The organism is Streptomyces sp. NPDC056231 (genome assembly GCF_048270745.1).
Lineage (GTDB): Bacteria > Actinomycetota > Actinomycetes > Streptomycetales > Streptomycetaceae > Streptomyces.
The window spans coordinates 80,092-135,216 of record NZ_JBLVKW010000010.1; the positions used below are offsets into that span (position 1 = coordinate 80,092).

The following is a 55,125-nucleotide window of genomic DNA, read 5'->3' on the forward strand; positions in this document are numbered from 1 at the left end:
CATCCAGTACCGGATCGTGCCGAAGGCCGACCCGAAGAAGCAGTTGCTCTCCTTCCTCAAGGAGGAGCATGCCGGGGACGCGGGCATCGTCTACTGCCTGTCGCGCAACTCGACCGAGAAGACCGCCGAGTACCTCTGCCGCAACGGCATCGAGGCCGTTCCGTACCACGCCGGTCTGGACGCGGGCACGCGCGCCGTCCATCAGTCCCGCTTCCTGCGCGAGGAGGGTCTGGTCGTCGTCGCGACCATCGCCTTCGGCATGGGCATCGACAAGCCGGACGTACGCTTCGTCGCCCACCTGGACCTGCCGAAGTCCGTCGAGGGCTACTACCAGGAGACCGGCCGCGCCGGGCGGGACGGGCTGCCGTCCACGGCCTGGATGGCGTACGGGCTCCAGGACGTCGTCCAGCAGCGCAAGCTCATCCAGGGCGGCGAGGGCGACGAAGGGTTCCGTCGCCGCGCGGCCTCCCACCTCGACTCGATGCTGGCCCTGTGCGAGACGGCCCGGTGCCGCCGCGGCCAGCTCCTGACGTACTTCGGCCAGGAGCCCAACGCCGCGGCCTGTGGCAACTGCGACACCTGCCTCACCCCGCCCGAGACCTGGGACGGCACGGTGGCCGCGCAGAAGCTGCTGTCGACCGTGGTGCGGCTGAAGCGGGAGCGCGGGCAGAAGTTCGGGGCGGGTCAGATCATCGACATCCTGCTCGGCCGCAAGACGGCGAAGGTCATCCAGTTCGACCACGACCAGCTCTCGGTCTTCGGTATCGGCGAGGAGCTGGCCGAGGCCGAATGGCGCGGAGTCGTAAGGCAGTTGCTCGCCCAGGGGCTGATCGCGGTCGAGGGCGAGTACGGCACGCTGGTGCTGACCGAGGAGAGCGGCTCGGTGCTCGGCCGACAGCGCGAGGTGCTGCTTCGCAAGGAGGCACCGAAGCCCGCGTCGCGCTCCACGAAGGGCGAACGCAAGGCGAAGTCCCAGACGGCCGCCGCCGAGCTGGCGCCCGAGGCCGTCCCGGTCTTCGAAGCGCTGCGGGCCTGGCGCGGCGCCCAGGCGAAGGAGCAGGGCGTCCCGGCGTACGTCATCTTCCACGACGCGACGCTGCGCGAGATCGCCATGGTGCGACCGGACTCGGTGTCCGCCCTGGGCGGGATCAGCGGCCTGGGCGAGAAGAAGCTGGCGACCTACGGGGAGGGGGTGCTGGAGGTGCTCGCGTCGTTCGGGGATGCCGCGGCGGGCCCGGAGCCCGGTCCAGCGGTGGCCCCTGCCGCACCGGTCCCGACGGCGCAGGCGCCCGCCCCGCGCCCGGCCGCACCCGTGACGGTCCCCGACCCCGACCCGGAGTTCGGCTGGGACGAGGAACCGCCCGAGTACGAGTGAGCGCGGGGATCGGTGGCGGCCCTGGAGCTACTCCCGGGCCGCTGCCCGGCGGCGCGCAGTGATGGCGGTGAGATCCAGATCGACCGGGAAGGGTACGGAGACCTTCATCCGGTCGTGGAAGATCCCGGTGGAGGTGTAGGCACCGGTGGCCGGTTCCAACTCGAAGACGTAGACCACGGCCCGGCCGTCGTGATTCTCGACCCGCCAGAAGTGCGGGATCCGCGCCCGCGCGTACTTCACGGGCTTGGTCTCGCGGTCCCGGGACAGGGACTCCGGTGAGACGACCTCGATGGCCAGCCGTACGGACTCGGCGGGGAAGCGGGTCTGGTTCGGGTCCTGGATGATCTCACCGTCCACGACGATCACATCGGGCTCGGGCCGGTTGTAGCGATCGATGTCGATGGTGAACTCGCGAACGACCTCGAGGTCATGCGGCACCGACGACTGCAACTGCCAATTGAAGAAGTCGACTGCCCGTGAATGGAACAGGGTCTGCGGACTCACGAAGACGAGGCTCCCGTCGATCAGCTCCGTGTGCGGAGGCAGATTCGGGAGTGTGTCCAGGTCATCGGCGGTCCAGCCGCCCACGGGCGGAACCGCCCACCGCGGCTCGGAGCCCTCGGGTTCGGTGCTCATCAGTGCTCCCATGACGCAGAGTCTCGCGGGAGATTCCAGCGTATCCGCCGGGAACGAGGTGCGGCTCCCCCGAACGTGTGAACGCCTCGCGCACCACTGACCGCCGGGCGCGCAGGACTCCCCGAGCAGGTCTGTCGCCGCTCCCGGCCGCCGCCCGGGTCAGTCGTCCCCGCCTCCGCCGCCGCCCGCGCTCGCGCCGCTCCGGTTGGCCTTGTCCTGGCGTACGTTCCGGTGCACCGCGTACGCGGTCCACTCGTCGCGCACCAGGTCGCGCATCGTCGAACGGCTTCCCCAGCCGCCCTGTGCCACGGCGCCCGACAAACCGGTCGCCGAGACCAGCGCGGCCAGTGTGCGGCTGCGCCGGTCGGGGAAGCCTGCCGCCTCGGCGGCCGCGAAGCGTTCCCGGACCGCGGCCGGCAGGGCCGGGTCCGCCGCCGGGTGACGGTGGTAGGGGAGCAGCCCGAGGAGCCGGTGGGTCTCCCTGCGCAGGACCGAGCGGCCCACCAGATGCTCCAGGCACAGCTCCTCGACGTACCGGCCGGTCCGCCGGATCCACCGCTGCGCGCTGACGCTGCCCGCAAGCCCGCCCTTGTCCGGGGCCGGCAGGCTCCCCAGGACCTGCGCGAGGAGCGGGTCCTGGGGAGCGAGCGGACTGATCACCCGTATCCGGCCGAGCTGTTCGGCGATCCGGCCGTGGAGCTCCAGCTCCGCGAGGACCGCGCCCGCCACCGCGTACTCCAGGAAACGGTTTCGGCAGTACGGCTTGCCGCGCCGCGGGTCCAGGGCGAGCAGGAGCAGTTCCTCGGGGAGCGTGGGCTCCGGGAGAGCAGGGTTCACGACGCGGGCACGATCCGTCCCGTGACCTCGCCGAGGCCGACCCGGGTGCCGTCCGGGCCCGGTGCCCAGGCCGTCATCGTCACGGTGTCGCCGTCCTCCAGGAACGTGCGCTTGCCGTCCGGGAGGTCCAGCGGGTCGCGGCCGTTCCAGGTCAGTTCCAGGAGCGAGCCGCGCTGTGAGGGCTCGGCGCCGCTGACCGTGCCGGAGCCGTACAGATCACCGGTGCGCAGCGACGCGCCGTTCACCGTCATCTGGGCCAGCATCTGGGCCGCCGTCCAGTACATGGTGGCGAACGGCGGCTCGGCGACCAGCTGTCCGTTGATCGCGACGGAGATCCGCAGGTCGAGGCCGCCGGCCTCCTCCTCGGCCGCGTCCTCCAGGTAGGGGAGCAGCGGGAAGTCTCGGGCCGGGGGTGCGATCCGGGCCGCCTCCAGCGCTTCGAGCGGGGTCACCCATGCGGATACCGACGTGGCGAAGGACTTGCCGAGGAACGGGCCGAGCGGGACGTACTCCCAGGCCTGGATGTCCCGTGCCGACCAGTCGTTGAGCAGGCAGAGCCCGAAGACATGGTCGCGGAAGTCGCCGAGCGGGACCGGGCGGCCCTGCTCGGAGCCCACTCCGACGATGAAGCCGACCTCGGCCTCGATGTCGAGCTTGATGGAAGGACCGAAGACGGGGGCCGCGTCGGCGGGAGCCTTGCGCTGGCCGGACGGACGCACCACATCCGTGCCGGAGACGACGACGGTGCCGGACCTGCCGTGGTAGCCGATCGGGAGGTGCTTCCAGTTGGGCGTCAGCGCGTCACCGTTCGGCCGGAAGATCTTTCCTACATTGGTGGCGTGGTTCTCGCTCGCGTAGAAGTCGACGTAGTCCGCGACCTCGTACGGCAGATGGAGTGTCACGGACTCGACCGGGTGCAGCAGCGGTTCGATGTCCGCGCGGTGTGCCGGGACCGTCACCCATGCGGTCAGCCCCCGTCGGACGTCCCGCCAGGCGGTGCGGCCGGCGGCCAGCAGCGCGGTCAGGTCCGGCTGGGCGAGAAGCTGCGCGTAGGGCGATCCGAGTGCGTGCGCCGCCGCTCCGGCGTCCAGCACGTGGCTGCCGATGCGGACGCCGACCCGGCGGTCCTCGGGGTGGTCGGGGGTGGAGAACACACCGTACGGAAGGTTGTGCGGACCGAAGGGGTCGCCCTCGGCCAGATCGAGCGGGCTGCTCTGCTCGGGCATGTGTTGCTGCCTCGCTTTCCAGGTCGCTTGGGGGACACGTTACGTCGGTGTTGCTACCCGCGGGAGTGTCCCAACTGCTCCTGATGCCCGGAAAGTTCCGCCGTGCCCCCTGCTGTACGGGGGCGCGGCGGTGGGTGGACGCGGGTGCCGCCGTAGCTCGGGTCGACCTCCAGCAGCCGTTCGCCCTTGGCGACATCGAGGACCACCAGCCGCTCGGGGCGGGGCTCGTCGAGCGTCAGCGGGAGGACAACGCCGAGCTGCTCCGACTGCTCCGCCTGCTCGAACCTGATCGAGGGATCCTCGGTGCGGCGGCGCACCGGCAGTTCGACGAAGCTGCCGTCCGCGTCCGGCGTGAAGCCCGCCGAACCGGCCTGCGGCCGGATCCACGGCCGGGTACTGGTGCGACCACGGGCCGATCGGCCCGCGCGCCTTCGCCGGGTCGAGGTGCTCGACGAGCCGCAGCACGGTGGCGAAACGGAGGACCGGGACGGCCTGCGTGCCGAGGAACGAGAACCGCTCCGGACCTCCGGGCCGGGCAGGGGTGTCAGCCCCGTGACCGGCCGGAAAAGGCGTGGTCGTCGGCGGACGACGGCTCTGTCAGGGCGCGGGCGGCAGTCCTGTGGGACAAAGGGGCTACTCCTGATCGTATGAGCTGATCACGAACATACCGGCGGTGGCGGGAAGGCGCCCACGGTGATCCAAACGGGACCGGATACGCTGACTTGAGTGATGACAGCGACACATCGACATTCCGTGTGATCGTCAGCAGACAGGAGATCCCCTCGTGACCGTCGTCGGGCCGTTCGGACTGAGCGTGCGGGACCAGGCTCTTGAGGCCGATGTCCAGACCGGTTTGGCCGCTGTCGAGGCGGGGCTGCTGGATGCCACCAAGAGCGAAGTCCCGTTCATCACAGAGGCCGCGCAGCATCTCGTACGGGCCGGGGGCAAGCGTTTCCGGCCGCTGCTGACGATGCTGGCGTCCCAGTTCGGCGACGCGGACGCGCCGGGTGTCGTGCCGTCCGCCGTGGTCGTCGAGCTGACGCATCTCGCGACGCTCTACCACGACGACGTGATGGACGAGGCGGACGTACGCCGCGGCGTCGACAGCGCCAACACCCGCTGGGGCAACTCGGTGGCCGTGCTGACCGGCGACTTCCTCTTCGCGCGTGCCTCGCACATCCTGGCCGACCTCGGCCCGGAGGCCGTACGTGTCCAGGCTGAGGCGTTCGAACGCCTGGTCACCGGGCAGATCCTGGAGACCGCGGGCCCGCGCTGCGGCCGCGACCCGGTCGACCACTACCTCGATGTGATGCGCGGCAAGACCGGCTCGCTGATCGCTGTGGCCTGCCGGTTCGGCGCGATGATGGCCGGCGCCGACGAGTCCGCCGTGGACATCCTCACCCAGTACGGGGAACGGCTCGGCGTCGCCTTCCAACTCGCCGACGACCTGCTCGACATCGCCTCCGACAGCCACGAGTCCGGCAAGACCCCCGGCACCGACCTGCGCGAAGGCATCCCGACGCTTCCCGTCCTGCACCTGCGGGCGCAGGCGGCGGCCGGCGGCAAGCCGGACGACCTGGAGCTCCTTGAGCTGCTGGACGGCGACCTGAGCGACGACGACCGGCTGGCCGAGGCGCTCTGCCGGCTGCGGGCGCACCCGGCACTGGAGCAGGCGCGGCGCGACACCGTCCGGTACGCCGAGGAGGCGCGGGCGGCCCTGAAGCCGCTTCCCGAGTGCTACGCGAAGGCCGCACTGGAAGAGCTGTGCGACGCCGTGGTGCACCGCGCGGGCTAGGTCGTGTTTCGAAAGTCCCGCCTGGCACGCCCTACGGGCGGACGACGCCACTTTCGAGACACGCCCCAGTGTGCAAGCCCCGTCGATCGCCGGTCCTACCCCTACGGGTCGGGGGAGGGGCGACCGTGTTGTGTCATACCGAAGAGGTATGCGCGGTTGCGTCCGCGGGCTGATGATTCCGCCCGGTGGATTTGGTCAGATGGAGAACAACCACTCCTGACCACATCGAGTGAGAACGGCGGCACGGAGTGGACGAGTGCATCCGGACGGAAGCCGCCGACCACGGAGGTAGGGCACACATGGCACCGAACGACAGCGCAGAGACCACTGGCAGCGCCACGAGCACCACGGCCGCCCGCAGAAAGGCGGCCCGCTACATTGTCCCGGTCGCGGTGGCGGGGGTAGCGGCCGCGACGATCGGTCTGGTCCCGGCGCTCGCGGACTCCGGTGACCCGCAGCTGCCGAAGATCAGCGCACAGCAGCTCATCGAGAAGATCGCGGCCTCGGACACCCAGCAGCTCTCCGGCACGGTGCGGATCAGCACCGACCTCGGCATCCCGTCGCTGGGCGGCCTGGCCGAGTCGTTCGCCCAGGGCGCCGGCGGCGAGCAGGGCGGTTCGAGCGCCGCCCCGAAGGAAAGGCTGACGGAGCTCGCCTCCGGCACGCACACGCTGCGGGTGGCCGCCGACGGCCCCGACAAGCAGCGTGTCTCCCTTCTGGACAGCGCCGCCGAGTACAGCGTCATCCGCAACGGGGACCAGCTCTGGGCGTACGACAGCAGGTCCAACGAGGCGTACCACGCGACCACCGACAAGGCCCCGGACGCCGAGAAGCACGAGGGGCGCACCACCCCTGAGGGCATGCCGACCACGCCGAAGGCGCTGGCCGAGCAGGCGCTGAAGGCGGCAGACTCCACCACCTCCGTCACGGTCGACGGCACGGCGCAGGTCGCCGGGCGTGATGCGTACAAGCTGGTCATCAAGCCCAAGCAGGGTGGCTCGACGATCGGCGCGATCACCGTCGCGGTCGACGCCAAGAACGGCGTGCCGCTGAAGTTCACCCTCTCCCCGAGCGGCGGCGGCAAGGCAGTGATCGACGCCGGGTTCACCAGCGTCGACTTCGCGAGGCCCGCGGCGTCCTCGTTCACGTTCACCCCGTCCAAGGGCACCAAGGTGACCGAGGCGGACGAGGCGCAGGCGGAGAAGAACGCCGAGAAGGGGCCGGAGGGTCTGACCGGTCTGGACGGACTCGCCGGCGGTGGGGGCGCGAAGGTCATCGGTGAGGGCTGGGGCGCGATCCACGTGATCGAGTCACCCGGCGCCAAGGGACTCCCCGTCGAGGAGAAGAACGCGGATGTTCCGCCCGCGGCCCAGCAGTTCCTGGACTCGTTCGGCGACAAGGTCACCGGAAAGTTCGGCTCCGGCACGGTCTTCAAGACCCGCCTGGTCAACGCCCTGATGACGGACGACGGCAAGGTCTACGTCGGTGCGGTCACCAAGGACGCGCTCGTCAAGGCAGCTGACAGCGCCGCCCACTGACGTTCCCGGCGTTCCCGCACCGCACCACCGCCCCGCCGTATCCTCCGTACGGCGGGGCGTTCCATTACCCGGACCATGGGGGAGTTGCGCATGACAGAGCCCGGATCCGTGACCGAGTCCTCGGTGATGCCCTGGACCGGAACGGCCGTGATCGAGACCCGGGGTCTCACCAAGCGGTATCGCGGCGGCCAGCTCGCCGTCGACGGACTCGACCTCAGCGTCCCCGAAGGCAGCGTCTTCGGCTTCCTCGGACCCAACGGCTCCGGGAAGACCACCACGATCCGGATGCTGATGGGGCTGATCGCCCCGACGTCCGGCACCGCCCGGGTCCTCGGCGCCCCCATGCCGGGCGCCGCCCGCACCGTACTCCCGCAGGTCGGCACGTTGATCGAAGGACCCGCGCTGTACGCGTTCCTGACCGGCCGGGACAATCTCGTACGGTACGACTCCGCCGACCCGACCGCCGACCCGCGCACCCGCCGCGCCCGGGTCGCCGCCGCCCTGGACCGGGTGGGGCTCGCTGCCGCGGCGGGCAAGAAGGCGAAGGCGTACTCGCTGGGCATGAAGCAGCGCCTCGGTCTCGCCGCCGCCCTGCTGCAGCCGCGCCGCCTCCTCGTCCTGGACGAGCCGACCAACGGACTCGACCCGCAGGGCATGCGCGAGATCCGCACCCTGGTACGGGAACTGGCGGCCGACGGCACCACCGTCTTCCTCTCCTCCCACCTCCTCGACGAGATCGAGCAGGTCTGCACGCACGCCGCGGTCATGGCCCGGGGGCGGCTGATCACCCAGGGGCCGGTCGCCGACCTGGCGGCCGGTGCCCGCGGCCGGCTCGTCGTCACCACCCCCGACCTCGCCGACGCCGCCCGCATCCTCAAGGAACACGGCGTCACCGGCGTCACCGTCGAGGGTGATCGGGTCACCGCCGAACCCCCGCCGCGCGAGGTCGAGCTCGCCGACCTGAGCGGGGCGCTGGTCCACGGCGGCGTACGCGTACGGTCCTTCGGCGTCGAGCGGGCCTCGCTGGAGGACGCCTTCGTCGCACTCACCGGAGAGGGTTTCGATGTCGCAGGCTGAAGTCGCACCCGCACGGGCGGGCCGCTCCCGCAACCCGCTGTGGACGTTCGGGATCCTCCGCTCCGAACTGGCCACAACCCTGCGCCGAGGGCGCACGCTCGCGCTGCTCGGGGTGCTGGCCGCCGTCCCCGTACTGATCGGGATCGCGGTGAGGATCCAGACGAGCGACGGCTCGCCCGGCGGGCCGCGCGACGGCGGGGGACCGGCGTTCCTCTCCCAGGTGACCAACAACGGCCTGTTTCTGGTGTTCGCCGCCCTCGCGGTGACGCTTCCGGTCTTCCTGCCGCTGACCGTCGGCGTCGTCGCGGGCGACGCGATCGCGGGCGAGGCCAGTTCGGGCACGCTGCGCTATCTGCTGGTCGCACCCGCGGGCCGGACCCGGCTGCTGCTCACCAAGTACACCGCCACCCTCGCGTTCTGCCTGACCGCGACCCTCGTCGTGGCGGTATCGGCGCTCGCCGTCGGCGCGCTGCTCTTCCCGGTCGGGGAGGTCACGACGATCTCCGGGACCCGGATCGGCGTCGGTGAGGGGCTGCTTCGGGCCGGCCTGGTCGCGGTGACGGTGGCGGCGTCACTCATCGGGTTCGCGGCGCTCGGGCTGTTCGTCTCGACGCTCGCCGGCAGCGGGATCGCGGCGATGGCCGCGACGGTCGGGGTGCTGATCACCGTACAGATCCTGGACGCGATCCCGCAGTTGAGCGGCATCCATCCGTATCTCTTCCCGCACTACTGGATGTCCTTCGCGGACCTGCTGCGCGATCCCTTCTACTGGGACGAGATCGTCAAAAACCTGGAGCTGCAGGGGCTGTACGCGGCGGTGTTCGGCTCGGCGGCCTGGGCGCGTTTCACGGCGAAGGACATCACAGCCTGAGCGGGCGGGCCTTCGCCGGATCCGCCCGTGCCGTCGGCCGGGCGAGCCGTCCCCCGATCGGCTCGTCGCGGCACATACGGCACGAACGCTGCGGACAACTGGAACGGCACCACACGGCACGGTCCATTTCCGCTTGAGCATTGTTCGACTTTTTGTGACGGACTGTCAACAAGGATCAGGGCAAACGGGCCCATGCTCACCGAATGATCACATGCGCACCGCCGGGATCAGTCGAACAGCCGCTCCAGCACCACCGCGACCCCGTCCGCCTCGTTCGTCAGTGTCACCTCGTCCGCTGCCGCCTTCAGCTCGGGGTGGGCGTTGGCCATCGCGACGCCGTGCCCGGACCGGCGGAACATCGGCAGGTCGTTGGGCATGTCGCCGAAGGCGATCGTGGCCGCCGGATCCACCCCCAGGGTCTCGGCCGCCAGGGCCAGCCCGGTGCCCTTGTCGACGCCGTACGGCTGGAGTTCGACGGTGCCGGGGCCGGACAGGGTGACGGTCGCCAGATCGCCGACCACCGCGCGGGCCGCGTCCGCGAGTGCGTCGTCCGTCAGGTCGGGGTGGCGGACGAGGACCTTGATGATCGGCGCCGCCCACAGTTCCTCGCGGTGGCCGACCCGTACGGCGGGCAATGCGGGGTGGGGCATCAGGTACCCCGGCTCGATCAGCGTCCGCCCGTCGGTTCCGTCCTGATCCACGGCCGCGAAGACCGGACCGACCTGGGCCTCGATCTTGCCGAGCGCGGTGTCGGCCAGCTCCCGGTCCAGGGTCGCCGCGCGAATGATCCGCCCGGCCGCGGCGTCGTACAGCTGCGTGCCCTGCCCGCAGACCACCGGACCCCGGTACTCCAGCCGTGCGAGCAGGTCCCGAATGCCGGGCACGGGCCGTCCGGTGACCACGATGTGCCGGGCCCCCGCCGCGGCGGCCCGGGAGAGCGCTGCACGGGAGCGGGGGCTCACGGTGTCGTCGCGGCGCAGCAGGGTGCCGTCCAGGTCCGTGGCGACGAGGGCATATATGGGTGCGGTGGGCATGCCACAACCCTAGGGAGATCCGCTTCCGGGTGTACGGCCCTGACCTGTGCGGACGGTCGGGGTTCCGGGTGCGGCGGACAGCCCCGCCGGAGCATATGCGCAGGAACTGCGCAGAGCGAGGGACCGTGACGGTCTCCGGGCCGGGGGCGGCGAGCGGACTGCGGTCCCCATCCCCGTTCACTGCACGCAGAACTCGTTGCCCTCCGGATCGGCGAGCACCCACCATGTGCCGCCCGGCTCCTCCACCTTGCGCAGCCGGGTCGCGCCCAGACCCTCCAGTCGCGCCACCTCGGCGTCGCGGCGCCCCGGGCCGGCGTGCACGTCCAGATGGAGCCGGTTCTTGCCCGTCTTCGGCTCCGGTACGCGCTGGAACAGCAGTCGTCGCCCGAGTCCCGTGCCGCTCTCCTCCTCGTGCGGATCGTCCGGGTGACGCGCTGCCGCGAGATCCCGCCAGGCCCGGCGGTCGTGCGACTTGACGGTCATCGCTTCCGGTACGGCTCCGAGCGTCAGCAGCCGTTCGATCAGCGGACTGTTGTCCTCTACGAGATAGCCGAGGGCCTCGGCCCAGAAATCGGCCTGGGCGTGCGGGTCGGTGGCGTCGATGACGAGCTTCCAGTGGAGAGTCATGGAAACTGTTTATAGTGGTTACATGAGTGAGTCGGCAACGGGCGCGCCGGGACTGGTCCTTCACACCTCGCAGGGGCGTCCGTATCGCTTCGATCCCGGCGCCCTGTGCCTGGAGCTGCTGCCCACCGGCGGGCACAGCACATATACGCAGTACGAGACGCTGCACACGCCCGCCGATCTGGTGCGGTGGGCGGGGGAGAGCCGGTTGGCGTCCGGACTGGATCTCGCGGATCTTGCCGTGAGCGATGATGAACTGGCCCGCGCTCATGAACTCCGCGCCGTACTCTGGCGGTCGACCAAGGCTCTGGCGCACGGGCAGGCGGCCGACCCGGCGGACACCGAGGTCGTGAACGCCGTGGCCGCCGCACCGCCGCTCGTGCCCCGTATTGCCGCCGGGTCCGGCAGGGAGTGGGCACCCGGGGCCACCGGCAGCGCACTCCTGTCGACCGTCGCCCGCGATGCGGTGCAGCTCTTCACCGGGCCGTACGCCCAACGGATCCGCGAGTGCGGCGCCCACAACTGCCTGTTGCTGTTCGTCGACACCTCGCGTCCCGGCAAGCGGCGTTGGTGCGCGATGGAGCGGTGCGGAAACCGTCAGAAGGTACGCGCGCACCGCGCCCGCCATCTCGAAGGGGACGTGTGACGGGCGGACCCGTGCCTCGCCCCCGCATCACGTCATGGCACGGGCCGTCCGTTGCTGCTGCCGACCGGCAGCGTGTGAGGGGCCCGGTGGCCGCCGCGCCGGGCTGAGCCCGGCCGTGGGGAGCTGCCGCCGGCCCGGATCATCGGGGTGTGGCCCCGATGGACGTCGGCCGGGCGATTTCGTGGACCCCCGGAGCCGGGGCTCCGTTGCCGGGACCGCCCGGGAGGCGGAACCCGGGTCCGGCCGGGAGGCGGAACCCGGGTCCGGCCGGGAGGCGGAACCCGGGTCCGGCCGGGCCGAGTCCGGAAGGGTGCACCGCCTGTGCGGTGTCGTCGGAGCGTGCGGTGGGTGTGGCTGCGCAGATGACGGCGGAGACGGCCACGGTGGCGGTCGCCACGCGCAGGAGCGTGCGGGAGTGTCTCTCGAAATGCCGAGTACGGGTCATAAGTGCTAGAGAAATATAAGTAGACGGTATGACTGCGCTTACTCATCGGGACACGCGCCCCGATCGCCCCAATGCCGTACGGTTCAGGTGATCCACGACAGCTCCGTGGTCCACGGCCCGCACGATCAGCGCCACGTAGTTGTCGGGGCGGACCAGGACGAGGGCGTCCTCGGTGATCCCGTACGCCGAGCGGGCGTACCCCTCGTCGTCGGTGAGGCCCTCGTGGCCGCCGCCGTCCACCGTGTGCACACGCACCACGTCGCCGTACTCCGCTGCCACCTCCCGCAGTGCCTCCGCGGTGCCCGCGCCGAAGCCCAGCAGCGTGAAGTGCGGCCCGGCGAAAGCCTCGAACAGGCGGACCCGCGTTCCCGTCCCCGCATCGCGGCACGGGGCGTCCGGGGCGCGGTCGCCCGCCCGCAGCCGGGCGCGGGGGCCGTAGGCCGCGCCGTCCCGGGCGAGCGAGCTCCAGCGGTAATTCCCGTCCAGCCCCGTGGTCTCTGCTGTGATCGCCGCGTCCAGTCCGCCGCCCGGCTTCTTGATCGCCTCCAGGGTCGCCCGCAGCCGGTCGGAGGTGAGGTCGAGGGTCCGGGCCGCGACGGGCAGCCGCTCCTCCTCGTACGTGTCGAGCAGGCCCGTACCCGCCCGTCCGGTCACCACGAGGGCGAGCTTCCAGCCCAGGTTGAACGCGTCCTGGATACCGGTGTTCATGCCCAGCCCGCCCGCGATGGCGTGCACATGCGCGGCGTCGCCCGCGAGGAGGACGCGGCCCACCCGGTAGCGGTCCGCCAGGCGCTCGTTGACCCGGTACGTCGACAGCAGGGTGGCGTTCGACAGGCGGGTGCCCGGGAGGCCGGAATGCTTGGCGAAGAGCCGTCGGAAGCTTTCCTGTGAGGGTGGTACGGGGGCCCCGGCGGCGTCCGTCTCGGGCCCGGCCTGGAACCACCAGCCCGACCGGGTGCCCGGGATCGGGCACAGCATCACGGCGCCGTCCTCGTCGAACCACTGGTGCCACATGCCGCGGTCGAGACCCTCCACCTCGACGTCGCCGCAGACCATCATCTGCTCCTGCGTCGTCCGCCCCTCGAACGGCACCCCGAGCAGCTTGCGCACCGCACTGTGGCCGCCGTCGCAGCCCACCGCGTAGGCCGTCCGGGTCTCGCTGCCGTCGGCGAAGGTGACGGTCACCGAAGCGTCCGCCTCCACCAGCCCCGTGACCTCGGCGCCCAGTTCGACACGTACCCCGTACTCCGCGAGCCGGGCCCGCAGGATCTCCTCCAGTCGCCACTGGGCGATGAGCCAGGAGCGGTCGTACGGGGCGTCCGGCGTCGGCCTCGATCCCTCGAAGGGGTCGGCGTCGGCGATCGGCAGTCCGCCCCGGTACTTGCGCATCGGCGGCGGCGCCGAGCCCGCTGCCAGGACCTCGTCGACCACACCGAGATCCTCAAGCACTTCGAGGGAGCGGGGGTTGGGGCCCTTTGCCCGCGAACTGCGCGGGAAATCGAAGGACTTGTCGACGATCCGTACCGCGATGTCGCGCCGGGCGAGATCGCATGCCAGGGTCAGTCCGGTCGGTCCGGCTCCCACGATCAGTACATCGGTCATGCCTGCTCCTCGGGTACGGTTCCACTGCCCCCAGGAAAGCGTAACTGAGTTAAGAAAGCAACCAAGTAAAGGTCAATGTGTGTCCGCGGCCTCGCGGGCGTCGTAGGCGGCGCGCGCCGCCGCGATCTCACCCTGGTGCTCCTCGGTCCAGGTGACGAGTGCCCGGATCGTGGTGTGCAGTGTGCCGCCGAGCGGTGTCAGCTCGTACTCCACGCGGGGCGGCACCACGGCATGGACCGTCCGTTCGACCAGGCCGTCGCGTTCCAGCTGGCGCAGCGTGACCGTCAGCATCCGCTGGCTGATGCCGTCGATCTCGCGGCGCAACTGGGTGAAGCGGAGCTTGCGGCGGTCGAGCAGGGCGATGACGAGGAGCGACCACTTGTCGGCGACCCGGTCCAGGATCTGCCGTACCTCGCAGCCCTCGCGGGTGTCCCACTGGAACGGGTCGGGGTCGCCGACGAGGGCCGCGTCGTCAATGGTGCCTCTGAGGTGACTCGGTGACTTCGAAGTGCCTTCTTCCATGGCCGTTGATGCTGGCGCACGATGCCAGTGGTTACAAGAGGGAACCGACCCGCTTCCGAGTAACTCCCCATGCCCGCCCCATCAAGGAGACACCTGTGTCCACCATGCCCTCGCGCGCCCGGGCCCTGCTCCTCGTCCTCTGCGGCACGATCTTTCTGGAGGGCATCGACGTCGCCATGCTCGCCGTCGCGGTCCCCTCGATCAGATCCGATCTCTCCCTGCCGACCAGTGCCACCGCCTGGGTGATGAGTGCCTACGTCCTCGGTTATGCCGGGTTCACCCTGCTCGGCGGGCGCGCCGCCGACCTGTTCGGCAGACGCCGGATGTTCCTCGTCTGGCTCTCCGTCTTCCTGGTCTTCTCCGGACTCGGAGGCTTCGCCGACCGGGGCTGGGTACTGATCGTCGCCCGCTTCGTCACCGGGGTGGCCGCCGCGTTCATGACGCCCGCCGCCATGGCGCTCATCACCACCTCGTACGAGGAGGGGCCGCAGCGCAACAAGGCACTGCTGGTCTTCGTGGGCACCGCGGCGGGCGGCTTCTCACTCGGGCTCGTCATCGGCGGGCTGCTCACCCAGATCGGCTGGCGCTGGGTGTTCTTCGCGCCCGTCCTGCTGGCCGGCGGGATCCTGATCGCCGCGCTCCGCACCGTCCCCGCGGAGGTGCGCCCGGTCCGCACCGGCGGCTTCGACCTGCCGGGTGCCGCCGCTGCCGCCGGGGCGATGCTGCTGCTCGCGTACGGGATCGTGCGCCTGGAGCACGGTACGGCGGACTGGGCGTGGACCGCCGGAGCCTTCGCGGCGGGGCTTCTCCTGATCGCCGTCTTCGTCCTGATCGAACGCCGCTCGCCCGCCCCGCTGGTCCGGCTCTCCCTGCTGCGGAGGGCCTCGATGGTCCGGGCCGACCTCGGCGCCCTGCTCTTCGTGGGGTCCTTCTTCGGGTTCCAGTTCGTGGTGACGCTGTATCTCCAGGAGCTGCGCGGCTGGTCCGCACTGCAGACCGCCCTCGCCCTGGTGGTGATGGGCGCCGACGCGGTCATCGCGCCGACGCTCACGCCTCGGCTGGTGAACCGTTACGGCAATGCGCGGGTCATCCTCGGCGGATTCGTCGTCGCCGTCGTCTCGTACGGACTCTTCCTGCAGGTCGGGTCGGACTGGTCGTATGCGGCGATGTTCCCGACGCTGCTCCTCACCGGCACCGCCTTCGCCCTGGCCTACGGTCCGCTGACGATCGCGGCGACCGACGGCGTACCCGACAGCGAGCAGGGGCTGGCCGGCGGGCTGCTGCACACCTCGACCCAGTTCGGTTCCGCGGTCGGCATCTCCGCGGTGACGGCGGTGTACGGGCTCGCCTCGGCGGGCACGGACGGCGCGCCCGGAGCCACCCTGGACGCCTTCCGTGCGGCGCTCGTCGTGCCGGTGGCGATGGTGACGCTGGGCGCGCTGATCAGTGCTCTCGGGCTGCGTACGAGGAGTCCGCGCCGGCTGCCGGAGACGTCCGCTCCGGCGCCGTCGGTGTCGCCGCCGTCGCCGCAAGCCGCGCGGCCTGCGCCCTCGTCCGCCGCGCCGTCCGGAGCGCGTCCCACGTCAGCAGCGTGAGCGCCAGCCACACCAGTGCGAACCCGGTCCACCGCTCAGGGGGCATCGCCTCGTGGAAGTAGAGGACGCCGAGGATGAACTGGAAGACCGGCGCCAGGTACTGGAGCAGGCCCAGCGTCGAGAGGGGGACGCGGATCGCCGCCGCACCGAAGAGGACCAGCGGCGTGGCCGTCACGACACCGGTCGCGGCGAGCAGCGCCGCATGGCCGGTGCCCTCGGAGAAGAACGTCGCGTCGCCCTGCGCACCCAGCCACAGCAGATAGCCGAGCGCGGGCACGAACAGCACCGCTGTCTCGGCGGTGAGCGACTCCAGGCCGCCCATGTTGACCTTCTTCTTCACCAGGCCGTAGGTCGCGAAGGAGAACGCCAGTGTCAACGAGATCCACGGCGGACGTCCGTAACCGATCGCCAGCACGAGCACCGCCGCGACGCCCGTGCCGACCGCCACCCACTGCACGGGGCGCAGCCGCTCACCGAGGAGCAGGACGCCCATGGCGATGGTGACCAGGGGGTTGATGAAGTAGCCGAGCGAAGCCTCGACGACGTGGCCGTTGTTCACGGCCCAGATGTACAGACCCCAGTTGACGGTGATCACGGCCGCGGCGACCGTGATCAGTCCCAGCTTCTTCGGCCGGCGTATCAGGTCGCCGATCCATGCCCAGCGGCGCAGCGCGAGCAGCGCGATGCCGACGACGGCGAGCGACCAGACCATGCGATGGGCCAGGATCTCGATGGCGCCGGACGGCTTCAGCAGCGGCCAGAAGAGCGGGACGATTCCCCACAGGCCGTAGGCGCCGATACCGGACAGCAAGCCCGCCCGCTGTTCATTTGTCCCCTTCACGGGCCCTCCTGGCGTCCCTCGCGTCGACTGCTCCGTCAACTGCACGACGGTAACGCCCGGAGGGCCCGGTGTCATAGCCGTATCGCAATACGGTCATGACACCGGGCCCTCCCGGTCCGGAGGTCTCAGCCGGCGGCGACCGCGGCGGCCACCGTCTCGGCCATCGGCGTCGTCGGGCGGCCGATCAGACGGGCCAGGTCGCCGCTCGTGCCGGCGAGCAGGCCGCGCGCGATCGCCTCGTCGACGTCGACGAGGATCGCGGCGAAGCCCTCGGGCAGACCGGCGCCGACCAGGATCTCCTGGTGCACGGCGGCCGGGACGTTGTTGTACGCGATCTCCTTGCCGGTGGCCTTCGACACCTCGGCCGCGTACTCGGCGAACGACCAGGCGACGTCGCCGCTCAGCTCGTAGGCCTTGCCGAGGTGGCCCTCGCCGGTCAGTACGGCGGCCGCGGCGGCGGCGTAGTCGGCGCGAGTGGCGGAGGCGACCCGGCCGTTGCCCGCGTTGGAGACGACGGCGCCGTGCTCCAGGGCCGGGGCGAGGTTCGCCGTGTAGTTCTCCGTGTACCAGCCGTTGCGCAGGAAGGTGTACGGCAGGCCGGAGTCGAGGATCAGCTGCTCGGTGACCTTGTGCTCGGCGGCCAGCTGGAAGTCGGCGTCCGGGCCGCCCAGGACCCCGGTGTACGCGAGCTGCGCGACGCCCGCCGCCTTCGCCGCGGCGATGACCGCCGTGTGCTGCGGCACGCGCTTGCCCACCTCGCTGCCGGAGATGAACAGGACGCGGTCCCCGGTCTTGAAGACGCCGGTGAGGGTCTCCGGGCGGTCGTAGTCGGCGACCCGGAGCTCGACGCCGCGGGCGGCGAGGCCGGCGGCCTTCTCCTTGTTGCGGACCACGGCGGCGATCTCGCTTGCGGGCACGGTCTCCAGCAACCGGTCGACGACGAGGCTGCCGAGCTCTCCGGTGGCTCCGGTGACGACGATGGTCATGGGGGGTTTCTCCTCTTTGGGTGCTCTGATCCTTGTTCGTACTCTCTGTCGCCCACCCTACGGGAGGCGCTAACTAGGAGAAAGTACCCACTTTGAAGTAAGGTACTGGTGTGAGCGTAAGCAAGGTGCCTGATGTGAACCGGCAGATGTGCCCCTCCCGCCTGGTGCTCGAACACGTCACCAGCCGCTGGGGCGTTCTCGTCCTCGCCGCTCTGCTGGAGCGCTCGTACCGCTTCAGCGAGCTGCGCCGCGAGGTCGGCGGCGTCAGCGAGAAGATGCTGGCCCAGACCCTCCAGACGCTGGAGCGCGACGGCTTCGTGCACCGGGATGCCAAGCCGGTGATCCCGCCGCGGGTGGACTACACGCTGACCGAGCTGGGCAAGGAGGCGGCCGAGCAGGTGTGGGGGCTGGCGCGCTGGACGGAGCGGCGGGTCGACGCCGTACACGCCGCCCGAGAGTCGTACGACGCCCGGAAACAGGCTCAGTCCGGCTGAGGTGCCCGCCCCTCCTCCAGCTCCCGCAGCGCCCGCGAGACATCGAACGGCAGGATCGTCACCGCCACGTGCGGCAGCTGCGCCAGCGCCTTCGACATCGCCTCGCCGGTGCCCCGGTGCAGCATCTTCCCGAGCGCGTTCCGGTACAGCCGCCGCGGCACCAGTACCGTGAGCGACGTCTGTCCGTCCGCCGTGGTGCGGGTCGCGAGCTCCCGCATCGCATGGCGCAGCCGCCGGTCGGGGCAGGCCACCAGCTCCAGCGACACGGAGGTCGCGGCCGTCGCCTCCCAGCGGGCGGCCAGCCGCCTGCCGTGCGCCTCGTCGACCGCGAAGTGCACCGCCCGGATCTCGTCCGGGCGCAGCTCATGGGCGTACCGCAGTGCCTTCAGCGTCGCCAGGTCCAGCGTCTCGACGAGGACGAACACCAGATGGCGCCGGACCTGCGGCCGGTCGGCGCCCGGTGCCTGGAGGCTCTGCAGTGCGGCGGCCTCGCGCCGGTACTCGCGGTTGATCCGCATCAGCGCCCAGACGCCGAGCGGAAAGACGATCACGACCAGCCAGGCGCCCTCGGTGAACTTGGTGACCGCGAAGATCAGCACCACGGCCGCCGAGATGACCGCAGCCAGTCCGTTGACCGCGATCTTCAGCCGGCGGTACCGCTCGCGGCGGCGCAGATGGTACGCGGTGAGCCCGGACCCCGCCATGGTGAACGCGGTGAACACGCCGATCGCGTACAGCGCCACCAGCCTGTCCACGCTGGCGCCCGTGACCAGCAGCAGCGCCAGCGAGACGACGGTGAGCGCGATGATCCCGTTGGAGAAGGCCAGCCGGTGCCCGCGCCGGGTGAGCACCCGCGGCAGGAACCGGTCCTCGGCGACAAAACTGGCCAGGAACGGGAAACCGGTGAAGGGTGTGTTGGCGCCCGTGTAAAGGACCAGCGCGGTCGCCAGCTGGACGAAGACCAGCCCGGCCGTCCCGGCCGGGCCGGCACCGAAGGCGAGATGGGCCTCCTGCGCGATGACGGTCGGCGTGCCGTCGGTGTACGGGACGGCATGCGTGAAGTGCGCCAGCGTGGAGACGCCGAGGACGAGGATGCCGAGTACACAGCTCATCGCGATGAGGGTGCGGCGGGCGTTGCGGCCCTGCGGTTCACGGAACGCGGAGATGCCGTTGGAGATCGCTTCGAGTCCGGTGAGCGACGAGCCGCCGTTGGCGAAGGAGCGCAGCACGATGAAGAGCGAGGCGCCGTACGCCCAGCCGCTGCCCGGCGTGCCCAGCGGAACCACCCCGGCGGCATGCAGATCGGCGTGCGGCAGCCCGACTGTCAGCCCGCGCACCGCGGCGACGAGCAGCACCAGACCGACCGCGGCCATGAACAGATAGGCGGGCAGCGCGAAGGTCCGGCCCGCCTCGCGGATGCCGCGCAGATTCCCGTACGCGAGCAGCGCGATCACCGCGACGGAGACCGGCAGCTGGAGATGGTCCAGGCCGGCCCAGCCGCCTCCGGCCAGATGGGCGAGGGAGATGAGGGCGTTCGTGCCGGCAGACACCTGGACGGCGACGGTCACGATGTAGTCGACGAGCAGCGCCACGGCGGCGATCTGTGCGACGTTCGGTCCGAAGTTCTCCCGGGCGACGACGTACGAGCCGCCCGCCCGCGTGTAGATCATGACGACATCGCTGTAGCAGAGCGTCAGAAGCAGCAGGACCAGCAGGATCGCGCCGGTCACCGGCATGAGGAGGGTGAAGGCAGCCACCCCGACGACGGGCACGAGGACCCGGAGCATCTCCTCGGAGCCGTACGCGGACGAACTGATGCAGTCCGAGGCGAGCACCCCGAGCGCCGTCCGGTTGCTCAGCTTCTCTTCACTGATGCGCTCGGTGGTGAGGGGTTTGCCGAGCAGGTGTCGTTTGATGCGGTACGCGGGACGGTCCAGGGCCATGGGCACATGAGAACGGGTGCCGGGCCGGGAGCGGTGAAGACTCCCCGGCCCGGCACCCGTACGGTGCGCCTCACGGCGTCCCAGGGGGCGTCCGGCGGATCAATCGGGGCCGCGACGAGTGGAACCGTCCGGCCCTGATCCGCCGGACCCTCTCAGAGCCTGTCGGGTGACCTCTGATCGGGCGGCCACGCCCTGGCACGCACGCTTCCGGCGTTGCCGAAATGGCCTAGTAGCTCCGCTACGAGGCCATCCCGGCGCCTTGGAATCGCACGCACCATGCCGCGTCCGCTCTCCGATCGAAGGTCACCCGACAGGCTCTCAGCCGACGACCGTCCAGTTGTCGTTGCCCGCGAGCAGCGCGGCCAGATCGCCCTTGCCGTTCTGTTCGACCGCGGTGTCCAGCTGATCGGCCATCTGTGTGTCGTACACCGGTCGCTCGACGCTGCGCAGCACCCCGATCGGGGTCTGGTGCAGCGTGTGAGGGTCGGCGAGCCGGGACAGCGCGAACGCCGTCGTGGGGCTGGCGGCGTGTGCGTCGTGGACCAGGACCTGTGACTCGTTCTCCGCGGTGACCTCGACGACCTTGAGATCGCCGGTGGCCGGGTCGCGCACGACACCCTTGGACTGCCCGGTGCCGAAGCGGATCGGCTGCCCGTGCTCCAGCCGGATCACCGCGTTCTCGGCCTGGTCCTTGTCCTTGAGGACCTCGAAGGCGCCGTCGTTGAAGATGTTGCAGTTCTGGTAGATCTCCACCAGCGCCGTGCCGGGGTGGGCGGCCGCCTCGCGCAGCACGCCGGTGAGGTGCTTGCGGTCGGAGTCCACGGTGCGGGCGACGAACGACGCCTCCGCTCCGAGGGCCAGCGACACCGGGTTGAACGGGGCGTCGAGCGAGCCCATCGGCGTCGACTTGGTGATCTTGCCGACCTCGGACGTGGGGGAGTACTGCCCCTTGGTGAGCCCGTAGATCCGGTTGTTGAACAGCAGGATCTTCAGGTTCACATTGCGCCGCAGCGCGTGGATGAGGTGGTTGCCGCCGATGGACAGTGCGTCGCCGTCGCCCGTGACGACCCAGACGGACAGGTCGCGCCGCGAGGACGCCAGCCCGGTCGCGATGGCCGGGGCCCGGCCGTGGATCGAGTGCATCCCGTACGTGTTCATGTAGTACGGGAACCGGGACGAGCAGCCGATGCCGGAGACGAAGACGATGTTCTCCTTCGCCAGACCGAGCTCGGGCATGAACCCCTGCACGGCGGCGAGGACCGCATAGTCACCGCAACCGGGGCACCAGCGCACTTCCTGATCGGACTTGAAGTCCTTCATGGACTGCTTGGCCTCGGCCTTGGGTACCAGCTGCAGTGCCGGGAGCCCGGTGGGGAGTGCCTGGTCGGTGTTAGGCATCGATGGCCTCCTTGAGAGCTGTGGCGAGCTGCTCGGCCTTGAACGGCATTCCGTTGACCTGGTTGTAACTCTGGGCGTCCACCAGGTACTTCGCCCGGATCAGGGTGGCGAGCTGGCCGAGGTTCATCTCCGGGACGACCACCTTGTCGTAACGCTCCAGCACCTCACCCAGATTCCGCGGGAAGGGGTTGAGGTGGCGCAGATGGGCCTGCGCGATCGACTGCCCCTCCGCCCGCAGCCGGCGGACGGCGGCGGTGATGGGGCCGTACGTGGAGCCCCAGCCGAGCACCAGGGTCCGGGCGTCGGAGGGGTCGTCGACCTCCACGTCGGGGACCTCGATGCCGTCGACCTTCGCCTGGCGGGTGCGGACCATGAAGTCGTGGTTCGCGGGGTCGTACGAGATGTTGCCGGTGCCGTCCTGCTTCTCGATGCCGCCGATGCGGTGTTCGAGACCGGGAGTGCCGGGGACGGCCCACGGGCGGGCCAGGGTCTGCTGGTCGCGCTTGTACGGCCAGAAGACCTCGGTGCCGTCGGCCAGCTCATGGTTGGGCCCGGAGGCGAACTGCACGCGCAGGTCGGGGAGTTCGTCTACCTCCGGGATCCGCCACGGCTCGGATCCGTTGGCGAGATAGCCGTCCGAGAGCAGGAACACCGGCGTGCGGTACGTCAGTGCGATCCGGGCGGCGTCGAGCGCGGCGTCGAAGCAGTCCGCCGGCGTCTTCGGCGCCACGATCGGCACCGGGGCCTCGCCGTTGCGCCCGAACATCGCCTGCAGCAGGTCCGCCTGCTCGGTCTTGGTCGGCAGACCGGTCGACGGGCCGCCGCGCTGGATGTCGATGATGAGCAGCGGCAACTCGAGCGAGACGGCCAGGCCGATGGTCTCCGACTTCAGTGCCACACCCGGACCGGACGTCGTCGTCACCCCGAGCGAACCGCCGAACGCCGCGCCGAGCGCCGCACCGATGCCCGCGATCTCGTCCTCCGCCTGGAAGGTGCGGACGCCGAAGTTCTTGTGCTTGCTGAGCTCGTGCAGGATGTCGGAGGCCGGGGTGATCGGGTACGAGCCCAGGTAGAGCGGCAGGTCCGCCTGCCGGCTCGCGGCGATCAGCCCGTACGACAGGGCCAGGTTCCCGGTGATGTTCCGGTACGTACCGGTGGGGAACGTCTGCGTCGCGGGCGCCACCTCGTAGCTGACCGCGAAGTCCTCGGTGGTCTCACCGAAATTCCAGCCCGCCCGGAACGCTGCCACGTTCGCCTCGGCGATCTGCGGTTTCTTGGCGAACTTCGCCCGCAGGAACGCCTCGGTGCCGTCGGTCGGCCGGTGGTACATCCAGGAGAGCAGTCCGAGCGCGAACATGTTCTTCGAGCGCTCGGCCTCCTTGCGGGAGAGCCCGAACTCCTTCAGCGCCTCGATCGTCAGCGTGGTCAGGGGCACCGGATGGACGTTGTACGCCTGCAGTGAGCCGTCCTCCAGCGGACTGGTCTCGTAGCCCACCTTCGCCATCGGGCGCTTGGTGAACTCGTCGGTGTTGACGATGATTTCGGCGCCGCGCGGCACATCGCCGATGTTCGCCCTCAGCGCCGCGGGGTTCATCGCGACCAGCACGTTCGGGGCGTCGCCCGGTGTGAGGATGTCATGGTCGGCGAAGTGCAACTGGAACGACGAGACGCCCGGCAGCGTGCCCGCGGGGGCGCGGATCTCGGCCGGGAAGTTCGGCAGCGTCGACAGGTCGTTCCCGAACGACGCCGTTTCCGAGGTGAACCGGTCACCCGTGAGCTGCATGCCGTCTCCGGAGTCACCCGCGAAACGGATGATCACCCTGTCCAGGCGGCGGATCTCCTTCTCGCCGACGCCTGCTTTCTCGGCATGGGGGGTGCGTTGCCCCCGGAGAACGGTCTCGCCGGCCTGATCGGCGTCGTTGGCCTCGTCGGCCTGTCCGGCTGGGCTACTGACCTGGCTGGTCACTGAACTGGACCTCCCTCGGGGCGGCGGCTCGGGACCGTCCGGCCCGCCGGCGGTCCCAAGGCCCACCCTACGTCGGTAAGGGTCGCCTTCCCCGGAACGGTCACATGATGGACGCCGCGATGAGACGCATTTGTGTACCACTTTGCCATGTTTCGTGAACCCCCCGCGCTGTCGGTCGACGTGGTTCGCTGTTTCTCGGCACTCATCCTTTGGTCCCAGGCCTTCGATCGGCCACAGGTGACCTGACAGGGTGTCAGATTCTCAGGATTTGAGATAGGTCAGAACGGCCAGCACGCGCCGGTGATCCCCGTCACTGGGCGAGAGCCCGAGCTTCAGAAAAATATTGCTGACGTGCTTCTCCACCGCGCCGTCGCTCACCACCAGCTGCCTGGCGACCGCGGAATTCGTCCGTCCCTCCGCCATCAGGCCGAGCACCTCGCGCTCGCGCGGCGTCAGCCCGGCCAGAACGTCCTGCTTACGGCTCCGGCCCAGCAGCTGCGCCACCACCTCAGGGTCCAGTGCCGTACCCCCCTGCGCCACTCGGACCACGGCGTCGACGAACTCACGGACCTCGGCGACCCGGTCCTTCAGCAGATACCCCACCCCCCGGCTGCTGCCGGCCAGCAGCTCGGTCGCGTACTGCTCCTCGACGTACTGCGAAAGGACCAGGACCCCGATGCCGGGATACTCCTTGCGCAGCCGCACCGCCGCCCGTACGCCCTCATCGGTGTGGGTCGGAGGCATCCGCACATCGGCGACGACCACATCCGGCAGCTCGTCCTGCGCGGCGAGATCGCTCACCGTCTTGATCAGTGCCTCGGCGTCCCCCACCCCGGCGACGACGTCATGCCCGAGATCGGTCAGCAGCCGGGTGAGCCCCTCCCGAAGCAGTACCGAGTCCTCGGCGATGACCACCCGCACTCTGTCCTCCACCACGACGCTGTTTCCCCACTGCACTGGTCCGCCGGCCCGCGGCCGACGGAAATCCGTCCCCTGACCCCTCCAGCATCCCAGCATCGGCCCGCCGATGGGGAACTGTGCCGAACGGCTGAGGGCCCGGGTGGGGCGGGGGAACGTTTATGAGCGGGGTGAGCGGGGTGGCGGCAGCGGGCCGGTCCGCCTCACCCACGCCACGGGAGCTCGGCCGTGACCCGCGTCGGCCCGCCCACGGGGGAGTCGACGACGAGGATGCCGTCCACCGCGTCCAGCCGCTCGGTCAGACCGGCCAGACCGCTGCCCGCCGACAGGTCCGCGCCACCCCGCCCGTTGTCGGTGACCTGCAGCATCAGCCGGTCGGCCGTACGCCACACATCAACCGTCGCATGCGTCGCGCAGGCATGCTTGCTGACGTTCTGCAGCAGCTCGGACACGGTGAAGTACGCAATCCCCTCGATGGCCTGCGCGGGCCGCGACGCCAGGTCGACCTCGACCGTCACCGGGACGGTGCAGCGGGAGGCGACGGCGGAGAGCGCGGCGTCCAGGCCGCGGTCGGTGAGGACGGCGGGATGGATCCCCCGGGCCAGGTCGCGGAGCTCCTGCAGGGCGACCTTCACCTCGCCGTGCGCCTCGTCGACCATGCGGGCGGCGGCCTCGGGGTCCTGCGCCAGCTTCTCCTTCGCGAGACCCAGATCCATGGCGAGGGCGACGAGGCGGGCCTGCGCGCCGTCGTGCAGATCGCGTTCGATGCGCCGCAGGTCGGCGGCGGCGGTGTCCACGACCACACCCCGGTCCGACTCCAGCTCCGAGACGCGCGACGCCAGCTGGGACGGCCCGAGCAGCCCGTACACCATCACCCGGTCCACGTACGTCAGGCCACGGATGATCCACGGGGTGACGAGGACGAGTATCAGGCCGGTCGCACAGGTCGTGGCCAGCTCGAAGGGCGAGTCGAGATAGACGTCGTGCGACGCGTCGCCGTACAGCTGGATGCCGCCGGTCCCCACGTACCTGGGGAAGATCCACTGCCACAACGGATACGTGAAGGCCGCCCACGCGCACGTCCAGAACGTCAACGAGAAGGTGAACGCGAAGACTGCCCACGGGAAGTGCAGCAGCGCATAGAGAAGGTGCCGCCAGGACGCCCCGCTCTTCAGCACCGCGCCGACCCAGGACATCAGCCTGCCGGTCTTGCCGCGCACCGGCGCCGGATCCGCCACCTGGAGCCCCAGCAGCCCCCGCGCCCGGACCCGCTCCATGGCACCGATTCCGCGGCACATGGCCAGGGTGCCGGCAAGGAGCGGAATGCCGAGGAACGTGATCAGCAGACCCGCGCTGGCAGAGGTCAGGGCCACCGCGAGGCCGAACACCACCGTACTGATGGGCAGGCTCAGCAACAGATAGCCGAACTCGCGCCAGGTCCTCGCCTCGAACGGCGCGCGCAGCACCGCCGGAACGACGTGCTTCACCGAGGAGTGTTCCTCGGGGCCGGAACCGGACCGCTGAGGGTCACGAGTGTCCGGTCCGTATGCCGTGGCCATGGTGCCGTCCGTTTCTCTGCTCGGCGGATGGAGTGGTTCTTCCTCGGCAGCCCGTACAGGCCGCCACCTCAAGAGTGCTGTCCGGCAAGGCCACGCACCATGAGGCCGGTATCCCTTTTCGGCCGGGGGTTTTCCCCACCCCCTGCTGCGGCCTGGGCCCCCTCCTGCGGAGTCGGACCGGAACGGGGCGCGGGTCCGACGCGTGTACCCGCAGCCCCGCGAGCCCGGCACGGTCCGCAAGAAAGGCCCTATGGCCGTTTTGCGGCACCTGCACTGTCGCCGCCCCGGTCCCGCCAGGGCAACTCGGCCACGACTGTCGTCGGCCCGCCGACCGGCGAGGTCAGGACGAACAGCCCGTCCACCGCCCCCAGCCGCTCCGCCAGCCCGGACATCCCTGTACCGCCACCCATCTGCGCCCCGCCCCGGCCGTCGTCACTGACCTGGATCAGCAGCCGTTCCCCCGACCGCCACACCTCGACGGACGCCGAACTCGCACCACTGTGCTTGCTGACGTTCTGCAGCAGCTCGGACACGGTAAAGTACGCAATCCCCTCGATCGCCTCCGCGGGGCGCGACGGCAGATCCACGCCCACCGTCACCGGGACGGTGCAGCGGGAGGCGACGGCGGAGAGCGCGGCGTCCAGGCCGCGGTCGGTGAGGACGGCGGGATGGATCCCCCGGGCCAGGTCGCGGAGCTCCTGCAGGGCGACCTTCACCTCGCCGTGCGCCTCGTCGACCATGCGGGCAGCGGCCTCGGGGTCCTGCGCCAGCTTCTCCTTCGCGAGACCCAGATCCATGGCGAGGGCGACGAGGCGGGCCTGCGCGCCGTCGTGCAGATCGCGTTCGATGCGCCGCAGGTCGGCGGCGGCGGTGTCCACGACCACACCCCGGTCCGACTCCAGCTCGGCGATCCTGCGCTCCAGCTCGTCCGAGGGCGAAAGCAGCCCCCGCGCCATCGCCCGGTCCGCATTGGCCAGCAGCCGCGCCGTGAAGGGCAGCACGGGCCACAGGACGAACAGACTCAGGAACGTCACCGTGAACGTGAGCACGCCCCAGGGCAGCCGGATGAAGGAATACAGCACCGCCCGCCAGCCCACCGGATCCTTGAGACTCGACCACAGCCACGGAAGGACGCCGCGGTCACGGCGGCCCAGTGCGGTCGCACTCGGCTCGTCGATACGCACGCCCAGCAGTGCCCGGGCCCTGCCCCGCTCCGCCCTGCCGAGCAGCCGTGCCCCCTGCAGCCCGCCGGCGAGAAGCGGCAGACCCACCACCGTGACGGAAAGTCCCACGCCGACAGTGAGCATGAAAACTGTGTAAACAAACCCGGCAACGGCCATCGGCAGGTTGGACAGGAGATAGGAGATCTCCTTCCACGTCCACGGATCCAGTGCGAAACGGGCGGGCGGCGGCCGGTCGTTGTCGGGCGCCGGGGGGCTCAAGGTCATGCGCCCAGCCTGCCGGGCCGGGCCCGCGCACGCCATGGGGTTCATGGGCGGGGCGAAGTAGGGATAACCCCACCCCTTGCCCGACGCGGCTGCTTACCACTTCTTTAGCAGGGCCTAGACTCCCGTGCGTACAGACGTCGAACAGACATGAGGGAGCGGAGGGGCGGACGTGGCCTACGTGGCGGACCTGCCGGAATCGACCGTTCTCGCGACGGACTACTTCCAGAGCTACTCGGTCGTCGGACTGCTCGCCGTGATCGGCGTGCTGTTCGTCGCCGTCGCCTTCGGAGCGGGCCGGCTGCTGCGCCCCGTGGTGCCGACACCGGAGAAGCTCCTCACCTACGAATGCGGCGTGGATCCCGTCGGCGAGGGCTGGGCGCACACCCAGGTCCGCTATTACGTCTACGCATTCCTCTATGTGATCTTCGCTGTCGACTCGATCTTCTTGTTCCCGTGGGCGACCGTATTTGCAGCACCCGGATACGGCGCGACCACACTGGTGGAAATGTTCATCTTCCTCGGTTTCCTCGCCGTGGGACTGCTCTACGCATGGAAGAAGGGCGTCCTCGAATGGACGTGACGAGCCCGCAGATCCCCGAGCCGCAGCACCGGCCCGAGCCGACGCTGCTGCCCGAGCCGAAACGGCTCGGCGTGCTCTCCCGGCTCGCACCCGAGCCCATGAAGGTGGTTCTGAACTGGGGCCGTCGCTACAGCCTCTGGGTCTTCAACTTCGGGCTCGCCTGCTGCGCCATCGAATTCATCGCCGCCTCCATGGCCCGGCACGACTTCATCCGCCTCGGCGTGATCCCGTTCGCGCCGGGGCCCCGCCAGGCCGACCTCATGGTCGTTTCCGGCACGGTGACGGACAAGATGGCCCCGGCCGTCAAGCGGCTGTACGAGCAGATGCCCGAGCCCAAGTACGTCATCTCCTTCGGCGCCTGCTCCAACTGCGGCGGCCCGTACTGGGACTCGTACTCCGTGACCAAGGGCGTCGACCAGATCATCCCCGTCGACGTGTACGTACCGGGCTGCCCGCCGCGCCCGGAAGCCCTGCTCCAGGGCATCCTCAAGCTCCAGGAGAAGATCGCCCGCGAGTCGCTGGGCGAGCGGTACGCGACCGGCGGCAGCCGCCCCTCCACCGCCGCACTCCGCAGCGGCCTGGTCGCCGCCCCGCCGGCCCCGGGGGAGGAGCAGAAGTGACCGATCCGGAAACGGCGCAGGCCTACGACCGCCTGCCGGACGCCGTCACCGAACTCTTCGGCGAGGACGCCACGGCGGAGTACGCCTACGACCTGCTGACCGTCGACGTCCCGCCGGCCGCCTGGACCACCGCCCTCGAGACGGCCCGCTCCCTGCTGGGCTGCACCTATTTCGACTGGCTGAGCGCAGTCGATGAACCCGGCACCGGCTTCCGTGTCTGCGCCCATGTCGCCGCCCCGGCGGCGGGCAAGGTCCGTCGGCTCCTGCTTCGTACGACCGTTCCGCACGACGCCGCGGTCCTGCCGACCGCCACCCACGTCTACGCGGGCGCCGCCTGGCACGAGCGCGAGACCCACGAAATGTTCGGCATCGGCTTCGAGGGCCACCCGCACCTGGTCCCCCTTCTTCTCCCCGAAGGCTTTGAGGGTCACCCGCTGCGCAAGGACTTCGTCCTGGCGGCGAGGGTCGCCAAAGCATGGCCGGGCGCCAAGGAGCCGGGCGAATCCGAGCACGGCGGCCCCAAGCGGCGCACGATGCTGCCGCCGGGCGTGCCCGACCCGAACGAATGGGGCCCCCTCAAGGGCCAGCTCCCGCCTGCCCCGGCCCGCCCGGCCCGGGCAGCCCGCCCCGCGGGCGACCGCCCCGTGCGCAGGGCCCGCAGCGTGAGCGAGGGCTCGGCAAGCCAGCAGCCGGCAGCCCCGGGCGCCGCGGGCAGCGGGACCACGCCGCCGGCCACCACCCCGACCGCGACTCCGCGTCGCACCCGCAGCGCGTCCCAGGGCTCGGCGAGCCAGCAGGGGGCGCCGGTGGAGCAGACGCCGGCCGTGACGGAGGAGGCGGCTTCGGCGGCCACGCCGAAGTCCGACGCGCCGGGCACTGCGGCGACGGACTCGACCGGCTTCCCGTCGGCAGCGCCGGGGACCGCCTCCTCGGAGACCGCGCCCTCGGGACAGACGCCGGAGGCGGCAGCCCCGGAGCAGGCACCCAGGTCCCGCGGCGCGGACGCGCCCTGGCACCACGCCCGCCCCGCCTTCGACCCGACCTCCGAACCGGACACCTCGCAACCCCCCCGGCGTCCGAGGAGCGGCGGCCCGGAGGCGGAGCCCCCGGTGCGGGAAGGGGCGGACAGGGGAGAGGCCCCGCGCAGCGGCCCCACCCCCGACGGCACCGAACCCGCAGCCACCCCTGAAACCACTGAAACCCCCGAAACCCCTGACCACCCCGCCGGAGGCGATACCGCGTGAACGACGTACTCGACGTCGCCCTCCGGCTCATCATCGTCTTCGCGGTGTTCATGGTCGTCCCCCTCGTCGTGGGCCAGACCGAACACAAGGTGATGGCCCACATGCAGGGCCGCCTGGGCCCCATGTACGCGGGCGGTTTCCACGGCTGGGCCCAGCTCGTTGCCGACGGCGTGAAGTTCGCGCAGAAGGAAGACGTCGTCCCGGCCGAGGCCGACCGCCGCATCTTCCAGCTCGCCCCCGCCGTCGCCCTCCTCCCGTATCTCCTCGTACTCGTCGCCATTCCGATCGGCCCGAGCGAGGGCGCGGTCGGCCAGGTGGTCGACGCGGGCATCTTCTTCGTCCTCGCCGTCATGGGTGTGGGAGTGCTCGGCTCACTTATGGCGGGCTGGGCATCGGCCAACAAGTTCTCCCTCCTCGGCGGTCTCCGCACCGCCGCCCAGCTCCTCGCGTACGAACTTCCGATGCTGCTCGCCGCGGCCTCTGTCGCGATGGCCGCAGGCACCGTCTCCCTTCCCGGCATCGTCAACGCCTTCGAGTGGTGGTGGCTGCCGTGGCAGATCGTCGGTGCCCTGGTCTTCTTCGTGGCCGGACTCGCCGAGCTGCAGCGCCCGCCGTTCGACATGCCGATCGCCGACTCGGAGATCATCTTCGGCGCGTACACCGAGTACACCGGCCTCCGTTTCGCCCTGTTCCTGCTCGCCGAGTACGCGGGCATCGTCGTCCTGTGCGCACTGACCACCGTCCTCTTCCTCGGCGGCTGGCACGGCCCGTTCGGCGCCGACGGACTCGGCTGGGTCTGGACGCTCCTCAAGATCGCGGTCCTCGCCTTCGTCGTCATCTGGCTGCGGGTGAGTTACCCCCGCCTCCGCGAGGACCAGCTGCAGAAGCTCGCCTGGACCATGCTCATCCCACTCGCTCTCGCGCAGATCGCGCTCACCGGCATCGTGAAGGTGGCGATCAGCTAATGCCTCCGATCCCCGGCTCCGGCCTCGCCAAGGGCCTGGCCGTCACCCTGCGGACGATGACGAAGAAGACGGTCACCGCCCAGTACCCCGACGTCCAGCCCGAACTCCCGCCGCGCTCCCGCGGCGTCATCGGGCTGTTCGAGGAGAACTGCACGGTCTGCATGCTCTGCGCCCGTGAGTGCCCGGACTGGTGCATCTACATCGACTCCCACAAGGAGACGGTCCCCGCCGCCGCACCGGGTGGCCGCGAACGCAGCCGCAACGTGCTCGACCGCTTCGCCATCGACTTCTCCCTCTGCATGTACTGCGGTATCTGCATCGAGGTCTGTCCCTTCGACGCGCTGTTCTGGTCGCCGGAGTTCGAGTACGCGGAGACCGACATCCTCGAACTCACCCATGAGCGGGACAAGCTCCGCGAATGGATGTGGACGGTGCCCGAGCCGCCCGCACTCGACCCGGGTGCGGAGGAGCCGAAGGAGATCGCCGCCGCCCGCAAGACGGCGGAGAAGCTCGAGGCCCAGCGCGCCCAAGAAACCCAGCAAGCCCAAGAAGCCCAGCAAGCCCAAGAAGCCCAGCAGGCCCCGCAGCAGGAAGAAGAGGAAGGAAAGGAGTGACCCTCGCAGCCGCCGCGGCCCACCCCGGTTTCCTCTCCCCGACCGGCATCGAGATCGCCTTCGTCCTGGTCGGCGTCGCCACCATCGGCGCAGCCCTCATCACCGTCACGACCAAGCAGCTGGTGCACGCCGCCCTCTGGCTGGTCGTGGCGCTCGGCGGCCTCGCCGTCGAGTACCTCCTGCTGACCGCGGAGTTCATCGCCTGGGTACAGGTACTGATCTACGTCGGTTCCGTCGTCGTCCTCCTTCTCTTCGGGCTGATGCTCACCAAGGCCCCCATCGGCCGCTCCCCGGACGCCGACTCCGAAAACCGCTGGGCCGCCCTCGGTGTCGCGGCAGCCGCCGCGGCCGCCCTCGTCTGGGTCGTCGTGGACGCCTTCCGCACGACCTGGATCGACCTGGACGGACCGGCCCACGGATCCACCGAAGCCACCGGCGCCTTCCTCTTCCGGCACTGGGTACTGCCCTTCGAAGCACTCTCCGTCCTGCTGCTCGCCGCCCTTGTCGGCGCGATCGTCCTGTCCCGCAAGCGCAGTAAGGAGCAGAGCTGATGCACCTCGCCTATCCCGCCGTGCTCGCCGCCCTCCTCTTCTGCACCGGGCTGTACGGAGTACTCGCACGCCGCAACGCGATCCTGGTCCTGATGTCCGTCGAGCTGATGCTCAACGCCGTCAACCTCAACCTCGTCGCCTTCGACGTCTGGTTCCGCGACGCCCTGCACTCCGGCCAGGCCCTCACCCTCTTCACCATCGCCATCGCCGCAGCCGAGATCGGCATCGGCCTGGCGATCGTCCTCGCCGTCCACCGGAACCGCGGCAGCTCGGACGTCGACCGCCTCCGCGACACCGCCGAGACCGACGCCGCGGAGTCCCTCCCCGGCGACGAGGACGACACCACCGGCACCGAAGACCAGGCCACTGCTGCGGCAGGGAAGGCAAAGAAGGCAGAGGCCACCGCGTGACCACCACGACCCTCGCCGTCCTCGTTCCCCTCCTTCCGTTCCTGGGCGCAGCCACCGGCCTGCTCATCGGCCGCACCGCCCCCGGATACGTACGCCCCCTCGCGATCCTCCCCACCCTCGCCGCGGCCGTGATCGCCGTCGTCGTCGCCGCACGTCAGGGCGGCGGTCCGGCCATCGACGCGTCGACCCGGCTCACACCCACCGGCTCGGTCCCGATCGACCTCGCCCTCCACCTCGACGGCTTCGCGGTCCTCGTCGCCGTCCTGGTCGGTCTCGTCGCGACCTGCGTACAGATCTACTCGACCGCCTATCTGCGCCACGACCCCCGCTACCCCTCGTACGCGGCCCTCGTCTCCCTGTTCACCTCCGCGATGCTGCTCGTCGTCTACTCCGGTGACCTGATGGTGCTGCTGGTCGGCTGGGAAGTCATGGGCATCTGCTCGTACTTCCTCGTCGGCCACTACTGGGAGACGCCCGAAGCCCGCGCCGCCTCCCTCAAGGCGTTCCTGGTCACCAAGCTCGGCGACGTCCCCTTCCTGATCGGCCTGTTCGCGCTTGCCGCCGACACCGGCACATTCCGGATCACCGGCATCCTCGGCGCCGTCGCGCACGGCGGGCTCGGCCACCCCACTCTCATCGCCCTGCTGCTCCTCGCGGGCGTGGCGGGCAAGTCCGCGCAGTTCCCCCTGCACACCTGGCTGCCCGACGCGATGGCCGGCCCGACCCCGGTCTCCGCGCTGATCCACGCCGCCACGATGGTCGCCGCCGGCATCTACTTCGTGGCCCGGCTCCTCCCCGTCTTCGCCGAATCCGGCGCCGCCCTCGTCGTCCTCGCCGTCATGGCGGCGGTCACGATGATCGGGTCGGGACTCGCCGCGCTCGCCCAGGACGACATCAAGCGGGTCCTCGCCTACTCGACCATCGGCCAGCTCGGCTACATGTCCGGCGCCCTGGCCGTCGGCGACCGCGGCGCCGCCGTCTTCCATCTCCTCTCGCACGGCGCGTTCAAAGCCGTCCTCTTCCTCGCGGCCGGCGTGGTCATCCACGCCGCCGGAACCAATTCGCTCACCGCCATGTCCCGCATGGGCGGCCTGGCGAAGCGCATCCCGGACGCCTACTGGACGATGACCGTCGCCCTCCTCGCGCTCGCCGCCATCCCGCCGTTCGCCGGCTTCTTCTCCAAGGAAGCCATCCTCGTCGCCGCCGAACACACCGCCCTGGGCGAACGCCACGTCGCCCCGGCCGCCGCCGGCTGGACCGTCCTCGTCGCCGGACTGCTCGCCGCCGTCCTCACCGCCGCGTACGCCACCCGCCTCTGGCTCCTCGCCTTCCGCGGCCGCGGCGCCGAGGCCCCCGACCACGGCAGGCAACCCGTCGCGATGACCGCCGTCCTCTGGGTCCTCGCCATCCCCACCATCGGCTTCGGACTCACCGTCGGCGTGATCACCGACTGGTTCGACGGCCACAGCCTCACCCCGTCCGTGACCACCGCCGTCCTCTCCACCGGCGTCGGCCTTGTCGGCGGCCTCGTCACCTACGGCGCCTGGCGCCACACCACGGCCCTCGCCGCCCGCACACCCGCCGGTGCTGTCGTCGCCCACCCCGACGCCGAACCCGCACTCATCGAGGCCGAGGCCATGACCCACCACACCGCCGGATACGGCGGCACCCCGGGCACCCCCGACCCGGCCGACCCCGGACGGCTCCTGCTCGGCCCGCTCCACCGCCACGCCGCCACCGGCTTCCACCTGGACGCCCTCTACGCGACGGTGTTCGTCCGCCCCGTACAGGCCGCGGCGAGCCTCGTCAGCTTCCTGGACCGCGAGGTCGTCGAGACCTACGTACGCGGCGCCGGCACCGGCGCACGCTGGCTCGGCGCCGCCGTCCGCCGCGCCCAGACCGGCAACGTGCAGACCTACCTCAGCGCACTGCTCGCCGGTTCCCTTGTCCTGGCGATCGCCGCCGTCGTTTTTGCCAACATCAACGCCGGGTCGTGAGCCGTGATCGATATCAGCGAATCCGTGATGCAGTTCCTTCTCGCGTTCATCGTCGTCGGCCCGCTCATCGGCGCCGTCGCCGCTCTCCTGCCCGCCCCGCCCGGGTTGAAGGGAAAGAGCCCCGACCAGGCCGTGCTCCGCCACGGCGTGACCGTCACCGGCGCGATCCTCATCGCCGCGATCGTCCTGGCGCTCGGCTTCGACCACGCCCACCCGTCGAAAATGCAGGCCACCACCGACATCAGCTGGATCCCGGCGCTCGACGTCCGCATCCATCTCGGCATCGACGGCATTTCGCTCCCCCTTCTCGTCATGACCGCGCTGCTGACCTTCCTCTGCGCGCTCTACAGCTACTTCAAAATGCCCGAGGGTCCCTCCCCGAAGGCCTTCGTCGCACTCGTCCTCGTCCTCGAGTCCGGCACCCTCGCGACCTTCGCCGTCCTCGACCTGCTGCTGTTCTTCCTGGCATTCGAGATGGTCCTCATCCCGATGTACTTCCTCATCGCCCGCTGGGGCGGCGCACAGAAGCAGGCCGCCGCCTGGAAGTTCATCCTCTACACACTGCTCGGCTCAGTGATCATGCTGCTGGGCCTGCTCCTCATCGGACTGACGAGCGGCACCTTCGACATGGTGGCACTCGCCACCGACAACGGCCGTGGGCTCACCTCGTCCGTGCAGGTCATCGCCGTTCTCGCCATCGGTGTCGGACTCGCGATCAAGACCCCGATGTGGCCGCTGCACAGCTGGCTCCCGGACGCCCACACCGCCGCCCCGACCGTCGGCTCGGTGCTCCTCGCGGGCGTGCTGCTGAAGATGGGCACGTACGGATTCGTCCGCATCCTGCTCCCCATCACCCCCGACGGGATGCAGACCTTCGCGCCCTACCTCGCCGCCTTCGCCGTCGTCGGCATCGTCTACGGATCCCTCGCCTGCCTCGCGCTCGCCCGCCCCGGCTCCAAGGGCGACCTCAAGCGCCTGATCGCGTACTCCTCCGTCGGCCACATGGGCTTCGTCCTCCTCGGCATCGCGAGCATGACCCCCACCGGCGTCAACGGCGCGCTCTTCGCCAACATCGCCCACGGCCTCATCACCGGCCTGCTGTTCTTCCTGGTCGGCGCGGTCAAGGACCGCTACGGCACCGCCGACCTCGACACCCTCTCCGGCGCCACCGGGGCCGCCCTCTACGGCCGCGCCCCCCGCCTCGGTGGTCTCCTCGCCTTCGCCGCGGTCGCCTCGCTCGGCCTGCCCGGCCTCGCCGGATTCTGGGGCGAGATGCTCGCTCTGTTCGGCGCCTTCGACCCGGCCGGCGGCCTCAGCCGCCCCGCCTTCCTCACCTTCATGTCGATCGGCGCGTTCGGCACCCTGCTCACCGCCGCGTACATGCTCATCGTCGTACGCCGCGTCTGCATGGGCGAGAAGCGAGAGGAACCGCACCGCATCGCCGACATCCAGACATACGAATTCGCCGCCTGGACGCCGCTCGCCGCCCTCACCGTCCTCGCCGGCCTGTGGCCCGCCGTCCTCCTCGGACTCACCGACCCGGCCGTGCAGAAGCTCCTCGCAGGAGGCAAGTCGTGACCACAGCGGCCGAGACCACCAGCCTCGTCCAGTCCGTCGACTGGCTCGCCATCGCACCCCCCGTCATCGTCGCGACGGTCGCCCTGATCATCCTCGTCGCCGACCTCTTCCTCCCCCGGGAGCGCAAGCCGCTGCTCGGCTGGGCGACCATCGCCGGACTCGTCGCCGCACTCGCCTTCCTCGTCCCGCTGCGCGACGGCGACCACTCCACCTTCTGCCTCACCACCGGCACCGGAACGGCCTGCAGCTACACGGCCGACCACTTCACCCTGGTCATCCAGTTCCTCGTCCTCGGCGGCGCGCTTCTCACCGCACTGCTCTCCCTCGGCGACATCCGCAAGCTTCCCGCGGGCGAGTTCTGGTTCCTGCTGCTGTCCTCCGCGGCCGGCGCCGCACTCCTGCCCGCCGCCCGCGACCTCGCCACCCTCGTCGTCGCCCTCGAAGTCGCTTCCCTGCCCGCCTTCGCCCTCGTCGGCATCAAGCGCGGCGACCGGCGCTCCTCCGAGTCAGCCCTGAAGTTCTTCCTCTCCTCGGTCGTCGCGACCGCCGTCACGCTCCTCGGCGTGAGCTTCGTGTACGCGGCGACCGGCACCCTCCACCTCACGGAACTCGCCACCCGACTCGACGCCGTCCCAGCTCAGCTCGACACCCTCGCCCAGGCGGGCGTCGCCCTCACCCTCGTCGGCTTCGCCTTCAAGACAGCCGCCGCACCCTTCCACTTCTGGGTTCCCGACACCTATATCGGCGCCCCGCTCCCCGTCGCCGCGTACCTCTCGGTCGTCGGCAAGGCAGTCGGCTTCTCCGGGCTCATCCTCGTCACCGTGATCGGATTCCCGTCGTACGCCGACGTCTGGGGACCCGCACTTGCCGTCGTCGCCGCACTCACCATGACCATCGGCAATGTCGCCGCCCTCCGCCAGACCGCCACCCGCGCCCGCAGCGCCGTACGCCTGCTCGCCTGGTCGTCCGTCGCCCAGGCCGGCTACCTCCTGGTGCCGATCGCCTCCGCCGCGTACTCCAGCGACGACCAGATCGGCTCCACCGTCGCCTACGCCCTCATGTACGCCGTCGTGAACCTCGGTGCCTTCGCGGTGGTCGCCCTCGTCTCCCGCACAAGCCCGGACAACCGTCTTTCCGACTACCGCGGCCTGTACGCCACCCGCCCCCTCGCCGCCCTCGCCATGGCCTTCTTCCTGCTCTGCCTCGCCGGACTGCCGCCAGGCATCGTCGGCCTCTTCGCCAAGGTCACGGTCTTCTCCGCCGCCGTCGACGCAGGCCTCGGCTGGCTCGCGGTCGTCATGGCCGTCAACGTCGTGATCGCGCTCTACTACTACCTCCAGTGGACGGCGGCACTCTTCCGCGGACCGGAAGAGCCCGAGGCGGCGACTGCCCCGGCAGGCGCAGCGGGCACGGAACCCACCCTGCGCGTGACCGCACCGGCGTCCCTCACCGCCGCGATCGCCCTCACCGCCGCCGTCGGCATCGTGCTCTCCGGAGCCCCGCAGCTCGTGCTCAGGTTCGCCGCGGTCAACCTCTTCTGACCACGCACCGGCCCCGCCCGAGATCGGCTTGCCCCGGCTGGACCGCACGGGGCAGGGTCATGCCCGTACACCACGCATACGTACACACGAAAAGAGGAGCCAGAGCAGTGCTGAACGGGTTCAAGGACTTCATCCTGCGCGGAAACGTGATCTCCATGGCGGTCGGACTCGCCGTCGGAGCCGCGTTCACCGCAGTCGTCACAGGATTCAGCAACGCATTCATCGTGCCGCTGATCGGAGTCATCACCCGAGGCACCGGAGACTTCAACAAGGCCACCTTCCAGGTCGAGAGCGTGACGTTCCCCTACGGGCTGTTCGTCAGCGCCGCCATCGCCTTCCTGATCACCGCCGCCGTCCTCTACTTCTGCGTCGTCGTCCCCATGGCAAAGGTCCAGAACCGCTTCACAGCCAAGGCCGAGGAGAAGGTCGACATCAAGGCCGCCCTGCGCGACTGCCCCCGCTGCTACACGGCCATCCCGGCCATCGCCTCCCGCTGCGCCCACTGCACCAGCGAGATCAAGCCCGACCCCGAGGCCCTCGCGCTCGCCGGAATCCCCGCCCAGCGCTGACCCACCCCGCGGCCGCCCGCACCGGCACCCCGACACCCGTACGGCCCAGTGCCTGCTCCGGCCCGAACAGCCGGACAGGCCCCGTCCTCCGGCCGCACGCACAAGGGAACTAGCTCTTCTCGCCTGGCGTTGACCAGTACGGGAGGCTCCACTGGGGAGTGGAGCACCACCCAGCAAGGGTTCCCCTGCTGCACCACTTGGAGGGCGTACCGTGCACCGCCGGCACAACGGGCTGAGGACCGCCGTACTCCTCGGAGGCCTGTCCGCACTCATCATCGTCATCGGCAGTTTCTTCGGACGTACGGGCCTGATCGTCGCGCTCTTCGTAGCCGTCGGCACCAACGCCTACGCCTACTGGAACAGCGACAAACTCGCACTACGGGCCATGCGGGCCCGCCCGGTCAGCGAATTCGAGGCGCCACAGCTCTACCGCATGGTCCGCGAACTCTCCACCACGGCCCGCCAACCCATGCCACGGCTGTACATCTCCCCGACCCAGGCACCCAACGCCTTCGCCACCGGCCGCAACCCGCGCAACGCGGCAGTGTGCTGCACCGAAGGCATCCTGCAGATCCTGGACGAACGCGAACTGCGAGGCGTCCTCGGCCACGAACTCAGCCATGTCTACAACCGCGACATCCTGATCTCGTCAGTCGCGGGAGCACTCGCCTCCGTCGTCATGTTCCTGGTCAACTTCGCATGGCTGATCCCGGTCGGCCGGTCCAACGACGACGAAGGCCCCGGCATCTTCGGCATGCTGCTGATCATGATCCTCGGCCCGCTCGCCGCCAGCGTCATCCAACTTGCCGTCAGCCGTTCCCGCGAATACGAGGCAGACGCCTCGGGTGCCCAACTGACCGGCGACCCCCTGGCCCTCGCCGGCGCCCTGCGCAAACTGGACGCAGGAACCAAACAGCTCCCCCTGCCACCCGAGCCGAGGATCGAGACCGCGAGCCACATGATGATCGCGAACCCCTTCCGCCCCGGCCAGGGCATGTCCAAGATGTTCTCCACGCACCCGCCGATGGCGGAGCGCATTGCCCGACTTGAGCAGATGGCAGGTCATCGCCCATGAAGACAATCCTGAACGTCATATGGCTGGTCCTGTGCGGATTCTGGATGTTCCTCGGTTACATGCTCGCCGGCGTCCTGCTGTGCATCACCATCATCGGCATCCCCTTCGGCCTCGCAGCCTTCCGCATCGGCATCTACGCACTGTGGCCCTTCGGCTACACCGTCGTCGACCGCCGCGATGCCGGAGCGCCCTCCTGCGTGGGCAACATCCTCTGGCTGATCCTCGCAGGCTGGTGGCTGGCCCTCGGCCACATCACCACCGGAATCGCCCTCTGCATCACGATCATCGGCATCCCGCTCGGCATCGCGAACTTCAAGATGATCCCGGTTTCCCTCATGCCCTTCGGCAAGGAAATCGTCCGAACGGATCAGCCGTTCGCCACCCGGTAGAAGACAGCGCGACCAAGGGGCAGTGGGGAGCCGGGCGGCCCATCCGTCGAAACGCCCCCGTCCGCACAGGAGGGCATCAGGCCACCCTCCAGTGATTGTCAGTGCCGTCCTCCACCATGAACCCATGAACGACACCGAGCAGTTGCTGACGGCCGTGGAGAAGACAGCGCACACCTCCCCACGGTGGGAGAAGTACCCCCTCCCGGCAGCTCTGTCCACCCAGGACATCGCCCAGGCCGAAGCGGCCCTCGGCTTCGCGCTGCCGCCCCTGCTGACCGCCCTCTACACCCGGATCGCCAACGGCGGCTTCGGCCCGGAATACGGTCTGCTGCCCCTCACCGGCAGCGCCGCCCCCGACGGCGAGCACTCCGCCGTCGAGCAGTACCTCGCCCACCGCAGATCCGCGAGCGAGGAAGCGCAGTGGCCGTGGCCGGAAGGCGTACTGCCGATATGCAGCCTGGGCTGCGGCATGTACAGCTGCGTGGACTGCCGCACCGACCGCACCACCGTCCTCCTCTTCGAGCCGAACGCCGACGAACCGCAGCACGCCTGGTACATCGACCAGCCCGATCTCGCCACCTGGCTGCGTACATGGCTGGACGGGGCGGGCTGGTACGGAGAGGACGCCGACGACGAAGCAATGGACCTGCAGCCCTGGCCGGACTACAACACCCGCATATGAACAGGCTGTGAGCTGCGGCTCATCCCGCTCCACCGGCAACCGTCCACGCCCACCCGGCGTCTTGGATTCCACAGCCATGCGAAGGGTAGGTTCGGCATCATGACCATTATCGGTTGGATCATTCTCGGACTGCTTGCCGGAGTCATTGCCAAGGTGCTGCTCCCGGGCCGCGACCCGGGCGGGCTGGTCGGCACCACCCTCATCGGGGTCGCCGGCGCCTTCATCGGTGGCTGGATCTCCTCACGCTTCCTCGACCACCCCATATCCAAGAACTTCTACGACACCGCGACATGGATCTCGGCCATCGGCGGCTCGCTGGTACTGCTCATCGCCTACCGGCTGCTCTTCGGGAACTCCCGGGACCGGCACTGACAACCCGTCCGCACCTCAGACACCCAGCCCGGTCTCGCGCAGGGTCAGATTGAGCCGGCCCCTGCTCATGCCTGTCGCGGGATCGGCCGTCCCCGGACAGACCTTCGGCACACCGTGGAACGCGAAGCGTGACTCACCACCGAAGACGAACAAGTCACCGGAAGCCAACTCCACATCCGTATAAGGACGTCCACGGTCCTCCGTGTTGCCGAAGCGGAAGACACAGGTATCACCGATGCTGAGCGAGACCACCGGCGCACCGGACCGCTCCTCCTTGTCCTGGTGCATGCCCATCCTCGCCGCGCCGTCATAAAAATTGATCAGCGCGGTGTCCGGCGCGTACGTCCCGACCGGGCTCTCCTCCCCGTACGCCTCGACCAGCGCCGCCCGCCCCAACTCCGCCAGCCAATCCGGAAAATCGGCGACCCGCGCCCCGTTCACATCATCCGCGGTCCGCGAATACCGGTACGGCTGCCAGTGCCACCCCACGCAGACCGTCTGGACGGACATCACCCCTCCACCCGGCAACACCGTGTGCCGCAGGGGCACCGGCCCCCGTGCCCACTCCCGGCAGGCCTCGACCAGCATCCGCTGGCGCTCCACCGGCAGCCACTCCGGCACATGCACGGCACCCGGCGCCACGACAGCCCGCGGCCTCGGGAAGAGACCCGCCATTTCGCCCACCGCCCATCCGTACGCAGCCGCTCAACGCGCCCGGCACACAGGCCGCTCAGCGCGCCGTCAGAGCGCCTTCCAGTCCCAGAAGCCGCTCCTTGCACTCCAGCCCGCCCGCGTAACCCCGCAGGGCCCCGTCCGCGCCGATCACCCGGTGGCACGGGCGCACGATCAGCAGCGGATTGCGGCCGATCGCCGTCCCCACGGCCCGCACACCCGCCCCGGGTGCCCCGATCCGCTCGGCGATCTGCCCGTAGGACACCGTCTCCCCGTACGGGACGGCGTCCAGCGCGCTCCACACCCGACGCTGGAACTCCGTGCCCCGACCCTCCGTGTACGCGATGTCGAAGCGGGTCAGCCGCCCCTCGAAATACGCCCTCAGCTGCGCGGCGATTCCGGCGAAGGCCTCCGGCGCATGGATCCACCCGTCCTGGACGACCTCGCCGCCCTTCTGGCCCGGCAGGGAGAGCGAGGCGAGCGCTGCACCTCCGGTGGCGGCCGGTGATTCCTCGCCGACCAGCAGCAGTTCACCCAGCGGGCTGTCGACGGTCGCGTACATGGTCATGACCGGTCCCTCTCTTCTCCGTACAGGGCGACGAATCACCCGCATCGCCGTTCCGTACGGACAAGTCTGCGACCGCCCGCCACCCGCGACCGGCGGTATTCGGACATCACGTCCGATGGGGTGCGAGGCGGGCCGGTGCGTACCTCCCGGCCTGCCCCATCCACGCCCGGACGGGCGACCGGAAGACGGACCTACCGGTAGTTCACGAACTGCACGGCGAAGTCGAAGTCCTTGCCCTTCAGTAGCGCCTGCACGGCCTGCAGGTCGTCCCGGCTCTTCGAGCTGACCCGCAGCTCGTCGCCCTGGACCTGCGCCTTGACGCCCTTCGGACCCTCATCGCGAATGATCTTCGCCACCTTCTTGGCGTTCTCCTGGGAGATGCCTTCCTCGATGGTGGCGAAGATCTTGTACTCCTTGCCGGACAGCTGCGGCTCGCCCGCGTCCAGCGACTTGAGCGAGATGCCCCGCTTGATCAGCTTGGACTGGAAGATGTCGAGGATCGCCTTGACCCGCTCCTCGCCGTTCGCCTCCATCAGGATCTTCTCGCCGGACCAGGAGATCGAGGCGCCCGTGCCCTTGAAGTCGTAGCGCTGCGAGATCTCCTTGGCGGCCTGGTTGAGGGCGTTGTCGACCTCCTGCCGCTCGACCTTCGAGACGATGTCGAAACTGGAGTCGGCCATGACGTGTGGCTCCTTGCGTCGAATGCTTGTGGGTACGACGTAAAGCCTAGCCATCGCCCACCACCACGAGCACTGATCAATCAGGTGGCGGAGCACCCCAGGTCATCAGGTATCGTTTACGTCGTCGCCAAGGAGCCCCGCTCAACGGAGTTCCAAAGCGTCGTTCCAGGCGGTGTGCCCGAGTGGCCAAAGGGAGCAGACTGTAAATCTGCCGGCTCAGCCTACCCAGGTTCGAACCCTGGCGCCGCCACAGAACGGGAAACCCCCGTTGATCTGCAAAAACAGCAGATCGACGGGGGTTTCTGCATGCTCGGGGCGAGCCCGCCGGAGGCCACCGAAACAGCGGTTGTCTCACCCGGTACAGCAGGTATCCCGTCCCTGATCAGGTCGTGTCCCCCACCCGTCCCCCGGGGACGGTTGGTTACTCACTCCGATTCGTTCCACTCGCGCAGAGCAGCGTCGATCCAGCGATTCGCTCGCTCCTACGTCTGCGCGAGCACCTTCGCGCAGACCCGGAACAGCACCGCGATCGTGTGGCCGGCCCGCCGCGCGCACTCCATCGGGGGACAGGCCGGAGCCTCCACCAGACCCGGATCGCTGCACGGAGCGGCATCGCCGCAGGCGAGACGGAATGAGACATTATGTGCAGGAGTGACGGAATTGAACGGAGTGGGTGATGGCGCGTCCCTGGCTGAATGTGCTGGCACAGGTGGCGCCCATTCCGCTCGGGTTGCTGCTCAGCGGGGCTCTGGTCTGGGGTGCCACCTACGCCGACTGGAGTGACACCAGCAGCAACAGCGGCAACACGTGGGCCGCCAGCTCGTTGGGGCTGGCCAACGACAGCAAGGTGCCCATGTTCCGCATCGACAACATGAAACCCGGCGACACAGGCTCCAACTGCATCAGGATCAAATCGAACGCCGGCTTCCCCACCGCGCTCAAGCTGTACAGCAACTCACTGAACTGGCCCAGCAATTTCCAATCCTTCATCGACCTCAAAATCGAGGTGGGCAGCGGCGGCACCTTCGGTGACTGCAACGGCTTCACTCCGCACAAGACCGCGTTCGACGGCACCCTGGACCAGTTCATCGCCCTGTACACCGACTTCCGCACCGGCTTGGGGCCCTGGACCCTGCCCGGGAAGCCACCCAACTCGCTGAGCTTCCGCTTCGCGTGGAAGTTCAGCCGGGGCGCACCCGACAGCTCGCAGAGCGTGTCCACCAATGAGGCGACCTTCACCTGGGAAGCGCGGGAACACAAGTGAGTCTCACGGGTGACCTGGCCGCCAGCGCGCCCCGCCGACCCGCGGCCAGGGGCGCCCCACACCCGATCCGCGTGCTCACCTCGGTCATCTCACGCACCGTGCTCGGCTCGCTGGTCGGGCTGCTGGTGTGGGCGCAATTACCCGTGGTGGCGCTGGGCTGGACAGCGGGCGTGGTGCAGTCCGGCTCCATGCGTCCCGCCCTCATGCCGGGCGACGTCGTTCTCTACCAGCCACTGCGCGACCGCACACCGGCGGTGGGTCAAATCGTGCTGGCCCAGGATCCCACCCGACCTGGCCATCTGCTCACCCATCGGGTCTACCGGGTACTTCCCAACAACGACCTGATCACCAAAGGTGACGACAACTCCACACCGGACTCCACCCCGATCCGGGCCACGGCGCTCCAAGGCGTAGCACGTCTGCGCGTGCCCTGGATCGGGTTGTCAGTCCAGCTCTGGCGCGCCGGGCAGCCCGTGCCCGAGGCGATCGTGCTGCTCGGACTTGCCATTCTGCTTGCGCTTGCCACTCTGCCACTGCACGGCCGCAGCCAACACCAGGGACGAATGGCCGACGTTGACAGATCCCCATGATCGACCACCGGTGGGGGTCTCGGCCGCAGTGAGCGCTGTCAGTGACGTCCTTTGTCCCAGTGCGCGGCGGTCGTCGCCCGTGCGATGCCGGCGACGAGGCTGCTCAGCCGGCCCACCCGTTGCGCGAGTTGGCGTCCGGTCAGCTGTTCGCCGGTGTCCTCGCGGAGGCCGCGCGCGACCCGGCAGGGGCTGTGCCGATCAGGGCTGTTGAGCGACGCATGGGCCCTCCTCCAGGCGGGACTCACGAGCCGTCGGGAGGATCAACGACGCGGGCGGCTGATGGTCACTCATTCGGCCGAAGACACGTCGTGCAAGGGAGGGCGAGGGAGATCGGGGGAGGGGGCGTTCAGGGCTCTGCGCCCCTCCCTCCGTCGCTTGCTCAGTTCCCCGCGACGTCTTTCATCGCCACCGCCAACGGCACGTTCCCCGAGATCAGTTCCAGGGTCAGTCCCGCTGTCGCCGGGGTGTCCAGCAGTTCCAGCAGCGTCGCCGCCACGTCGTCGCGCGGTACCGTTCCGCGCCCCGTCGAGGCTGCCAGCAGAACCTGCCCCTTGCCCGCGTCGTCGGTGAGCATTCCGGGGCGCAGGATCGTCCAGTCGAGTGCGGTCCTGGAGCGTACGTAAGCGTCGGCGGCGCCCTTGGCCCGCAGGTACACGTCGAAGACCTCGTCGCCCGGGTGGTCCGGATCGGCGCCCATGGAGGAGACCACGATGCAGCGTCGTACGCCCGCCCGTTCCGCCGCATCCGCGAACAGCACTGCCGCACCGCGGTCCACCGTGTCCTTGCGGGCCGTTCCGCTGTTCGGGCCCGCGCCGGCCGCGAATACCGCCGCGTCGGCGCCGCGCAGCACCTCGGCCACTTCGTCCACGGAGGCCGATTCGAGGTCCAGGACGACCGGTTCGGCGCCTGCCGACCGGAGGTCCCCGCCCTGTCCCGGGTTGCGGATGATGCCGACCGCTTCATCTCCGCGCGCAGCGAGCAGCCGCTCCAGCCGAAGCGCGATCTGACCATGTCCACCTGCGATGACAATGCGCATAGTCACGACCGTACGCCGCGGCGCGCCGCTCCGCTCAGGACCCGCCGCCCGGCCCGGGTTCAGGGCGGGCCTGACGGGGCAGATCGAGTGCGACGACGGTCTCGGAGTCGCAGTACTCGCGGACCGCGCTGGTGCGGGCCACCACGCGTCCGCGGTGCACGACGATCCGGCTGTACGCGAGCGAGAGCGCGCCGGAGAGCTGTTCGCCGCGTACGGCGAGGAGTTCGGCGGGGAAGCCTGCCTCGACGCGGATCTCGGGCAGCCCCATGGCCTTCCTGGCGGCCGTGGAGACGGCGTCGTACGCGTCCTCGGGGCGTAGGCCGCTCTGTGAGGCGAGCAGGTAGGCGGCTTCCAGCGGGTCTCCGCGGCCCACGGGGTTCGCGACGTCGCGCAGTGCCCCGCTGCCTGCCGCTGTGCGCACGCCGGCGGCGCGCAGCAGGCGTACGGGCGCGGTGCCCCTGCGTTCGGTGCCGCAGCAGCCGCCCTGGGGGAGGCAGATCACGGTCACTTCGGCGGCGGCGAGCCGATCGGCGGCGCGGGTCGCGGTTTCCGGGGGGAGCCGGTCGAGGGCGGCGCAGGGGCCTATGGAGACGCCGGGCCGGTGTCCGGCGGCCATGGCGGCGAGCCGGGCGAGGCGGGCGGGGTCGTCGCCGTCCATGTGCAGGTCGACGGGGCAGTGGTGTTCGGCGGCGATCTCCAGGACGGCTTCGGTGTATCCGGCCGGGTCGGGGTCGAGCTCGGGGCGGCCGCCGATCACGCCGGCCCCTGTTCTCACCGCGTCGCGCAGCATGGCGAGGCTGTCGGCGCCTGCGATTCCGGTGAGCAGACGCGGTACGGCGACCGGGGTCAGTTCGGTGAGTCCGTGCAGGGAGCGGCGTGCCTGGAGTACTGCTTCCAGGCCGGCGAGGCCGGCGACGTCCCCGATCCGTACGTGGGAGCGCAGAGCGGTGGCGCCGTGGCCGAGTTGAAGCAGAGCGGCTTCGGTGGTGCGGCGCTGGATGTCCTCGGGGCGGTGCGAGGCGGGTCCGGAGCTGTCGGGCCCGGTGCTGTAGGCGGTGAGTGCGGTGTCGCTGTGGGCGTGGGGTTCCGCGGGGGCGGGGAGCAGGAGATAGCCGCGCAGGTCGACGCGGGGGCCGGGGCCGGTCAGGCTGCCCGTGGTGCCGACGGCCTCGATGCGGCCACGGCCGAGCCGTACGTCGACGATGCGGCCGTCGGTGAGCCGGGCGCCGCACAGGATCAGGGCGTCTGCTTCGGTGGCGGCGTGGTCGTCGGGCTGCCGCGGCCGGCTGTCGGGCATCGCGCTCCTGGGAGGTTTACAAGATCACGCAGAGTGAGTCGAGCCTAGGGGCGTGTACGTCCTGGTTCGAGGAGGAGGGAAATAGTCGTACCGGCGTGGCCTCGTGAGGTGTGCGCGGCGGGCGGGAGGGGCCGGCGCGGTGGCTGTTCCGAGGCCGGCCGGGCGTGGCTCGCGGCGCTGGTCGGGTTGCCGGTCACATGCTGATCAGGCGGCGGTTTTGGCCGCAGGCCGGGCTCCCGGCCGGGTCGTCCGCCGGTCGTGGATCGGGGGTCGGTCGGGGGATCGGGGCAGGGCCGGTCATCGCTGCGCCGGGGGGCTCCGAAACGGATTTGGGCGATCGGCGGAGGACCGTGTAATGTCTTCATCGCTCGCCCCAATAGCTCAGTCGGTAGAGCGTCTCCATGGTAAGGAGAAGGTCTACGGTTCGATTCCGTATTGGGGCTCTGGTGATCGGAGAACCCCGCCTCGCGGCGGGGGGATCCGTCATCAAAGCGGTGTAGCTCAGTCGGTAGAGCAAGCGGCTCATAATCGCTGTGTCACCGGTTCAAGTCCGGTCACCGCTACTTACGGTAGCCGATTGTGGGGTCGGTCCTTCGATCGGCTACTCTTTTTTGCGTTCATCCGTTCATCCGTCCGTCCAAGGAGCACTCACGTGGCTGCCACCGACGTCCGCCCGAAGATCACGCTGGCCTGCGTGGAGTGCAAGGAGCGGAACTACATCACCAAGAAGAACCGGCGTAACAACCCGGACCGTCTTGAGATGAAGAAGCACTGCCCGCGCTGCAACTCGCACACTGCGCACCGCGAAACGCGCTGAATCAGGCTCGTACACGAGGCCGTCCCCACTGGGGGCGGCCTCGTGTCGTTGTATAGGACTGTCCCGTACAGGGTTGTTCATCGGCCTTTTTGTCTTTCATCAGGAGGTAGCGAGCCCATGGCGCTCGACCAGTCCTTCGTCGGGCGGACCTATCCGCCCACCGCGCCGTACGAGGTCGGCCGGGAGAAGATCCGTGAGTTTGCCGAGGCGGTGGGAGACGCCAATCCCGCGTACGTCGATCCGGCGGCCGCCCGGGCGCTCGGGCATTCCGATGTGATCGCGCCGCCCACTTTTGTCTTCTCGATCACTTTCAAGGCTGCGGGGCAGGTGGTGCAGGACCCGCAGCTGGGCCTGGACTACAGCCGTGTGGTGCATGGCGACCAGAAGTTCGTGTACACGCGTCCGGTGCGGGCGGGGGACCGGCTGACGGTCACTTCGACGATCGAGGGCGTCAAGTCCATGGCGGGCAACGACATTCTCGACATCCGTGGTGAGGTCCATGACGAGGTCGGCGAGCATGTCGTGACCGCGTGGACGAAGCTGGTGGCGCGCGCCGCCGAGGAGGCGTGATGACGGCGAAGGTGAGTTACGCATCGGTCGAGGTCGGTACGGAGCTGCCGGCACAGTCCTTCCGGGTGACCCGCGCGACGCTGGTGCAGTACGCGGGCGCCTCCGGTGACTTCAACCCGATCCACTGGAACGAGAAGTTCGCCCTCGAGGTCGGGCTGCCGGATGTGATCGCGCACGGCATGTTCACCATGGCCGAGGCGATCCGGGTGGTCACGGACTGGGCCGGCGACCCGGGTGCGGTCGTGGAGTACGGGGTGCGGTTCACCAAGCCGGTCGTTGTGCCGAACGACGACAAGGGTGCGCTGATCGAGGTCGGTGCCAAGGTGGCGGCCCTGCTGGACGACAAGCAGGTGCGGGTGGACCTGACGGTGACGAGCGAGGACAAGAAGGTGCTGGGGATGTCCCGCGCCGTTGTGCGGCTCGCCTGAGCCGTTGTCGAGCCGTGATCATGAGTGAGGGGCACTCTCCGCCGGGGGTGCCCCTCGCCCGTACTCGTACTCGCGAGGCCCTCGCGTCCTGTTTCGGAGCGGCTGTCCCGTACCGCTTGACTAAGTTAGTGATTGACTACTAACTTATCCGCATGGTCAGGATGAGTGCAGAGGAGCGGCGCGAGAGCGTCATCCGCGCGGCGATCACCGAGTTCGCCCGCGGTGGGTACAACGCCACCTCCACGGAGGCGATCGCCAAGCGGGTGGGCGTCTCGCAGCCATATCTCTTCCGTCTCTTCCCCAGTAAGCAGGCCATGTTCCTCGCCGCCTCCGACCGCTGCCTGGCGGACACCCGGAAGGTCTTCGCCGAGGCCGGTGAGGGCCTGGAGGGGCAGGAGGCGCTCCACGCCATGGCGGCGGCGTATCAGCGCCTCATCGTCGACGACCCCGACAAACTGCTGATGCAGATGCAGATGTATGCGGCGATCGCGGCGGCCGAGGCATCCGGGGACCACGAGTTCGGTGAGTCGGCGCGGGCCGGCTGGCTGCAGATGTGGGACGAGATCCACCTCGCGCTCGGCGCCGATCTCGGCGAGACGACGACCTTCCTCGCGTACGGCATGCTCGTCAACACCCTGACCTCGCTCGGCTTCCCGGTCGGTCACCGTGTCTGGGCCGGTTTCTACCCCTCGGCGCAGCCGGGGGCCTGAGTGCGGCCGGCCGTCCGAACAGTGCGACCCGGGTTCGGCCCGGTTCTCTGCCCATGAAAGTTAGTCATTAATAACTAACCCCCAGGGGGAGCAGTGAATCAGCACATGACAGGCCGCTCGGGAGCGGTCTGGGCCCTCGTCATCACCAGCGTCGCCGGCTTCATGGCGGCCCTCGACAATCTCGTCGTCACCACCGCCCTGCCCTCCATTCGCAAGAGTCTCGGCGGCGAGCTGACGGAGCTCGAATGGACGGTGAACGCGTACACCCTGACCTTCGCCGTTCTGCTGATGCTCGGGGCCGCTCTCGGCGACCGGTTCGGGCGGCGGCGGCTCTTCCTCGCCGGGCTCGCCGTCTTCACCGGCGCCTCCGCCGCGGCGGCCCTGTCGTCCGGGATCAACGAGCTGATCGCCTTCCGGGCCGTCCAGGGCGTCGGCGCGGCGATCATGATGCCGCTGACACTCACCCTGCTCACGGCCGCCGTGCCGGCTGCCCGCCGCGGGATGGCCCTCGGGATCTTCAGCGCCGTCACCGGACTCGCCGTGGCCAGCGGTCCACTCATCGGCGGCAGCCTGACCGAGCACATCTCCTGGCAGTGGATCTTCTGGCTGAACGTGCCGGTCGGCCTGGTCCTGCTGCCGCTGGCCCGGCTGCGCCTGGCGGAGTCGTACGCCCCGGACGCCCGGCTCGACATCCCCGGCACGCTCCTCGTCAGCGGAGGTCTCTTCGGCATCGTCTACGGGCTGGTCAACGCCAACGCGGACGGCTGGACCAGCGCCACGGTCCTGACCGGACTGATCGCGGGTTCCGCGCTGATGGGCGGCTTCGTCCGCCACGGCTTCCGGGCGAAGAACCCGATGCTGCCGATGCGGCTCTTCCGTAACCGCGGGTTCTTCGGGATCAACATGGCCGGCCTGCTGATGTTCCTCGGGATGTTCGGATCGATCTTCCTGCTCAGCCAGTACCTCCAGGGCGTGCTGGGCTACTCGCCGACCGAGGCGGGGCTGCGGATGCTGCCCTGGACCGGCATGCCGATGCTGGTCGCTCCGATTGCCGGGTATCTCTCCGACCGGTTCGGCGGGCGCCCGGTCGTCGTGACCGGTCTCGCGCTCCAAGCCGTCGGGCTGGCCCTCTTCGCCATGGTCATCACTCCCGATGCCTCGTACACCGCGCAACTGCCCGCCCTGATGATCGGCGGTGTCGGCATGGCGCTCTACTTCGCGCCGGCCGCCAGCCTCGTCATGTCGAGCGTCCGGCCCGCCGAGCAGGGCATCGCCTCCGGCGCCAACAACGCCCTGCGTGAGGTCGGCGGCGCCCTCGGGGTCGCGGTGCTCGCCTCGGTCTTCTCCGCGCAGGGCGGTTACGGCTCCGCGCAGTCCTTCACGGACGGGACCGTCCCGGCGGTCTGGATCGGTGCCGGTTTCGTGGCGCTCGCCGCGCTCGTGGCACTGCTGATCCCGGGCCGCCGCCCCGCGGCGGCGCCGGAGCCGGTCGAGGAGTGGTCCGCCGTCGCTGCCTGATCCGTGGCGCGCCGGTCCGACCCGGCTGCCCTGTGTGTGCGGTCCGTGGCCCCGCGCGAGCGGTGGTGCCGCGGACCGTACTCTTGTCCCCGTGCAGGAACTCCACGACGCCCCTCTCGCCCCCCTGACCACCTTCCGGCTCGGCGGCCCCGCGGCCCGCCTCCTCACGGCAACGACGGACGCCGAGGTGGTCGAAGCCGTGCGTGAGGCCGACGAGGACGGCACTCCGCTCCTCGTCGTCGGCGGCGGCAGCAACCTGGTCATCGGCGACAAGGGCTTCGACGGCACCGCCCTGCGCATCGCGACCAAGGGCTTCGCGCTCTCCGGTACGACACTGGAACTGGCCGCCGGCGAGATCTGGACGGACGCCGTCGCCCGCACGGTCGAAGCCGGTCTCGCGGGCATCGAGTGCCTGGCCGGAATTCCCGGCTCGGCGGGTGCGACACCGATCCAGAACGTCGGTGCGTACGGCCAGGAGGTCGCGTCGACCATCACGGAAGTCGTCGCCTACGACCGGTACACCTGCGAAACAGTCACCATCCCGAACGCCGAGTGCGCATTCTCGTACCGCCACAGCCGCTTCAAGGCCGAACCCGACCGCTTCGTGGTGCTGCGTGTCCGTTTCGAGCTGGAAGACGCGGGCGGTCTCTCCGCGCCCCTCAAGTACCCCGAGACGGCCCGCGCCATGGGTGTCGAACAGGGCGACCGGGTGCCCGCGGCGGCGGCCCGTGAGACCGTGCTGCGGCTCCGGGCCGGCAAGGGCATGGTGCTCGACCCGGAGGACCACGACACCTGGTCGGCAGGATCCTTCTTCACCAACCCGATCCTGGACGATGCGCAGTACGAGGCGTTCCTCGCCCGTGCCAAGGGCCGGCTCGGCCCCGAGGTGAAGCCCCCCGCCTTCCCCGCGGACGGGGGACGCACCAAGACCTCGGCCGCCTGGCTCATCGACCGGGCCGGTTTCACCAAGGGGTACGGAACCGGGCCCGCCCGCATCTCCACCAAGCACACGCTCGCCCTCACCAACCGCGGCGGGGCGACCACCGAGGACCTGCTCGCGCTCGCCCGCGAGGTCGTCGCGGGCGTTCACGACGCCTTCGGCGTCACGCTCGTCAACGAACCGGTGACGGTCGGCGTCACCCTCTGACGCGGGCGCGGCGTCAGTACGCCACGCCCACGCCCTGCTTCACCGCCGCCGGATCTTCGATCAGCGCCAGCATCGCGTGCGCCACATCGGCCCGGGAGATGGACCGGCCGCTGCGCGGATTGCCGCCGTAGACCGTCCGGTACGTCCCGGTCAGCGGCCCGTTGGTGAGCTTCGGCGGCCGGACCGACGTCCAGTCCGTCGCGCTGCGGGCCAGTGCGGCCTCCATCAGCGTCAGGTCGGCATAGACCTCCTTGAGGATCGCCCCGATCGCCTTCAGCATCATCCGGTCCAGCAACGGAGCGTCCGCCGGCTTCGGCGCGACCGGCGCCGCGCTCACCACGAGCAGCCGCCGTGTCCCTTCCGCCTCCATCGCGCGCAGGACAGAGCCGGTGAGCCGCTCGGCGATCCCGTCGGCCTTCCGGCCTCGCGAGCCGAGTCCGGAGAGCACCGCGTCCCGCCCGGCGACGGCTTCGCGCAGCGCCTCCGGATCGTCGATCCGCGCCGCTGCGTGGACCGTGACGTCGGAGAGCGGGACCGGCAGCCGTGCCGGATCGCGGACCACTGCCGTCACGTCATGGCCCGCGGCCACCGCCTGGCGGACGATCTCCTGGCCGATGCCGCCTGTCGCGCCGAACACCGTGAGTCTCATTGCGCACCCTCCCGGGGTGGGTAAGTATTCACTCACCTCTAGAGTGAGTGGATACTCACCACGCGTCAAGCCTCATTGGAGTACCCATGGAGCAGAAGCCGGCCCGTGTCCGCATCGTCGACGCCGCCCACCAGCTGATGCTCACCATCGGCCTGGCCCGGGCCACCACCAAGGAAATCGCCCGGGCCGCGGGCTGTTCGGAGGCGGCCCTCTACAAGCACTTCCCGAGCAAGGAGGAGCTGTTCGTAGCTGTCCTCAAGGAGCGGCTGCCCAAGCTCAACCCGCTCCTGCGGCAGCTGACCGCCGACCCGGCGGCGGGGGAGCGGACGGTCGAGGAGAACCTCACCGAGATAGCACGCGAGGCCGCGCTCTTCTACGCCCAGAGCTTCCCGATCGCCGCCTCCCTCTACGCCGAGCCGCGGCTCAAGAACCGTCATGACGCGGCCATGCGAGAGCTCGGCACCGGCCCGCACCTGCCGATCCAGGGCGTCGCCGCCTACCTCCGCAGCGAGCAGTCCGCCGGCCGCGTCCGGCCCGGTGCCGACACCTATGCCGCCGCGTCGCTGCTGCTCGGCGCCTGCGTCCAGCGCGCGTTCGCCTACGACGCGACGGACGAGGGCCGCCCGCCGCAGTCACTCGACGAGTTCGCCGCGTCCGTGGCGCTGACGGTGCTGCACGGAATCGGGGCGTAGCCGGGCCGGTGCGGGCTCGCAGGTGGGCCCGGCTCCCGGCCGTCGCGCTGTCAGGCCGGCTTCGCCAGCCAGTCGTCGATCCCGGAGAGCAGCCGCCCCCGTACGTCGGACGGCGCCGCCGACCCCCGTACCGACTGCCGCGCCAGCTCCGCCAGCTCCTCGTCCGTGAACGCGTGATGGCGGCGTACGAGTTCGTACTGCGCGGCCAGCCGGGAGCCGAAGAGCAGCGGGTCGTCCGCGCCGAGCGCCATCGGCACCCCGGCCTCGAACAGAGTGCGCAAGGGTACGTCCGACGGCTTCTCGTAGACGCCCAGCGCCACGTTCGATGCCGGGCACACCTCGCAGGTCACCCCGCGCTCCGCCAGTCTGCGCAGCAGCCGCGGGTCCTCGGCGGCCCGCACGCCGTGTCCGATCCGGGCCGCGTCCAGATCGTCCAGACAGTCCCGCACGCTCGAAGGGCCGGCCAGCTCCCCGCCGTGCGGGGCCGCCAGCAGGCCGCCCTCCCTGGCGATGGAGAAGGCCCGGTCGAAGTCGCGCGCCATTCCGCGCCGCTCGTCGTTGGAGAGCCCGAATCCGACGACGCCCCGGTCCGCGTACCGCACGGCGAGCCGTGCCAGCGTCCGCGCGTCCAGTGGGTGCTTCATCCGGTTCGCGGCGATCACCACCCGCATCCCGAGCCCGGTCTCGCGGGCGGCGGCGTCCACCGCGTCCAGAATGATCTCGATCGCCGGGATCAGCCCGCCGAGCAGCGGGGCGTACGAGGTGGGGTCGACCTGGATCTCCAGCCAGCCGGAGCCGTCGGCGACGTCCTCCTGGGCCGCCTCGCGCACCAGCCGCTGGATGTCCTCGGGTGCCCGCAGACACGACCGGGCGATGTCGTAGAGCCGCTGGAAGCGGAACCAGCCGCGCTCGTCGGTGGCCCGCAGCTGGGGCGGTTCGCCGCCGGTCAGTGCCTCCGGCAGGCGTACGCCGTACTTGTCGGCGAGTTCGAGCAGCGTCGTGGGCCGCATCGACCCGGTGAAATGCAGGTGCAGGTGAGCCTTAGGCAGCAGGTGAAGGTTGCGAACGGCGTCCATTCACCCTCCGTAACTGTTACGCTCCGACCTGTGCCGCTAGGGCGCTGGGCAGGGCTTGTCCGTCATGAGGCCGCACATTAGGCCAAGTGAGAAGCCCCCTGCTGAAGGGGGAGGAGTCACTCGAAGATCCTGCCGTGAGGATCTCGAATCAGGCAGCCCGGTTCACCGAACGAGTATTGCCTGAATGCATAAACGGGTCTCCGGATTTCACCGGAGACCCGTTCGCGTGTCCGAAGCCGATCAGGCCTTCGCCTCGCCCAGCAGCTTCTGGATTCGCGACACGCCCTCGACGAGGTCCTCGTCGCCCAGTGCGTACGACAGCCGCAGGTAGCCCGGCGTGCCGAAGGCCTCGCCCGGAACGACCGCGACCTCGGCCTCGTCCAGGATCAGTGCCGCCAGCTCGACCGAGGTGGCCGGGCGCTTGCCGCGGATCTCCTTGCCGAGCAGCGCCTTCACCGACGGGTAGGCGTAGAACGCGCCCTCGGGCTCCGGGCACAGCACGCCGTCGATCTCGTTCAGCATCCGCACGATGGTCTGCCGACGGCGGTCGAAGGCGGTCCGCATCTCGGCGACCGCGTCCAGGTTCCCGGAGACGGCGGCCAGCGCGGCGACCTGAGCGACGTTGGAGACGTTGGACGTGGCGTGCGACTGCAGGTTCGTCGCGGCCTTGACGATGTCCTTCGGGGCGATGAGCCAGCCCACGCGCCAGCCGGTCATCGCGTACGTCTTGGCGACACCGTTGACCACGATGCACTTGTCGCGCAGGGCGGGCACGAGCGCCGGCAGCGAGGTGAACGTCGCGGTGCCGTAGACCAGGTGCTCGTAGATCTCGTCGGTCAGCACCCACA

The 55,125-nt window shown here is 70.0% G+C and carries 55 protein-coding genes, 3 tRNA genes and 2 pseudogenes (2 of these 60 cut by a window edge); 35 read left to right on the top strand and 25 right to left on the bottom strand.

Features of this window, described 5'->3' with window-relative positions:
* Nucleotides 1-1,375 carry the 3' portion of a DNA helicase RecQ gene (recQ, locus tag ACNPQM_RS11305; RefSeq protein ID WP_418083905.1) on the top strand. It extends 641 nt beyond the left edge of the window, so 1,375 of the gene's 2,016 nt are visible here — the last part of the coding sequence; the start codon falls outside the window, past its left edge; its stop codon occupies nt 1,373-1,375.
* A gap of 27 nt (nt 1,376-1,402) precedes the next feature.
* Here the strand turns inward: recQ and ACNPQM_RS11310 are convergent, their stop codons facing one another.
* From ACNPQM_RS11310 to ACNPQM_RS11325, 4 genes and pseudogenes are all read right to left on the bottom strand, one after another.
* On the bottom strand, nt 1,403-2,011 hold the full coding sequence (locus ACNPQM_RS11310; RefSeq protein WP_358856849.1) for a Uma2 family endonuclease: 609 nt from the start codon (nt 2,009-2,011) through the stop codon (nt 1,403-1,405).
* Between the two features lie 159 nt (nt 2,012-2,170).
* Complete coding sequence (locus ACNPQM_RS11315) at nt 2,171-2,848, bottom strand: GOLPH3/VPS74 family protein (RefSeq protein WP_358856850.1); 678 nt, start codon at nt 2,846-2,848, stop codon at nt 2,171-2,173.
* Nucleotides 2,845-4,074 carry a fumarylacetoacetase gene (fahA, locus tag ACNPQM_RS11320; protein WP_418083906.1) on the bottom strand — a complete coding sequence of 410 codons (1,230 nt, stop codon included), beginning with the start codon at nt 4,072-4,074 and terminating at the stop codon, nt 2,845-2,847. Before fahA ends, ACNPQM_RS11315 begins: the two co-directional genes overlap by 4 nt.
* Nucleotides 4,075-4,205: 131 nt before the next feature.
* Nucleotides 4,206-4,463, bottom strand: a pseudogene (locus ACNPQM_RS11325) (peptidase S15); the annotation flags it as partial.
* 395 nt (nt 4,464-4,858) lie between these two features.
* Here ACNPQM_RS11325 and ACNPQM_RS11330 point away from each other — a divergent pair.
* The 4 genes from ACNPQM_RS11330 to ACNPQM_RS11345 all read left to right on the top strand — a co-directional run bounded on the left by ACNPQM_RS11330 (nt 4,859) and on the right by ACNPQM_RS11345 (nt 9,355).
* Nucleotides 4,859-5,869, top strand: coding sequence for a polyprenyl synthetase family protein (locus tag ACNPQM_RS11330; protein ID WP_418083907.1), 1,011 nt, complete (start codon nt 4,859-4,861; stop codon nt 5,867-5,869).
* 299 nt (nt 5,870-6,168) lie between these two features.
* On the top strand, nt 6,169-7,407 hold the full coding sequence (locus ACNPQM_RS11335; RefSeq protein ID WP_418083908.1) for a LolA family protein: 1,239 nt from the start codon (nt 6,169-6,171) through the stop codon (nt 7,405-7,407).
* A 90-nt stretch (nt 7,408-7,497) separates the two neighbouring features.
* Nucleotides 7,498-8,484, top strand: coding sequence for an ATP-binding cassette domain-containing protein (locus ACNPQM_RS11340; RefSeq protein ID WP_418083909.1), 987 nt, complete (start codon nt 7,498-7,500; stop codon nt 8,482-8,484).
* A complete protein-coding gene (locus ACNPQM_RS11345; protein WP_358856855.1) occupies nt 8,471-9,355 on the top strand; it encodes an ABC transporter permease in 885 nt (294 codons plus the stop codon). The genes ACNPQM_RS11340 and ACNPQM_RS11345 overlap by 14 nt, the downstream gene beginning before the upstream one ends.
* A gap of 227 nt (nt 9,356-9,582) precedes the next feature.
* On the opposite strand, the gene ACNPQM_RS11350 is transcribed toward ACNPQM_RS11345, so the two are convergent.
* Both ACNPQM_RS11350 and ACNPQM_RS11355 read right to left on the bottom strand, forming a co-directional pair.
* Nucleotides 9,583-10,389, bottom strand: a complete 807-nt coding sequence (locus tag ACNPQM_RS11350) for an HAD family hydrolase (RefSeq protein WP_358856856.1) — start codon at nt 10,387-10,389, stop codon at nt 9,583-9,585.
* Nucleotides 10,390-10,566: 177 nt separating this feature from the next.
* Nucleotides 10,567-11,016: a VOC family protein gene (locus ACNPQM_RS11355; protein ID WP_418083910.1), complete on the bottom strand. Its 450-nt coding sequence runs from the start codon at nt 11,014-11,016 to the stop codon at nt 10,567-10,569.
* A 22-nt stretch (nt 11,017-11,038) separates the two neighbouring features.
* On the opposite strand from ACNPQM_RS11355, the gene ACNPQM_RS11360 reads away from it, so the two are divergent.
* Complete coding sequence (locus ACNPQM_RS11360) at nt 11,039-11,659, top strand: CGNR zinc finger domain-containing protein (RefSeq protein ID WP_418083911.1); 621 nt, start codon at nt 11,039-11,041, stop codon at nt 11,657-11,659.
* A 139-nt stretch (nt 11,660-11,798) separates the two neighbouring features.
* Here ACNPQM_RS11360 and ACNPQM_RS11365 read toward each other — a convergent pair whose 3' ends face one another.
* The 3 genes from ACNPQM_RS11365 to ACNPQM_RS11375 form a co-directional block, all read right to left on the bottom strand.
* A complete protein-coding gene (locus ACNPQM_RS11365) occupies nt 11,799-12,056 on the bottom strand; it encodes a hypothetical protein (RefSeq protein WP_418083912.1) in 258 nt (85 codons plus the stop codon).
* Between the two features lie 90 nt (nt 12,057-12,146).
* A complete protein-coding gene (locus ACNPQM_RS11370; RefSeq protein WP_418083913.1) occupies nt 12,147-13,706 on the bottom strand; it encodes an FAD-dependent monooxygenase in 1,560 nt (519 codons plus the stop codon).
* Nucleotides 13,707-13,778: 72 nt separating this feature from the next.
* Nucleotides 13,779-14,228 (bottom strand): winged helix-turn-helix transcriptional regulator, encoded by a 450-nt coding sequence (locus ACNPQM_RS11375; protein ID WP_358856861.1) that lies wholly within the window; start codon nt 14,226-14,228, stop codon nt 13,779-13,781.
* A gap of 104 nt (nt 14,229-14,332) precedes the next feature.
* On the opposite strand from ACNPQM_RS11375, the pseudogene ACNPQM_RS11380 reads away from it, so the two are divergent.
* Nucleotides 14,333-15,709 (top strand): annotated as a pseudogene (locus ACNPQM_RS11380) (MFS transporter); the annotation flags it as partial.
* Here ACNPQM_RS11380 and rarD read toward each other — a convergent pair.
* Nucleotides 15,672-16,664, bottom strand: coding sequence for an EamA family transporter RarD (gene rarD, locus ACNPQM_RS11385; protein WP_418083914.1), 993 nt, complete (start codon nt 16,662-16,664; stop codon nt 15,672-15,674). The pseudogene ACNPQM_RS11380 and the gene rarD overlap by 38 nt on opposite strands.
* Nucleotides 16,665-16,789: 125 nt before the next feature.
* The gene (locus ACNPQM_RS11390) at nt 16,790-17,650 is read right to left on the bottom strand and encodes an SDR family oxidoreductase (protein ID WP_418083915.1); all 861 of its coding nucleotides are present in this window, start codon (nt 17,648-17,650) and stop codon (nt 16,790-16,792) included.
* Between the two features lie 146 nt (nt 17,651-17,796).
* Between ACNPQM_RS11390 and ACNPQM_RS11395 the strand changes: the two genes are divergently transcribed.
* On the top strand, nt 17,797-18,144 hold the full coding sequence (locus tag ACNPQM_RS11395) for a winged helix-turn-helix transcriptional regulator (protein WP_358856920.1): 348 nt from the start codon (nt 17,797-17,799) through the stop codon (nt 18,142-18,144).
* On the opposite strand, the gene ACNPQM_RS11400 is transcribed toward ACNPQM_RS11395, so the two are convergent.
* The 6 genes from ACNPQM_RS11400 to ACNPQM_RS11425 form a co-directional block, all read right to left on the bottom strand.
* Entirely contained in the window at nt 18,132-20,087 is a 1,956-nt protein-coding gene (locus ACNPQM_RS11400) for an APC family permease (RefSeq protein WP_418083916.1), read from the bottom strand. The genes ACNPQM_RS11395 and ACNPQM_RS11400 overlap by 13 nt on opposite strands.
* Before the next feature lie 318 nt (nt 20,088-20,405).
* Nucleotides 20,406-21,485, bottom strand: coding sequence for a 2-oxoacid:ferredoxin oxidoreductase subunit beta (locus ACNPQM_RS11405; protein WP_358856865.1), 1,080 nt, complete (start codon nt 21,483-21,485; stop codon nt 20,406-20,408).
* Nucleotides 21,478-23,451: a 2-oxoacid:acceptor oxidoreductase subunit alpha gene (locus tag ACNPQM_RS11410; protein ID WP_418083917.1), complete on the bottom strand. Its 1,974-nt coding sequence runs from the start codon at nt 23,449-23,451 to the stop codon at nt 21,478-21,480. The genes ACNPQM_RS11405 and ACNPQM_RS11410 overlap by 8 nt, the downstream gene beginning before the upstream one ends.
* Nucleotides 23,452-23,712: 261 nt before the next feature.
* Nucleotides 23,713-24,372, bottom strand: coding sequence for a response regulator transcription factor (locus tag ACNPQM_RS11415; RefSeq protein WP_037693221.1), 660 nt, complete (start codon nt 24,370-24,372; stop codon nt 23,713-23,715).
* A 200-nt stretch (nt 24,373-24,572) separates the two neighbouring features.
* Complete coding sequence (locus ACNPQM_RS11420; protein ID WP_418083918.1) at nt 24,573-25,928, bottom strand: sensor histidine kinase; 1,356 nt, start codon at nt 25,926-25,928, stop codon at nt 24,573-24,575.
* 248 nt (nt 25,929-26,176) lie between these two features.
* Nucleotides 26,177-27,376 carry a sensor histidine kinase gene (locus tag ACNPQM_RS11425; protein WP_418083919.1) on the bottom strand — a complete coding sequence of 400 codons (1,200 nt, stop codon included), beginning with the start codon at nt 27,374-27,376 and terminating at the stop codon, nt 26,177-26,179.
* 178 nt (nt 27,377-27,554) lie between these two features.
* Here ACNPQM_RS11425 and ACNPQM_RS11430 point away from each other — a divergent pair, with 178 nt between their 5' ends.
* From ACNPQM_RS11430 to ACNPQM_RS11500, 15 genes are all read left to right on the top strand, one after another.
* Nucleotides 27,555-27,956, top strand: a complete 402-nt coding sequence (locus tag ACNPQM_RS11430) for an NADH-quinone oxidoreductase subunit A (protein WP_358856921.1) — start codon at nt 27,555-27,557, stop codon at nt 27,954-27,956.
* Nucleotides 27,947-28,576, top strand: a complete 630-nt coding sequence (locus ACNPQM_RS11435; protein ID WP_358856869.1) for an NADH-quinone oxidoreductase subunit B — start codon at nt 27,947-27,949, stop codon at nt 28,574-28,576. Before ACNPQM_RS11430 ends, ACNPQM_RS11435 begins: the two co-directional genes overlap by 10 nt.
* On the top strand, nt 28,573-29,820 hold the full coding sequence (locus ACNPQM_RS11440) for an NADH-quinone oxidoreductase subunit C (RefSeq protein ID WP_418083920.1): 1,248 nt from the start codon (nt 28,573-28,575) through the stop codon (nt 29,818-29,820). The genes ACNPQM_RS11435 and ACNPQM_RS11440 overlap by 4 nt, the downstream gene beginning before the upstream one ends.
* Nucleotides 29,817-30,785: a complex I subunit 1/NuoH family protein gene (locus ACNPQM_RS11445; RefSeq protein ID WP_358856871.1), complete on the top strand. Its 969-nt coding sequence runs from the start codon at nt 29,817-29,819 to the stop codon at nt 30,783-30,785. Before ACNPQM_RS11440 ends, ACNPQM_RS11445 begins: the two co-directional genes overlap by 4 nt.
* Nucleotides 30,785-31,399: a NuoI/complex I 23 kDa subunit family protein gene (locus tag ACNPQM_RS11450; RefSeq protein ID WP_418083921.1), complete on the top strand. Its 615-nt coding sequence runs from the start codon at nt 30,785-30,787 to the stop codon at nt 31,397-31,399. The genes ACNPQM_RS11445 and ACNPQM_RS11450 overlap by 1 nt, the downstream gene beginning before the upstream one ends.
* The gene (locus tag ACNPQM_RS11455) at nt 31,396-31,950 is read left to right on the top strand and encodes an NADH-quinone oxidoreductase subunit J (protein ID WP_358856873.1); all 555 of its coding nucleotides are present in this window, start codon (nt 31,396-31,398) and stop codon (nt 31,948-31,950) included. Before ACNPQM_RS11450 ends, ACNPQM_RS11455 begins: the two co-directional genes overlap by 4 nt.
* Complete coding sequence (gene nuoK, locus ACNPQM_RS11460) at nt 31,950-32,360, top strand: NADH-quinone oxidoreductase subunit NuoK (RefSeq protein WP_358856874.1); 411 nt, start codon at nt 31,950-31,952, stop codon at nt 32,358-32,360. The genes ACNPQM_RS11455 and nuoK overlap by 1 nt, the downstream gene beginning before the upstream one ends.
* Complete coding sequence (locus ACNPQM_RS11465) at nt 32,357-34,357, top strand: NADH-quinone oxidoreductase subunit L (RefSeq protein WP_358856875.1); 2,001 nt, start codon at nt 32,357-32,359, stop codon at nt 34,355-34,357. The genes nuoK and ACNPQM_RS11465 overlap by 4 nt, the downstream gene beginning before the upstream one ends.
* 27 nt (nt 34,358-34,384) lie before the next feature.
* The gene (locus ACNPQM_RS11470; RefSeq protein WP_358856922.1) at nt 34,385-35,935 is read left to right on the top strand and encodes a complex I subunit 4 family protein; all 1,551 of its coding nucleotides are present in this window, start codon (nt 34,385-34,387) and stop codon (nt 35,933-35,935) included.
* Nucleotides 35,932-37,476 carry an NADH-quinone oxidoreductase subunit N gene (locus ACNPQM_RS11475; protein WP_418083922.1) on the top strand — a complete coding sequence of 515 codons (1,545 nt, stop codon included), beginning with the start codon at nt 35,932-35,934 and terminating at the stop codon, nt 37,474-37,476. Before ACNPQM_RS11470 ends, ACNPQM_RS11475 begins: the two co-directional genes overlap by 4 nt.
* Before the next feature lie 107 nt (nt 37,477-37,583).
* Nucleotides 37,584-38,045 carry a large conductance mechanosensitive channel protein MscL gene (mscL, locus tag ACNPQM_RS11480; protein WP_358856877.1) on the top strand — a complete coding sequence of 154 codons (462 nt, stop codon included), beginning with the start codon at nt 37,584-37,586 and terminating at the stop codon, nt 38,043-38,045.
* 211 nt (nt 38,046-38,256) lie between these two features.
* A complete protein-coding gene (htpX, locus tag ACNPQM_RS11485; protein WP_358856878.1) occupies nt 38,257-39,120 on the top strand; it encodes a zinc metalloprotease HtpX in 864 nt (287 codons plus the stop codon).
* Nucleotides 39,117-39,509 (top strand): YccF domain-containing protein, encoded by a 393-nt coding sequence (locus tag ACNPQM_RS11490; RefSeq protein WP_358856879.1) that lies wholly within the window; start codon nt 39,117-39,119, stop codon nt 39,507-39,509. Before htpX ends, ACNPQM_RS11490 begins: the two co-directional genes overlap by 4 nt.
* A gap of 124 nt (nt 39,510-39,633) precedes the next feature.
* Nucleotides 39,634-40,191, top strand: coding sequence for an SMI1/KNR4 family protein (locus tag ACNPQM_RS11495; RefSeq protein ID WP_418083923.1), 558 nt, complete (start codon nt 39,634-39,636; stop codon nt 40,189-40,191).
* Between the two features lie 99 nt (nt 40,192-40,290).
* A complete protein-coding gene (locus ACNPQM_RS11500) occupies nt 40,291-40,563 on the top strand; it encodes a GlsB/YeaQ/YmgE family stress response membrane protein (RefSeq protein ID WP_037687965.1) in 273 nt (90 codons plus the stop codon).
* Between the two features lie 15 nt (nt 40,564-40,578).
* On the opposite strand, the gene ACNPQM_RS11505 is transcribed toward ACNPQM_RS11500, so the two are convergent.
* The 3 genes from ACNPQM_RS11505 to ACNPQM_RS11515 all read right to left on the bottom strand — a co-directional run bounded on the left by ACNPQM_RS11505 (nt 40,579) and on the right by ACNPQM_RS11515 (nt 42,483).
* The gene (locus ACNPQM_RS11505) at nt 40,579-41,238 is read right to left on the bottom strand and encodes an alpha-ketoglutarate-dependent dioxygenase AlkB family protein (protein WP_358856923.1); all 660 of its coding nucleotides are present in this window, start codon (nt 41,236-41,238) and stop codon (nt 40,579-40,581) included.
* Nucleotides 41,239-41,293: 55 nt separating this feature from the next.
* Nucleotides 41,294-41,803, bottom strand: coding sequence for a methylated-DNA--[protein]-cysteine S-methyltransferase (locus ACNPQM_RS11510; protein WP_418083924.1), 510 nt, complete (start codon nt 41,801-41,803; stop codon nt 41,294-41,296).
* 191 nt (nt 41,804-41,994) lie between these two features.
* Nucleotides 41,995-42,483, bottom strand: coding sequence for a YajQ family cyclic di-GMP-binding protein (locus tag ACNPQM_RS11515; protein ID WP_358856882.1), 489 nt, complete (start codon nt 42,481-42,483; stop codon nt 41,995-41,997).
* A gap of 168 nt (nt 42,484-42,651) precedes the next feature.
* Here ACNPQM_RS11515 and ACNPQM_RS11520 point away from each other — a divergent pair.
* The 3 genes from ACNPQM_RS11520 to ACNPQM_RS11530 all read left to right on the top strand — a co-directional run bounded on the left by ACNPQM_RS11520 (nt 42,652) and on the right by ACNPQM_RS11530 (nt 44,337).
* Nucleotides 42,652-42,733: transfer RNA gene (locus ACNPQM_RS11520), tRNA-Tyr, on the top strand.
* A 426-nt stretch (nt 42,734-43,159) separates the two neighbouring features.
* Entirely contained in the window at nt 43,160-43,747 is a 588-nt protein-coding gene (locus tag ACNPQM_RS11525; protein WP_418083925.1) for a TasA family protein, read from the top strand.
* A gap of 71 nt (nt 43,748-43,818) precedes the next feature.
* Nucleotides 43,819-44,337, top strand: coding sequence for a signal peptidase I (locus ACNPQM_RS11530; RefSeq protein ID WP_418083926.1), 519 nt, complete (start codon nt 43,819-43,821; stop codon nt 44,335-44,337).
* 379 nt (nt 44,338-44,716) lie between these two features.
* Here the strand turns inward: ACNPQM_RS11530 and ACNPQM_RS11535 are convergent, their stop codons facing one another.
* Together ACNPQM_RS11535 and ACNPQM_RS11540 are read right to left on the bottom strand one after the other, a co-directional pair.
* Nucleotides 44,717-45,373, bottom strand: a complete 657-nt coding sequence (locus ACNPQM_RS11535) for an SDR family oxidoreductase (protein ID WP_418083927.1) — start codon at nt 45,371-45,373, stop codon at nt 44,717-44,719.
* A gap of 34 nt (nt 45,374-45,407) precedes the next feature.
* On the bottom strand, nt 45,408-46,670 hold the full coding sequence (locus tag ACNPQM_RS11540; RefSeq protein ID WP_418083928.1) for an amidohydrolase family protein: 1,263 nt from the start codon (nt 46,668-46,670) through the stop codon (nt 45,408-45,410).
* Between the two features lie 370 nt (nt 46,671-47,040).
* On the opposite strand from ACNPQM_RS11540, the gene ACNPQM_RS11545 reads away from it, so the two are divergent.
* The 8 genes from ACNPQM_RS11545 (at nt 47,041) to ACNPQM_RS11580 (ending at nt 51,860) form a co-directional block, all read left to right on the top strand.
* Nucleotides 47,041-47,113, top strand: a tRNA-Thr gene (locus ACNPQM_RS11545).
* A 47-nt stretch (nt 47,114-47,160) separates the two neighbouring features.
* A tRNA-Met gene (locus ACNPQM_RS11550) sits at nt 47,161-47,233 on the top strand.
* A gap of 89 nt (nt 47,234-47,322) precedes the next feature.
* Nucleotides 47,323-47,487, top strand: a complete 165-nt coding sequence (gene rpmG, locus ACNPQM_RS11555; protein ID WP_003956487.1) for a 50S ribosomal protein L33 — start codon at nt 47,323-47,325, stop codon at nt 47,485-47,487.
* 117 nt (nt 47,488-47,604) lie between these two features.
* On the top strand, nt 47,605-48,057 hold the full coding sequence (locus ACNPQM_RS11560; protein ID WP_418083929.1) for an FAS1-like dehydratase domain-containing protein: 453 nt from the start codon (nt 47,605-47,607) through the stop codon (nt 48,055-48,057).
* Nucleotides 48,057-48,485: a MaoC family dehydratase gene (locus tag ACNPQM_RS11565; RefSeq protein WP_418083930.1), complete on the top strand. Its 429-nt coding sequence runs from the start codon at nt 48,057-48,059 to the stop codon at nt 48,483-48,485. The genes ACNPQM_RS11560 and ACNPQM_RS11565 overlap by 1 nt, the downstream gene beginning before the upstream one ends.
* A 161-nt stretch (nt 48,486-48,646) precedes the next feature.
* On the top strand, nt 48,647-49,195 hold the full coding sequence (locus tag ACNPQM_RS11570; RefSeq protein ID WP_418083935.1) for a TetR/AcrR family transcriptional regulator: 549 nt from the start codon (nt 48,647-48,649) through the stop codon (nt 49,193-49,195).
* 105 nt (nt 49,196-49,300) lie between these two features.
* On the top strand, nt 49,301-50,713 hold the full coding sequence (locus ACNPQM_RS11575; protein WP_418083931.1) for a DHA2 family efflux MFS transporter permease subunit: 1,413 nt from the start codon (nt 49,301-49,303) through the stop codon (nt 50,711-50,713).
* A 91-nt stretch (nt 50,714-50,804) separates the two neighbouring features.
* Entirely contained in the window at nt 50,805-51,860 is a 1,056-nt protein-coding gene (locus ACNPQM_RS11580) for a UDP-N-acetylmuramate dehydrogenase (protein ID WP_358856888.1), read from the top strand.
* 13 nt (nt 51,861-51,873) lie between these two features.
* Here the strand turns inward: ACNPQM_RS11580 and ACNPQM_RS11585 are convergent, their stop codons facing one another.
* The gene (locus ACNPQM_RS11585; RefSeq protein WP_418083932.1) at nt 51,874-52,509 is read right to left on the bottom strand and encodes an NAD(P)-dependent oxidoreductase; all 636 of its coding nucleotides are present in this window, start codon (nt 52,507-52,509) and stop codon (nt 51,874-51,876) included.
* Between the two features lie 86 nt (nt 52,510-52,595).
* Between ACNPQM_RS11585 and ACNPQM_RS11590 the strand changes: the two genes are divergently transcribed.
* Nucleotides 52,596-53,201, top strand: coding sequence for a TetR/AcrR family transcriptional regulator (locus ACNPQM_RS11590; protein ID WP_358856890.1), 606 nt, complete (start codon nt 52,596-52,598; stop codon nt 53,199-53,201).
* Between the two features lie 50 nt (nt 53,202-53,251).
* Here the strand turns inward: ACNPQM_RS11590 and ACNPQM_RS11595 are convergent, their stop codons facing one another.
* Both ACNPQM_RS11595 and ACNPQM_RS11600 read right to left on the bottom strand, forming a co-directional pair.
* Nucleotides 53,252-54,277, bottom strand: a complete 1,026-nt coding sequence (locus tag ACNPQM_RS11595; protein WP_418083933.1) for an adenosine deaminase — start codon at nt 54,275-54,277, stop codon at nt 53,252-53,254.
* 240 nt (nt 54,278-54,517) lie between these two features.
* A protein-coding gene (locus ACNPQM_RS11600; protein ID WP_358856892.1) for a pyridoxal phosphate-dependent aminotransferase crosses the window boundary here: on the bottom strand, nt 54,518-55,125 show its end. Its footprint extends 619 nt past the window's final position; only the last 608 of its 1,227 coding nucleotides appear in the window; its start codon lies beyond the right edge, outside the window; it ends in the stop codon at nt 54,518-54,520.

What these genes read in the sequence shown, in the direction of transcription:
- ACNPQM_RS11310 (WP_358856849.1), bottom strand. Translation starts at nt 2,011, where the DNA reads ATGAGCACCGAACCCGAGGGCTCCGAGCCGCGGTGGGCGGTTCCGCCC.
- fahA (WP_418083906.1), bottom strand. Translation starts at nt 4,074, where the DNA reads ATGCCCGAGCAGAGCAGCCCGCTCGATCTGGCCGAGGGCGACCCCTTC.
- ACNPQM_RS11335 (WP_418083908.1), top strand. Translation starts at nt 6,169, where the DNA reads ATGGCACCGAACGACAGCGCAGAGACCACTGGCAGCGCCACGAGCACC.
- ACNPQM_RS11340 (WP_418083909.1), top strand. Translation starts at nt 7,498, where the DNA reads ATGACAGAGCCCGGATCCGTGACCGAGTCCTCGGTGATGCCCTGGACC.
- ACNPQM_RS11345 (WP_358856855.1), top strand. Translation starts at nt 8,471, where the DNA reads ATGTCGCAGGCTGAAGTCGCACCCGCACGGGCGGGCCGCTCCCGCAAC.
- ACNPQM_RS11350 (WP_358856856.1), bottom strand. Translation starts at nt 10,389, where the DNA reads ATGCCCACCGCACCCATATATGCCCTCGTCGCCACGGACCTGGACGGC.
- ACNPQM_RS11355 (WP_418083910.1), bottom strand. Translation starts at nt 11,016, where the DNA reads ATGACTCTCCACTGGAAGCTCGTCATCGACGCCACCGACCCGCACGCC.
- ACNPQM_RS11360 (WP_418083911.1), top strand. Translation starts at nt 11,039, where the DNA reads ATGAGTGAGTCGGCAACGGGCGCGCCGGGACTGGTCCTTCACACCTCG.
- ACNPQM_RS11370 (WP_418083913.1), bottom strand. Translation starts at nt 13,706, where the DNA reads ATGACCGATGTACTGATCGTGGGAGCCGGACCGACCGGACTGACCCTG.
- ACNPQM_RS11375 (WP_358856861.1), bottom strand. Translation starts at nt 14,228, where the DNA reads ATGGAAGAAGGCACTTCGAAGTCACCGAGTCACCTCAGAGGCACCATT.
- ACNPQM_RS11390 (WP_418083915.1), bottom strand. Translation starts at nt 17,650, where the DNA reads ATGACCATCGTCGTCACCGGAGCCACCGGAGAGCTCGGCAGCCTCGTC.
- ACNPQM_RS11395 (WP_358856920.1), top strand. Translation starts at nt 17,797, where the DNA reads ATGTGCCCCTCCCGCCTGGTGCTCGAACACGTCACCAGCCGCTGGGGC.
- ACNPQM_RS11400 (WP_418083916.1), bottom strand. Translation starts at nt 20,087, where the DNA reads ATGGCCCTGGACCGTCCCGCGTACCGCATCAAACGACACCTGCTCGGC.
- ACNPQM_RS11405 (WP_358856865.1), bottom strand. Translation starts at nt 21,485, where the DNA reads ATGCCTAACACCGACCAGGCACTCCCCACCGGGCTCCCGGCACTGCAG.
- ACNPQM_RS11420 (WP_418083918.1), bottom strand. Translation starts at nt 25,928, where the DNA reads ATGGCCACGGCATACGGACCGGACACTCGTGACCCTCAGCGGTCCGGT.
- ACNPQM_RS11425 (WP_418083919.1), bottom strand. Translation starts at nt 27,376, where the DNA reads ATGACCTTGAGCCCCCCGGCGCCCGACAACGACCGGCCGCCGCCCGCC.
- ACNPQM_RS11435 (WP_358856869.1), top strand. Translation starts at nt 27,947, where the DNA reads ATGGACGTGACGAGCCCGCAGATCCCCGAGCCGCAGCACCGGCCCGAG.
- ACNPQM_RS11450 (WP_418083921.1), top strand. Translation starts at nt 30,785, where the DNA reads ATGCCTCCGATCCCCGGCTCCGGCCTCGCCAAGGGCCTGGCCGTCACC.
- nuoK (WP_358856874.1), top strand. Translation starts at nt 31,950, where the DNA reads ATGCACCTCGCCTATCCCGCCGTGCTCGCCGCCCTCCTCTTCTGCACC.
- ACNPQM_RS11470 (WP_358856922.1), top strand. Translation starts at nt 34,385, where the DNA reads ATGCAGTTCCTTCTCGCGTTCATCGTCGTCGGCCCGCTCATCGGCGCC.
- ACNPQM_RS11490 (WP_358856879.1), top strand. Translation starts at nt 39,117, where the DNA reads ATGAAGACAATCCTGAACGTCATATGGCTGGTCCTGTGCGGATTCTGG.
- ACNPQM_RS11495 (WP_418083923.1), top strand. Translation starts at nt 39,634, where the DNA reads ATGAACGACACCGAGCAGTTGCTGACGGCCGTGGAGAAGACAGCGCAC.
- ACNPQM_RS11500 (WP_037687965.1), top strand. Translation starts at nt 40,291, where the DNA reads ATGACCATTATCGGTTGGATCATTCTCGGACTGCTTGCCGGAGTCATT.
- ACNPQM_RS11505 (WP_358856923.1), bottom strand. Translation starts at nt 41,238, where the DNA reads ATGGCGGGTCTCTTCCCGAGGCCGCGGGCTGTCGTGGCGCCGGGTGCC.
- ACNPQM_RS11510 (WP_418083924.1), bottom strand. Translation starts at nt 41,803, where the DNA reads ATGACCATGTACGCGACCGTCGACAGCCCGCTGGGTGAACTGCTGCTG.
- ACNPQM_RS11515 (WP_358856882.1), bottom strand. Translation starts at nt 42,483, where the DNA reads ATGGCCGACTCCAGTTTCGACATCGTCTCGAAGGTCGAGCGGCAGGAG.
- ACNPQM_RS11525 (WP_418083925.1), top strand. Translation starts at nt 43,160, where the DNA reads ATGGCGCGTCCCTGGCTGAATGTGCTGGCACAGGTGGCGCCCATTCCG.
- ACNPQM_RS11535 (WP_418083927.1), bottom strand. Translation starts at nt 45,373, where the DNA reads ATGCGCATTGTCATCGCAGGTGGACATGGTCAGATCGCGCTTCGGCTG.
- ACNPQM_RS11540 (WP_418083928.1), bottom strand. Translation starts at nt 46,670, where the DNA reads ATGCCCGACAGCCGGCCGCGGCAGCCCGACGACCACGCCGCCACCGAA.
- ACNPQM_RS11560 (WP_418083929.1), top strand. Translation starts at nt 47,605, where the DNA reads ATGGCGCTCGACCAGTCCTTCGTCGGGCGGACCTATCCGCCCACCGCG.
- ACNPQM_RS11565 (WP_418083930.1), top strand. Translation starts at nt 48,057, where the DNA reads ATGACGGCGAAGGTGAGTTACGCATCGGTCGAGGTCGGTACGGAGCTG.
- ACNPQM_RS11570 (WP_418083935.1), top strand. Translation starts at nt 48,647, where the DNA reads ATGAGTGCAGAGGAGCGGCGCGAGAGCGTCATCCGCGCGGCGATCACC.
- ACNPQM_RS11575 (WP_418083931.1), top strand. Translation starts at nt 49,301, where the DNA reads ATGACAGGCCGCTCGGGAGCGGTCTGGGCCCTCGTCATCACCAGCGTC.
- ACNPQM_RS11585 (WP_418083932.1), bottom strand. Translation starts at nt 52,509, where the DNA reads ATGAGACTCACGGTGTTCGGCGCGACAGGCGGCATCGGCCAGGAGATC.
- ACNPQM_RS11590 (WP_358856890.1), top strand. Translation starts at nt 52,596, where the DNA reads ATGGAGCAGAAGCCGGCCCGTGTCCGCATCGTCGACGCCGCCCACCAG.
- ACNPQM_RS11595 (WP_418083933.1), bottom strand. Translation starts at nt 54,277, where the DNA reads ATGGACGCCGTTCGCAACCTTCACCTGCTGCCTAAGGCTCACCTGCAC.